General features: G+C 63.2%; 52 protein-coding genes (1 of these 52 running past the window's edge). 26 read left to right on the forward strand and 26 right to left on the reverse strand.

Annotation, left to right across the window (positions count from 1 at the left end; translation table 11 throughout):
• Positions 1-1,352, forward strand: a 1,352-nt coding sequence (locus tag GWP04_02035) for a PQQ-binding-like beta-propeller repeat protein (GenBank protein ID NIA24329.1), incomplete at its 5' end; no start/stop codon positions are given.
• Between the two features lie 369 nt (positions 1,353-1,721).
• Here GWP04_02035 and GWP04_02040 read toward each other — a convergent pair.
• A complete protein-coding gene (locus tag GWP04_02040; protein NIA24330.1) occupies positions 1,722-2,474 on the reverse strand; it encodes an AAA family ATPase in 753 nt (250 codons plus the stop codon).
• A 212-nt stretch (positions 2,475-2,686) separates the two neighbouring features.
• On the opposite strand from GWP04_02040, the gene GWP04_02045 reads away from it, so the two are divergent.
• Positions 2,687-3,142 (forward strand): hypothetical protein, encoded by a 456-nt coding sequence (locus tag GWP04_02045; protein NIA24331.1) that lies wholly within the window; start codon positions 2,687-2,689, stop codon positions 3,140-3,142.
• 193 nt (positions 3,143-3,335) lie between these two features.
• Here the strand turns inward: GWP04_02045 and GWP04_02050 are convergent, their stop codons facing one another.
• Both GWP04_02050 and GWP04_02055 read right to left on the reverse strand, forming a co-directional pair.
• Positions 3,336-4,073: a methyltransferase domain-containing protein gene (locus tag GWP04_02050; protein NIA24332.1), complete on the reverse strand. Its 738-nt coding sequence runs from the start codon at positions 4,071-4,073 to the stop codon at positions 3,336-3,338.
• Between the two features lie 83 nt (positions 4,074-4,156).
• Entirely contained in the window at positions 4,157-4,738 is a 582-nt protein-coding gene (locus GWP04_02055; protein ID NIA24333.1) for a DJ-1/PfpI/YhbO family deglycase/protease, read from the reverse strand.
• A gap of 323 nt (positions 4,739-5,061) precedes the next feature.
• Between GWP04_02055 and GWP04_02060 the strand changes: the two genes are divergently transcribed.
• Entirely contained in the window at positions 5,062-7,773 is a 2,712-nt protein-coding gene (locus GWP04_02060) for a pyruvate, phosphate dikinase (GenBank protein ID NIA24334.1), read from the forward strand.
• Between the two features lie 71 nt (positions 7,774-7,844).
• Here the strand turns inward: GWP04_02060 and GWP04_02065 are convergent, their stop codons facing one another.
• The 5 genes from GWP04_02065 to GWP04_02085 form a co-directional block, all read right to left on the reverse strand.
• Positions 7,845-8,750 (reverse strand): hypothetical protein, encoded by a 906-nt coding sequence (locus GWP04_02065; GenBank protein ID NIA24335.1) that lies wholly within the window; start codon positions 8,748-8,750, stop codon positions 7,845-7,847.
• Between the two features lie 26 nt (positions 8,751-8,776).
• The gene (locus GWP04_02070; protein NIA24336.1) at positions 8,777-9,337 is read right to left on the reverse strand and encodes a sigma-70 family RNA polymerase sigma factor; all 561 of its coding nucleotides are present in this window, start codon (positions 9,335-9,337) and stop codon (positions 8,777-8,779) included.
• A gap of 243 nt (positions 9,338-9,580) precedes the next feature.
• Positions 9,581-10,369: a hypothetical protein gene (locus GWP04_02075; protein NIA24337.1), complete on the reverse strand. Its 789-nt coding sequence runs from the start codon at positions 10,367-10,369 to the stop codon at positions 9,581-9,583.
• The gene (locus GWP04_02080; protein NIA24338.1) at positions 10,366-11,082 is read right to left on the reverse strand and encodes a DNA-3-methyladenine glycosylase I; all 717 of its coding nucleotides are present in this window, start codon (positions 11,080-11,082) and stop codon (positions 10,366-10,368) included. The genes GWP04_02075 and GWP04_02080 overlap by 4 nt, the downstream gene beginning before the upstream one ends.
• A gap of 48 nt (positions 11,083-11,130) precedes the next feature.
• Complete coding sequence (locus GWP04_02085; GenBank protein ID NIA24339.1) at positions 11,131-12,927, reverse strand: acyl-CoA dehydrogenase; 1,797 nt, start codon at positions 12,925-12,927, stop codon at positions 11,131-11,133.
• A gap of 265 nt (positions 12,928-13,192) precedes the next feature.
• On the opposite strand from GWP04_02085, the gene GWP04_02090 reads away from it, so the two are divergent.
• From GWP04_02090 to GWP04_02115, 6 genes are all read left to right on the forward strand, one after another.
• Positions 13,193-14,944 carry an ATP-binding cassette domain-containing protein gene (locus GWP04_02090; GenBank protein ID NIA24340.1) on the forward strand — a complete coding sequence of 584 codons (1,752 nt, stop codon included), beginning with the start codon at positions 13,193-13,195 and terminating at the stop codon, positions 14,942-14,944.
• Entirely contained in the window at positions 14,941-16,728 is a 1,788-nt protein-coding gene (locus GWP04_02095; GenBank protein ID NIA24341.1) for an ATP-binding cassette domain-containing protein, read from the forward strand. The genes GWP04_02090 and GWP04_02095 overlap by 4 nt, the downstream gene beginning before the upstream one ends.
• Before the next feature lie 231 nt (positions 16,729-16,959).
• Positions 16,960-17,871 carry a cation diffusion facilitator family transporter gene (locus GWP04_02100; protein ID NIA24342.1) on the forward strand — a complete coding sequence of 304 codons (912 nt, stop codon included), beginning with the start codon at positions 16,960-16,962 and terminating at the stop codon, positions 17,869-17,871.
• Positions 17,872-18,186: 315 nt separating this feature from the next.
• Positions 18,187-18,381, forward strand: coding sequence for a hypothetical protein (locus GWP04_02105; GenBank protein NIA24343.1), 195 nt, complete (start codon positions 18,187-18,189; stop codon positions 18,379-18,381).
• Entirely contained in the window at positions 18,378-19,259 is an 882-nt protein-coding gene (locus GWP04_02110) for an ATP-binding cassette domain-containing protein (protein ID NIA24344.1), read from the forward strand. Before GWP04_02105 ends, GWP04_02110 begins: the two co-directional genes overlap by 4 nt.
• Positions 19,256-20,005, forward strand: coding sequence for a hypothetical protein (locus GWP04_02115; GenBank protein NIA24345.1), 750 nt, complete (start codon positions 19,256-19,258; stop codon positions 20,003-20,005). Before GWP04_02110 ends, GWP04_02115 begins: the two co-directional genes overlap by 4 nt.
• A 140-nt stretch (positions 20,006-20,145) precedes the next feature.
• Here the strand turns inward: GWP04_02115 and GWP04_02120 are convergent, their stop codons facing one another.
• From GWP04_02120 to GWP04_02140, 5 genes are all read right to left on the reverse strand, one after another.
• Entirely contained in the window at positions 20,146-21,345 is a 1,200-nt protein-coding gene (locus tag GWP04_02120) for an FtsX-like permease family protein (GenBank protein ID NIA24346.1), read from the reverse strand.
• A complete protein-coding gene (locus GWP04_02125; protein ID NIA24347.1) occupies positions 21,342-22,046 on the reverse strand; it encodes an ATP-binding cassette domain-containing protein in 705 nt (234 codons plus the stop codon). Before GWP04_02125 ends, GWP04_02120 begins: the two co-directional genes overlap by 4 nt.
• Positions 22,043-23,086 (reverse strand): efflux RND transporter periplasmic adaptor subunit, encoded by a 1,044-nt coding sequence (locus tag GWP04_02130; protein NIA24348.1) that lies wholly within the window; start codon positions 23,084-23,086, stop codon positions 22,043-22,045. The genes GWP04_02125 and GWP04_02130 overlap by 4 nt, the downstream gene beginning before the upstream one ends.
• Positions 23,086-23,694: a hypothetical protein gene (locus GWP04_02135; protein ID NIA24349.1), complete on the reverse strand. Its 609-nt coding sequence runs from the start codon at positions 23,692-23,694 to the stop codon at positions 23,086-23,088. The genes GWP04_02130 and GWP04_02135 overlap by 1 nt, the downstream gene beginning before the upstream one ends.
• A gap of 214 nt (positions 23,695-23,908) precedes the next feature.
• Positions 23,909-25,612 (reverse strand): aminotransferase class V-fold PLP-dependent enzyme, encoded by a 1,704-nt coding sequence (locus tag GWP04_02140; GenBank protein NIA24350.1) that lies wholly within the window; start codon positions 25,610-25,612, stop codon positions 23,909-23,911.
• 127 nt (positions 25,613-25,739) lie between these two features.
• Between GWP04_02140 and GWP04_02145 the strand changes: the two genes are divergently transcribed.
• A complete protein-coding gene (locus GWP04_02145; GenBank protein ID NIA24351.1) occupies positions 25,740-26,423 on the forward strand; it encodes a response regulator in 684 nt (227 codons plus the stop codon).
• Positions 26,420-27,760 carry a HAMP domain-containing protein gene (locus GWP04_02150; GenBank protein ID NIA24352.1) on the forward strand — a complete coding sequence of 447 codons (1,341 nt, stop codon included), beginning with the start codon at positions 26,420-26,422 and terminating at the stop codon, positions 27,758-27,760. Before GWP04_02145 ends, GWP04_02150 begins: the two co-directional genes overlap by 4 nt.
• Positions 27,761-28,516: 756 nt before the next feature.
• On the opposite strand, the gene GWP04_02155 is transcribed toward GWP04_02150, so the two are convergent.
• On the reverse strand, positions 28,517-28,786 hold the full coding sequence (locus GWP04_02155) for a hypothetical protein (GenBank protein ID NIA24353.1): 270 nt from the start codon (positions 28,784-28,786) through the stop codon (positions 28,517-28,519).
• A 287-nt stretch (positions 28,787-29,073) separates the two neighbouring features.
• On the opposite strand from GWP04_02155, the gene GWP04_02160 reads away from it, so the two are divergent.
• The 7 genes from GWP04_02160 (at position 29,074) to GWP04_02190 (ending at position 37,584) form a co-directional block, all read left to right on the forward strand.
• Positions 29,074-30,564, forward strand: coding sequence for a tetrathionate reductase family octaheme c-type cytochrome (locus GWP04_02160; GenBank protein NIA24354.1), 1,491 nt, complete (start codon positions 29,074-29,076; stop codon positions 30,562-30,564).
• Complete coding sequence (locus GWP04_02165; protein ID NIA24355.1) at positions 30,564-33,269, forward strand: hypothetical protein; 2,706 nt, start codon at positions 30,564-30,566, stop codon at positions 33,267-33,269. The genes GWP04_02160 and GWP04_02165 overlap by 1 nt, the downstream gene beginning before the upstream one ends.
• A complete protein-coding gene (locus GWP04_02170) occupies positions 33,266-33,817 on the forward strand; it encodes a YeeE/YedE family protein (GenBank protein ID NIA24356.1) in 552 nt (183 codons plus the stop codon). The genes GWP04_02165 and GWP04_02170 overlap by 4 nt, the downstream gene beginning before the upstream one ends.
• 10 nt (positions 33,818-33,827) lie before the next feature.
• Positions 33,828-35,072, forward strand: a complete 1,245-nt coding sequence (locus tag GWP04_02175) for a YeeE/YedE family protein (GenBank protein ID NIA24357.1) — start codon at positions 33,828-33,830, stop codon at positions 35,070-35,072.
• A gap of 95 nt (positions 35,073-35,167) precedes the next feature.
• Positions 35,168-35,833, forward strand: a complete 666-nt coding sequence (locus GWP04_02180) for a uridine kinase (GenBank protein ID NIA24358.1) — start codon at positions 35,168-35,170, stop codon at positions 35,831-35,833.
• A gap of 8 nt (positions 35,834-35,841) precedes the next feature.
• Complete coding sequence (locus tag GWP04_02185) at positions 35,842-36,666, forward strand: pyrroline-5-carboxylate reductase (GenBank protein NIA24359.1); 825 nt, start codon at positions 35,842-35,844, stop codon at positions 36,664-36,666.
• Positions 36,667-36,669: 3 nt separating this feature from the next.
• Positions 36,670-37,584, forward strand: coding sequence for a proline dehydrogenase (locus tag GWP04_02190; GenBank protein ID NIA24360.1), 915 nt, complete (start codon positions 36,670-36,672; stop codon positions 37,582-37,584).
• 125 nt (positions 37,585-37,709) lie between these two features.
• Here GWP04_02190 and arsB read toward each other — a convergent pair whose 3' ends face one another.
• From arsB to GWP04_02240, 10 genes are all read right to left on the reverse strand, one after another.
• A complete protein-coding gene (arsB, locus tag GWP04_02195) occupies positions 37,710-38,768 on the reverse strand; it encodes an ACR3 family arsenite efflux transporter (GenBank protein NIA24361.1) in 1,059 nt (352 codons plus the stop codon).
• A 29-nt stretch (positions 38,769-38,797) separates the two neighbouring features.
• Positions 38,798-39,043, reverse strand: a complete 246-nt coding sequence (locus tag GWP04_02200; protein NIA24362.1) for a thioredoxin family protein — start codon at positions 39,041-39,043, stop codon at positions 38,798-38,800.
• Between the two features lie 10 nt (positions 39,044-39,053).
• Positions 39,054-40,100 (reverse strand): permease, encoded by a 1,047-nt coding sequence (locus GWP04_02205; GenBank protein ID NIA24363.1) that lies wholly within the window; start codon positions 40,098-40,100, stop codon positions 39,054-39,056.
• Positions 40,097-40,360, reverse strand: coding sequence for a metalloregulator ArsR/SmtB family transcription factor (locus GWP04_02210; GenBank protein NIA24364.1), 264 nt, complete (start codon positions 40,358-40,360; stop codon positions 40,097-40,099). Before GWP04_02210 ends, GWP04_02205 begins: the two co-directional genes overlap by 4 nt.
• A 231-nt stretch (positions 40,361-40,591) precedes the next feature.
• Entirely contained in the window at positions 40,592-41,224 is a 633-nt protein-coding gene (locus GWP04_02215; GenBank protein ID NIA24365.1) for a hypothetical protein, read from the reverse strand.
• An 88-nt stretch (positions 41,225-41,312) separates the two neighbouring features.
• The gene (locus GWP04_02220; protein NIA24366.1) at positions 41,313-41,696 is read right to left on the reverse strand and encodes a DUF302 domain-containing protein; all 384 of its coding nucleotides are present in this window, start codon (positions 41,694-41,696) and stop codon (positions 41,313-41,315) included.
• A gap of 733 nt (positions 41,697-42,429) precedes the next feature.
• Positions 42,430-44,352, reverse strand: coding sequence for a heavy metal translocating P-type ATPase (locus tag GWP04_02225; GenBank protein NIA24367.1), 1,923 nt, complete (start codon positions 44,350-44,352; stop codon positions 42,430-42,432).
• Positions 44,352-45,257 (reverse strand): cation diffusion facilitator family transporter, encoded by a 906-nt coding sequence (locus GWP04_02230; GenBank protein NIA24368.1) that lies wholly within the window; start codon positions 45,255-45,257, stop codon positions 44,352-44,354. The genes GWP04_02225 and GWP04_02230 overlap by 1 nt, the downstream gene beginning before the upstream one ends.
• Positions 45,254-45,625 (reverse strand): metalloregulator ArsR/SmtB family transcription factor, encoded by a 372-nt coding sequence (locus GWP04_02235; GenBank protein ID NIA24369.1) that lies wholly within the window; start codon positions 45,623-45,625, stop codon positions 45,254-45,256. The genes GWP04_02230 and GWP04_02235 overlap by 4 nt, the downstream gene beginning before the upstream one ends.
• 76 nt (positions 45,626-45,701) lie before the next feature.
• A complete protein-coding gene (locus GWP04_02240) occupies positions 45,702-46,103 on the reverse strand; it encodes a MerR family DNA-binding transcriptional regulator (protein ID NIA24370.1) in 402 nt (133 codons plus the stop codon).
• Positions 46,104-46,274: 171 nt separating this feature from the next.
• On the opposite strand from GWP04_02240, the gene GWP04_02245 reads away from it, so the two are divergent.
• The 7 genes from GWP04_02245 (at position 46,275) to GWP04_02275 (ending at position 55,098) form a co-directional block, all read left to right on the forward strand.
• Positions 46,275-48,320, forward strand: a complete 2,046-nt coding sequence (locus tag GWP04_02245; protein NIA24371.1) for a heavy metal translocating P-type ATPase — start codon at positions 46,275-46,277, stop codon at positions 48,318-48,320.
• Between the two features lie 256 nt (positions 48,321-48,576).
• Positions 48,577-49,464 (forward strand): alpha/beta fold hydrolase, encoded by an 888-nt coding sequence (locus tag GWP04_02250; GenBank protein NIA24372.1) that lies wholly within the window; start codon positions 48,577-48,579, stop codon positions 49,462-49,464.
• 421 nt (positions 49,465-49,885) lie between these two features.
• Positions 49,886-50,341, forward strand: a complete 456-nt coding sequence (locus tag GWP04_02255) for a thioredoxin-dependent thiol peroxidase (GenBank protein ID NIA24373.1) — start codon at positions 49,886-49,888, stop codon at positions 50,339-50,341.
• Positions 50,338-51,585 carry a hypothetical protein gene (locus GWP04_02260; GenBank protein ID NIA24374.1) on the forward strand — a complete coding sequence of 416 codons (1,248 nt, stop codon included), beginning with the start codon at positions 50,338-50,340 and terminating at the stop codon, positions 51,583-51,585. Before GWP04_02255 ends, GWP04_02260 begins: the two co-directional genes overlap by 4 nt.
• A 47-nt stretch (positions 51,586-51,632) precedes the next feature.
• Entirely contained in the window at positions 51,633-52,352 is a 720-nt protein-coding gene (locus GWP04_02265; protein NIA24375.1) for a hypothetical protein, read from the forward strand.
• Positions 52,353-52,452: 100 nt separating this feature from the next.
• The gene (locus GWP04_02270; GenBank protein NIA24376.1) at positions 52,453-54,591 is read left to right on the forward strand and encodes a 4Fe-4S dicluster domain-containing protein; all 2,139 of its coding nucleotides are present in this window, start codon (positions 52,453-52,455) and stop codon (positions 54,589-54,591) included.
• Positions 54,592-54,837: 246 nt separating this feature from the next.
• Positions 54,838-55,098 (forward strand): hypothetical protein, encoded by a 261-nt coding sequence (locus GWP04_02275; GenBank protein NIA24377.1) that lies wholly within the window; start codon positions 54,838-54,840, stop codon positions 55,096-55,098.
• Between the two features lie 166 nt (positions 55,099-55,264).
• On the opposite strand, the gene GWP04_02280 is transcribed toward GWP04_02275, so the two are convergent.
• Positions 55,265-56,707 carry a DUF3459 domain-containing protein gene (locus GWP04_02280; protein NIA24378.1) on the reverse strand — a complete coding sequence of 481 codons (1,443 nt, stop codon included), beginning with the start codon at positions 56,705-56,707 and terminating at the stop codon, positions 55,265-55,267.
• A 51-nt stretch (positions 56,708-56,758) separates the two neighbouring features.
• Between GWP04_02280 and GWP04_02285 the strand changes: the two genes are divergently transcribed.
• Positions 56,759-56,917, forward strand: a complete 159-nt coding sequence (locus GWP04_02285; protein ID NIA24379.1) for a hypothetical protein — start codon at positions 56,759-56,761, stop codon at positions 56,915-56,917.
• Here the strand turns inward: GWP04_02285 and GWP04_02290 are convergent.
• On the reverse strand, positions 56,905-57,671 hold the 3' portion of the coding sequence (locus GWP04_02290; protein NIA24380.1) for a hypothetical protein. 265 nt of this gene lie beyond the right edge of the window; the window shows 767 of its 1,032 coding nt (coding positions 266-1,032); its start codon lies beyond the right edge, outside the window; it ends in the stop codon at positions 56,905-56,907. The genes GWP04_02285 and GWP04_02290 overlap by 13 nt on opposite strands.

A 57,671-nucleotide genomic window follows, 5' to 3' on the forward strand; every position in this document is an offset into this window, starting at 1 on the left:
TTCCTCTTGCTCGTTTTGGTGACGCCCGCACGGTCGGAAAGCAGGTCGGGTCCGTCGATGGCCTGACGATGTTCAGGGGGAATCCAAGCCGCACGTTCTACGGGGAGGGTCCGGTTCCCGACAAGCCGACGGTTCTGTGGAGGTATCCGGATGCGGCAATGTGTGGTCGGTCGACCGTCCATGGAGAGTCGAACCTATGGTGCGGTACGGGGTGGACGGGCCAGCCGGTCGTCTGGTTGCGTCACGACGGTGTCACCGAGATCATCATCGGTGCCTACGACAAGGCCGTTCACTTCATCGATGCGGATACCGGGACCGACACCAGGCTGCCATTTCCCGCCGGTGATCTCGTCAAGGGTTCCGGTTCGCTCGATCCGGACGGGTATCCGCTGTACTACTTCGGATCGAGAGACAACAACCTGCGTGTCCTCGCTCTCGATCGTGATGTTCCCACCGAGCTGTGGGCCCTCAACGCCAACGTCGTCGCCGGCATGTGGAACAACGACTGGGACAGCGATCCGGTGATCATCGACGACATCCTGTTCGAAGGCGGCGAGAACAGTTACTTCTTTGCGTACCGGCTCAACCGGTCGTACGGTCCGGACGGACTGGTACAGGTGAATCCCGAGCCGCTCATCCAGTTTCCTGTCTTCACCGACGAGCTCGTCCGGAAGCTGGGAAGGGAGCAGAGCATCGAGAACTCGGTGGCCGTATACGAGAACCGCGTGTACTTCGCCAATTCGGCAGGGAGGGTCGTCGGGCTTGACCTGACCCGGATCGACGAAGGGGAGGCCCCAGTGGTGTTCGACTATTGGGATGGTGACGACACGGACGCCACGATCACGATCGATCGCGAGGGGATGCTGTATGTCGCCATCGAGATGCAGCGGTTCAACGAGCGGTCGAGAGAGGTAGGGCAGATCATCAAGCTCGACCCGTACACGGATGGTGACCCTCGGCTGTGGGGGGTTGCGGTTCCTCCGGTCGGCAATGACGAGGGAGGTGTGTGGGCGACTCCGGCGCTTGGCGACGGGGTGCTCTACGTCGCCACCCACCCTGGGGAGCTCCTGGCGATCGACACCGAGACCGGCGAGGTCGTGTGGCGCGACGAGATTGGTTGGCACGCCTGGTCGTCACCAGTGATCGTGGACGACACGCTGATCCAAGCGGTGAACTGTGGGGTGGGCGGGGCGCTGCGAGCCTACGACCTCACGAACCCCCGCGCTCCCGTGCAGGTGTGGGAGACCGATCCGGTGGGCGGATGCATCGAGTCGACCCCGGCGATATGGAAGGGGCGGATCTACGTGGGGTCTCGGGACGGGTTCTTCTACGCGTTCGCAGACGGGAGTTGACCGTCCGGTCGTCAAGAAGCCCTGAACCCTGGGCTCAGGGGTACCCTCAGGGTACCTACGAGCCCAGGGTTCGAAGAGGGGCTCAGCCCAGCCAGCGGACTCTGCACCATGTGCGTCGGTCGCAGGAAGGACACGTCATCCATCTGCTGTACCGACGCCAGGGAAACCAGAGGGTCAGATCCATGATCCGGCGGAGAGCGTCCGTGATCGGGGCTCTCACTGCAACCCCACACGATGAGCATTCAATGAGCACCGTTGCGGCTGAAGAAGTCGGCTCATGGGAGAAGACGGCTTCGCGCCCGTCGTCTTCGGCCGGCAGGTCGACGGGTGGCATCTCGAACAAGGCTCGTTTTCCTTGAGGGTCCTCTCTCACAAGCGCTCCTGGATTGTGACAGCCAGTTCTCGGTATGCCTGCGCGGCGTGCGAACAAGGGGCGTACTCGAGGACGGTCTTGCCGAGTTCCGGCGCTTCGGCGACCCGAACCGTCTTGGGGATCGGTGGCGGCAGGACCTCGAGGCCATATTGCTCCGGAAGCTCTTGGAGCACCCGCTGGGCAAGGCGCGTGCGCCCGTCGTATATCGTCGCCACGGCACCAAGGGTATCGAGCTTCGGGTTTGTGTAGGACCGAACGTCGTCGACGGTTTCGAGTAGCTGCCCCACGGCGCGTCGGCTCAGAGTCTCCGGCTGCACAGGAATGAGGAGGGACTGCGCTGCGGTCAAACCGTTGATCGTGAGGAGCCCGAGGGACGGGGGACAGTCGATGACGATCAGGTCGTACTCGCTGCGTAGCGGGCGCAGCGCCTTCGAGAGGACGTGTTCCCGGCCGGTTCTGGTGAGCAGATGCACCTCGGATCCCGCCAGATCGATCGTCGATGGGAGCAAGTCGGCCCCTTCGAGGTCGAGTCGTGCCTTGCCTGCAGTTGTGCGGTCCAGCATCATGTCATGAACCGAGAGATCGAGCGCATCGGCATCGATTCCCATGGAGTACGTGAGGCACGACTGAGGATCAAGGTCCACCAAAAGTACATCGAGGCCCAGGTCCGCGAAAGCAGCGCCGAGGGTCTGGACGGTCGTCGTCTTGGCGACCCCACCCTTCTGATTGGCGACCGCGAGGATGGTCATAGAGCGAGTGTAGGTGGCGTCGGGATGTCGGGAGACGGCAAGTGATTGTGTCCTGACGGTTCCTCGGCGTCGATCTCATGGCTGTCGTCGTCGCCATCTCGACGCTGGATGCCGGCAGTACACGTGGCTGGATCGCAACGTCCGCACCCGCCTTCTGACGGGATCGTGGCGATTCGATTCCCATGGCCGTATGGTGGAAACGGAGGTAAGTGATGACGGAGTTCTGGAGGAGATGGCTGATCGTGGCGGCTGGGGTCACTGCCCTGGCCGGGTTTGGATTCGCGGCTTCGACGGCGGCGGGAGCGACGGGGATACTCGGCGCCATCTTCGACTTCGTCTATCTCCCGGGTGAGCTGCAGGCTCCTGCCGGCGAGGTTGCGTCGTTCGCGATCGGCGTGGCGGGCGCGGTGATGATGGGATGGGCGGCGATGATGCTCATCCTGCTCGGCGGTCGGAGTACGAGTGCCCTGCCCTCGACGTGGTGGGCGTTGACCGTCGGCTTGCTCGTCTGGTTCGTCGTGGACGTCATCGTGTCGATCACCTCGGGCGCCATCGGCAACGTGGTCTTGAACGTCGTCTTTCTCGCGCTGTTCACGCCACCTCTCATTGCCACGCGACCTGGCCGTGGCTCGGCCGCGACCGGCGGAGCTTCGACTGCCCGCACATAACCTCGGGTTGTGTACCCATGAGGATCGTGCGCCGGGGCGCGCCGGCCATGCAGACCGGAGCCTGGATGTGCTCGGGATGATTCGTGGCGGTGATGTCGTGGTGCAAGCCTTCGTCAGGATCGGATGGGTCTGGGGTGGGAGACGGCACGCGACGAAGGATTACCGGTACTTCGCCCGGTCAGGGCGGTGACCCTCACGTTTCCGGTCTCCGGTAGATCGATACGTGTTGTTCGCTGCGTGCGGTGAATGGGTGGCACTTCCAGTCCCCCCACCGATGCTCCAAATCCAGGCCTGCCAGCCGGGCCATGAGGTCCAGCTCGGCAGGGTATGCGTAGCGAATCGCGACCGGGAAGAAGTCGATGGAGTCTTCGGAGAGGATGATCTTCTGACTGTGCACCAGCTGGTTCGCCTGATCGTGCAGATCCACGTTGAGCGTGGCCGATTCCGGCTTTACCTCGGTTACGTGGGTCCTCTGGCCTCGGTCGAAGCGGGTCACATCCGGGACGAACGCCTCGATCAGGAAACGTCCTCCCGACAAGAGGTGGTTGGCGACCCGGCTGAAGCAGCGCACCTGGTCGTTTTGGGTGAGCAGCGCGAAGAACGTGTTGAATACCACATAGATCAGCGAAAAGGAACCCTCGACGGGTACGTCCGCGAAGTCGCCGATCACAACGGGGATGTCCGCGCCTCCAGGTTTCTCGCGAAGCCGGGAGACCATCGCCGTGGATGCGTCGACACCGTGGACTTCGACTCCGCGTGCACGAAGCGGTAGTGCAATCCTGCCGGTGCCGATTCCCAGTTCGAGAACAGGACCGGCACCGGCGAGGTCGCTCAGCAACCCCACGGCGTCACCTGGATCGTGCTGCTCATACAGATCGTCGTAGACGTCGGCAATACGGTCGCCGTACGTGGATGCTTCATAACCGTCCATGCGCCGATGCTGGCAGAACTCACGGGACGACGCGGGGTGTTTTCGAGAGACGCCCGTGTAGTGCGGGCGTCTCTCGCTCTCGCTCAGCCGGTGAGGATCTTCGTGCCTAGAAGTTCGAGGAACATCGCCAGCCATTTCGGATGGGCCGGCCATGCCGGTGCGGTCACGAAGTTCCCGTCGACGACCGCATCGTCGATTGCGATGTCTGCGTACTCCGCTCCGGCGTTGGTCACGTCGGGTCCTACGGCCGGGTAGGCGGAGATTCGCCGACCACTGATGACGCCGGCTGCCGCGAGCACCTGGGCGCCGTGGCAGACCGAAGCGATGGGCTTGCCGTGCTCTGCGAAGTGTCGGGTGACCTCGATGACCTTCGAGTCCAGCCTGATGTACTCCGGAGCCCGTCCTCCTGCAATCAACAGGGCGTCGTAGTCGGCAGGATCGACGTCGGCGAATGTGGTGTTGAGGGTGAAGTTGTGCCCCGGTTTCTCACTGTATGTCTGGTCGCCTTCGAAGTCGTGAATCGCGGTACGAATCTGCTCTCCGCTCTCCTTGTCCGGACACACCGTGTGCACGGTATGACCAACCATCTGGAGCGCCTGGAACGGCACCATCGTTTCGTAATCCTCTGCGAAATCCCCAACGAGCATGAGGATCTTCTTGGCCATGAGCTTTCCTTCCTCGCGACCATCCGCTGGCCGCTCTTCTGTCCATACTCGCGCGTGCCGACACGGCTTGGGACAGGAACGGCAGGTTTTCGGCATCTGCGGGTTCTTGCCTGACCCTGCGCAGGAGGTCTGCCTCGAGGAGAAACGGGGGCTGAGGGTGACCCGCTCGCGCGGAACCGTTGGTGGAAGAGGGGGTCCTTCGCCGTGCGAAGGCAAATAGGGATTCCGGCCACGTCCTTCGGTAGCATGGCCTCCAGCACCGGAGCCGCCGGAGCTGCGGTTTGTCGCGGCTGCCCTTCAGCCAGAGATTCGAGGAGATCACGATGACGAAATGGGTCTACGCGTTCGGTGAGGTAGCGGACGCAGAAGAATACGCGGGTTCTTGGGAAGGCGTTCGGGGACTCCTCGGCGGTAAAGGGGCGAACCTCGCGGAGATGACCCGGATAGGGGTGCCGGTGCCACCCGGGTTCACGATCACCACTGAAGCCTGCAACGCGTTCCTCGACGCGGGCGGTTCGTTCCCACCGGGTATGTGGGAGGAGGTGCTGACCGCGCTGCATGCCATGGAGGAGCAGACCGGCAAGACGTTTGGCGACCCGGAGAACCCGCTACTCGTGTCCTGTCGTTCCGGAGCGAAGTTCTCGATGCCCGGAATGATGGACACGGTGCTTAATCTCGGCATGAACGATGAGGTCGTCGAGGGGGTTGCTCGACTCACCGGTGATCTTCGGTTCGCCTACGACTCGTACCGCCGTCTCATCCAGATGTTCGGGACCGTGGTGCTCGGCGTGTCCGGCGAACCGTTCGAAGAGGTTCTGGCGAGACACCGCAGCCAGTTCGGTGTCACCAACGATGCCGAACTCCCACCCGAAGCCATCAAGGATGTTGTCGCCGAGTTCAAGAAAATCGTTCGGGATGAAGCGGGCATCGAGTTTCCTCAAGATCCCTACCAGCAGTTGGAGCTGGCGACGGAGGCCGTATTCAAGTCCTGGAACAGTCCCAGGGCGTTCGCGTATCGCAAGGCCGCGAACATCGCAGATGATCTGGGTACTGCGGTCAACATCGTGACGATGGTGTTCGGGAACATGGGCAGCGACTCTGCGACGGGTGTTGCCATGTCGCGCAATGCCACGACAGGTGAGAAGACGATCGAAGGCGACTACCTGGTGAACGCCCAAGGCGAGGATGTCGTTGCCGGTGGTCGGGTGACCGACCCCGTTCAGAAACTCGCAGACGACATGCCGGAGATCTGGCAGCAGTTCAGCGATATCGCTCGGAAACTCGAGCAGCACTATCGCGACATGCAGGACATGGAGTTCACGATCGAACGCGGGAAACTGTGGCTGTTGCAGACTCGCGACGGAAAGCGCACCGCGCAGGCTGCCGTCAAGATCGCGGTCGACCTGGTGGAAGAGGGCTTGATCACCAAGGAAGAAGCGGTGATGCGGGTCTCGCCCGAGCAGGTCGACTTCTTCCTGCATCCACAATTCGAGGCGGGCGCTCGCGCTGCCGCCGCCGAAAGCGGCACGCTCGTTGCCAAAGGTCTCAACGTTTCGCCTGGTGCTGCTGTGGGTGTGGTCGCGTTCGACGCCGACTTGGCCCAGCAGTGGGCCATCGACGAAGGCGAACAGGTGATCATGGTTCGTCCGGAGACCAAACCGGACGATGTGCACGGCATGCTTGCCGCCAACGGCATTCTGACGAGCAGGGGTGGCAGGACATCACATGCTGCTCTCGTCGCCCGACAGTTCGGCAAGCCGGCAGTGGTCGGCGTTTCGGAGCTGGATATCGACATGGACGCTCGGTCGATGTCGGTCGGCGGCAAGACGATCAACGAGGGCGACTGGATGTCGATCGACGGATCGACCGGCGAGGTGTTCATCGGCCGCCTGGATACGAAGGTTCCCGACATCTCCGACCCGGCGCTGATGACACTTCTCGAGTGGGCCGACGAGATCCGTCGGCTGGACGTCTGGACCAATGCCGATTACCCGCGCGATGCCGAGCGAGCTCGTTCGTATGGTGCCCAAGGCATCGGCTTGTGCCGTACCGAGCACATGTTCTTCGAGCCGGAGCGGTTGCCGTACGTGCAGGAGATGATCATGGCCAAGACCGCGGAGGAACGCGAGGCGCCACTGGCCGTGTTGCTCCCGTTCCAGCGAGATGATTTCGCCGGTCTGTTCCGGGCCATGGACGGGCTTCCGGTGATCATCCGGCTGATCGATCCGCCGTTGCACGAGTTCCTGCCGAGCCACGAGGACCTGGAGGCCGAGCTGACCGACTTGCGTGCCAGGCTCGTCGCTGGTGAGGAAAGTGATGCGATCCATTCGGCGATCACCGAGAAGGAGCGGATGCTCGAACGCTCTGAAGCGCTGCACGAATCCAACCCGATGTTGGGTTTGCGCGGTGTGCGGCTCGGAATCGAAATGCCGGAGCTGACCCGGATGCAGGTTCGGGCGATCTTCGAAGCCGCCATCCAGGTCAAGAGAGAAGGCGTAGATCCGCACCCGGAGGTCATGATCCCGCTGACGAGTCACGTCAACGAACTGAAGCGGCAGCGCTCGGTGCTGGAGGTCGAGGCCAAGAGGGTCATGGAAGAGCAGGGTATGGAGGTCGACTACAAGTTCGGCACGATGATCGAGATCCCGCGTGCGGCGTTGACCGCCGACGAGATGGCCGAGCATGCCGAGTTTTTCTCCTTCGGGACCAACGATCTGACCCAAACGACATTCGGGATCAGCCGAGACGACGCGGAGACCGGGTTCCTGATCAGCTACCTGGAGCAAGGGATCCTGCCAGAGAACCCGTTCGCCAGCCTCGACGAGGCCGGTGTCGGCAAGTTGATGGGTCTCGCCGTCGATGCGGGAAGAAAGACTCGTCCGGAACTCGAAGTTGGAATCTGCGGGGAGCACGGTGGCGACCCGTCATCCATCGACCTGTGCCATCGGCTGAACCTCGACTACGTGAGTTGCTCGCCGTTTCGGGTGCCGGTTGCCCGACTGGCGTCCGCTCAGGCGGCGGTGCGCCACCGCTGACCACACCTGGATGGAGAGAAGAGGGGCGCCCGGCCGGGCGCCCCTCTCGAGTGGATGGTCACAAGTGGTACTTACGGATGTGTGCCTCCCATGGCTCCACCGTTGTCGCCCAACCCACCGGAGCCGCTGCCCAAACCGGGCATCGTTGGCAATGTCGGGGGCATCGTCGTGGGCATCTCGGGGGCGGTGATCGTCGGAGCCTCAGGAACGGTGGTCGTCGTCACCGATTCCGGTCCGTGCGTGGCTCGCCGGGTCATTTCGCAGGTTGCCTCTCGAACCTGACGTGCCGTCTCCGCCACGTGTTGAACGTTGATCTGCTTCTGCTTCATCTCTTGAGACATGCGCTGCAGCATCTCGGCCACCTGATCCCGATACTGCTGCGTGGCCTGGTAGGCCTCGGCGTTGGCGCGCTGGGCGGCGACATGCTCGGCCGCCTCCTGCAGCGCCGAAGCCGCCTGTTCGAGACCTCGATCACGATCGAGTCTTCCGATCGCCTTACCTGCGAACTCGAGACCTTCTGCGACGTGGTTCTGGACAATGAGTCGTTGTGCTTCCTGCAGCCGCTCAGTGGTACCACCGTTGAACAGGCCGACGTGCTCGAGAGCGATGTCGACTCCGTACAACGGATCGCCGGGCGCCGACTGATTTGCGACGGCGCCGACACCACCAGTCACTGCGGCCAGCGCAACAGATGCGGCCAATAGCTTGGCCAGGATGGTGAAAAAGAAACTCGTAAACACGGTACGTCTCCTCCATTGATATCTCTTTGATTCCCGGCTTCGAGCCGGGCTTGGGGAGAGACGGGCAGCTTCCGCAGCCGCGGCGATATGCCGTGCGCCGGTCGCGTCATCGATGAATTCGGAACCGGTCACCCGTATCCGTTCGACCAGCGCTGCGACATCAGCGAGTTCGATAGGAGCGTTCCCGTCGAGGATCGCTTCGATCTCCTGGTCGCTGAGGTTGTGGAACTTTGCCATCTCGTGTTTGTTACCGTTCGAGCGCCTCAATTGGGTACGTCCTTTGGGAGTTTTCTTCGGAGGGCGTTCAGTCCTCGGCGTTGGAGCGCCTTGACCGCTCCGGGACGTTTTTTCAGGATGTGTGCGATCTCCGACACGGTGAGACCCCCGATGATGCGCAGGGTGAGGACGTCACATTGGTCTCGTGAGAGGCCTTCGAGCATCTGTCGGATGTCTTCTGTGGCCAGGCCCGCCATGGCTTCAGCTTCGGCGGGCTGCTGAGGGTCTGATGCTGCGTCGAGTTCGCGATCCTCCCCGAGGAGGTATTCTCTGCGCCGGGATCGTTGCCGCCGTTCATCGATGAGACGGTGATGGGCGATCATGAAGACCCAGGAGCGGAAGGCAGCCTCGTCGCCTTTGAACGTTTTGATGTTTCGGGCCAGTTGCAGGAATACATCGCCAAGGCGGTCTTCAGGGTCGGAGGCGCCCCGCGATCTGAGGTAACCGAGAACTTGTCCGGCAAGGTCGTGGTAGAGGGCCTCCCACGCCCAGTTGGCTCCCGTCTGGGCGGCGGCGAGCACCGAATCGAAGCTTGGTCCGATCACCATGTGAGGATGAGTATGGCGGCACCGGAACTGGCGGAGTCTGCCAGAGCGGTTCGCGGGCGGGACCGTGCGTCTGTGCAGGATGTCGCGCCAGACCGCAGCGGAGCGGGGTCCCCATGCATGCACTCGTTACCGCCAGACGGTGGCGAGAGGGTACGGCCAACCCCCACACTCCCGAACCCAGGGCTCAGGGGTACCCCAGGGGTACCTAGGAGCCCAGGGTTCAACGTTCTTCCTGCCAAGGCACTACCAACCGATCCGGACCCCGATGGCGGTGACCAGCGCGACCATCAGGCCCACACCCATTTGCGTCCAACCGATGACCTTGGCCGGGACCGGCGGCATCGTCAGAGAGACGACCGCAACGATGCCGAGAAGGCCGATCGCCACCGCACCGAGCCAGGGGGCCACTCCGACGGCGGCACCTGCTGCAACGACTCCGAGAGCGCCGAGCTGCACCGTGTAGATTCGCGCTCGATCAACGGGCTTGTCCTTGAACCTGCGGACCATTCCCCGAGCAAGGACGATTCCGGCGATATCTCTTGCTGCGAGGACGAGCCAGAGGCCGAACGCCGGGGCCCACTCCCATCCTGCTCCGATCGCGATCGCCGCCACGGTGGATCCCATGGCGATTGATCCGGTCAGTTGCGGGGCCAGCGCACGGTTTTGGCTATGGGCGTCCGCGCGCAGCGAGAAGGCCGCAAGGGGCACTGCGATGAGCAGCGGCCACCAGAACGGGCCGCGTGTGGTGATGAGGGCGCCGGCGGCGCCGGCGATTGCCACGGCCGAATAGACGGCCGCGACTGCGAGTGCCGCGGTGGACCGGGGAAGCCATCGACCACGGATAACGTCGGTGGAGAAGAGTTTGACGGGTCGTCGAGCCAAGAAGACGCCGAGTGCGGCCGCCGCGATTTCCCATCCTGCTGCCGACGGCGCGATGAGAAGCCCCAGGATGATCGGTTCCAGCGTGAAGCCCCACCCGCCGTGCTCGGTCGGCATCGCCACAGACCGCAGGCGGACGGAAGGGGTGGTCATCGCAGCCTCTCCGCTTCGACGGCCGGCCTGATCGAGCAGCCATCGAGGTGATCGTTCGTCATGCCGACGGCCTGCATGAAGGCGTAGATGACGGTCGGTCCGACAAATCTCCAGCCCCGGCTGCGCAGGTCCGCGCTCAGTGCCTTGGATTCTTCGGTGACGGCGGGGATGTCGTAGGTGGGGGCAGGTCCGGGAGTCGGTGAAAACCGCCGCAGGTACTCCGTCAGGGATCCGAACTCGTCGATCATCCCCAGAGCAAGCCGGGCGTTTGCGATCGTCGCTTCGATCTTGCCTTTGTGTCGGATGATGCCCGGGTTCGCCAGAAGGCGTTCGACGTCTTCGCTGTCGTAGGAGGCCACCGCCTCGATGTCGAATCCCTGGAACGCCTCTCGAAAGGCTTCCCGCTTGCGCAGAATCGTGATCCAGGCGAGCCCTGCTTGGAAGGCATCGAGGCTGATCTTCTGAAACAGGGCCCGGTCGTCGGTGACCGGGTAGCCCCATTCGTCATCGTGGTAGGCCATGTACAGGGGGTCGTCCCCCGGCCACCAGCATCGGATGACCCCGTCGGGTCCGATTCGCAGTCTGTCGTTCACCGGCGAGATGATACGGGGATCGGAATCCGACGGCCTGTCGACTGGTTGCAGGAGGTCGCTTCGGGATCGCTCGCGGGCTCCCTGTCTTCCTTGTCGTTGCCGGCCCGCGCGCCGGTTCATTCACTTGTGGTCCTTCCGGCGAGACTCACCCGGCGGGCAGTCCGATGTTCAGAACTGCTCGGGCTCGAGAGCGGCGAGCAGATCATTGCCTGCAGTGACCGCTCCGATGAGTGCTGTATCCTGGGGAAGGAGATGCTCGGCGTAGAAGCGTGCAGTGACGATCTTCGCTTCGAGGAACTCCTTGTTCTCGGCTCCCTCGTCCAGCAGCGCGGACGCGATGAGTGCCTCTCGTGCCAGGTAGTAGGCCCCGAGCGTCGATCCAAGCATGCGGAGATAGGGAGTTGCCCCAGCGAGTGCCTGGTTGGGATCCTGCATCCCGTTCGCCGCAAGCCAACCTGTTGCCTTTTCGACCGCTTCGACCGCCGAAGCCAGATTGGTGCGAATGGCCGAAAAGCGCTCCCCGGCAGCTTCGAGTTCGCCGTCGATCGCCTTCATCTCGCCGATGAGGCCCATGATCGGTGCTCCGTTCGCCATGGGGAGTCTCCGTCCCACCAGATCTATGGCCTGAATGCCGTTGGTTCCCTCGTAGATCGTGCCGATACGAGCGTCCCGGTAGTACTGAGGGATACCGCTGTCCTCGATGAAACCCATGCCACCGTAGACCTGCGAGGCCAGACCGGTGATCTCGACACCCATGTCGGTCAGCCACGCCTTGGTGATCGGGGTGAGCAACTCGGCGAAGAGCTGATACTTCTGCCGTTCCGATTCATCCGGATGGCTTGTGGCCAGATCGAAGGCAAGTGCGTTCGTGAGCTCGATGGCTCGCATCGCGTCGAGTTTCGCTTTCATCGTCATGAGCATCCGCCGCACATCCGGGTGCTCGATGATCGCGACGGAAACGGTCTTGGGTGCACCGATAGGTCGTCCCTGAATTCTCTCCTGTGCGTACTGCACGGCGTTCTGGTAGGCGACCTCGCCGATGCCGGTGCCGCTGATGCCCACTTCGACCCTGGCCGCGTTCATCATCGTGAACATGTAGTACATGCCCTTGTGCTCTTCGCCGACGATGTAGGCGACGGCACCTTCACCATCGTCTCCGTACGCCATCACGCAGGTTGCCGAGGCCCTGATCCCCAACTTATGCTCGATCGACACGGTCTTCACGTCGTTGCGTTCGCCAAGCGATCCATCTGGATTCACGAGATACTTCGGCACGACGAACAGGCTGATTCCCTTGGTGCCTGGGGGGGAGCCGGGCGTTCTGGCCAGTACCAGATGGATGATGTTCTCGGTGATGTCTTGGTCACCCCACGAGATGAATGACTTCGTACCGGTCAACCGGTAGGTGCCGTCCGGCTGAGGGATCGCTTTGGTGGTGAGCGCTCCAACGTCCGATCCGGCTTGGGGCTCGGTGAGGTTCATGGTCCCGGACCATTCACCAGACACGAGTTTCGGGACGAACGTCGCGATCAGATCGTCGGAAGCGTGTTCGATGAGCGCGTGCGCGGCTCCCTGGGTGAGCCCGAGCATGATCGAGAGACTGGCGTTCGTGGAATCGAGCATCTCCGTGATCGCAGCGACGATGACCTGGGGGAGTTGACCGCCACCGTGTGCTTCGTCGAAGGGGGCGCTGAGCCATCCGTTCTGGGCGGCCATCTCATAGGCTTCCTTGAAGCCTTCTGGTGTGGTGACCACACCATCCGCGAACGTGGAACCGACTTCGTCGCCCGGCTGATTGAGGGGGAACCATTGTTCGGTCAGGAACTTGCCCGCCTCGCTCAGGATCGCGTCGACGAGATCGGCGTCCAGCTCCGAATAGCGAGGAAGCGCGGTGAGGCGATCGATGCCGATGAGGTGATTGAGGACGAAGCTGAATTCGTCGAGGGGTGGTGCGTAGACGGTCATCGCTTCCCTTTCTGTATCACCTGGAGGACCACATGGTCACTCCGTGTGGGTCAACCCGAGGATCCGGGAATAGTTTGCCATTGTTTGCATTATCGCACTATGTGCTTGCATTTGCAAGCTGTTGGCCCCCTTCATGACAGCACGATTACGGCGAGCGCGTTCCCTGTACGCCGGGTTGTCGACGTCCCTTCGGCGGAGGTGTGGGTGGGTGGCGGGAGAATATTCGGCCGTTCCCGGAGGTGCCGACCGGTAGCCTTCTCCTCTCATGCTTCGTCGGTATCTGACTCTGCTCGTTGGCTATCTGCGGCCGCTGCGCGGTCGTGTTGTCGCGCTCACCCTGCTGCTACTCGCGGGGATCACCTTTCAGCTGGTCAATCCGCAGATCGTGCGACGATTCATCGACGGAGCAACGTCGGGTTCGCCTCGTTCTGCTCTCGTTGTCCTGGCGGTGGTGTTCATGGCGTTGGCGGTGGCGCAACAGGCATTCTCCGTCTTTGCCACCTTCCTGGCGGAAACGGTGGGGTGGGCGGCGACGAACGAACTGCGTGGTGATCTGGCCGGCCATCTCCTTCACCTCGACATGGGATTCCACAAGTCCCACACCTCTGGGGAGCTCATCGAGCGGATCGACGGAGACATCACAGCCCTGTCGAACTTCTTCTCCCAGTTCGTCATCCACGTCGCCGGGAACCTGGTGCTCCTCCTCGGAATCCTGGTGCTCTTGTTCAGAGAGAACGTGTGGATCGGCATGGGGATCTCGGTGTTCGCCGTGACGGCGCTCGTAGGAATGGTGAGTATCCAGGCTGTTGCGATGCCGTGGTGGAAACGCGTTCGTCAGAAGAGCGCCGAGTTCTACGGATTCCTTGGTGAGCAACTCGGCGGGACCGAGGACGCACGGGCAAACGGTGGTGTCGCGTTCATCGTCGAGCGGTTCACCCGGCACCTGCGCGAATGGCTCCCCGCTTCCGTTCGTGGCTTCATGGGGTGGGCACATCTGTGGTCGACCAACGTCCTGCTGTTCTCTGCGCTCACCGCATTGGTGTACTGGCTGGGCTCCAGGTTCTTCGGAGCGGGGGCGTTGAGCATCGGCTCGGTGTACCTGGTCTTCTCCTACAGCGAACTGATGCGACAGCCCATGGATCGCATTCGCACCCAGATGCAGGATCTTCAGAAGGCTTCCGCGGCCCTCACCAGGGTCGAAGCCCTCTTCGCCCTCGAGTCGCGTCTGCCGCTGGACGGAACGATGCTGCTTCCCGCCGGTGCGCTCTCGGTGGCGTTCCGGGGTGTCTCGTTCGCCTACCACGATGGAGACGACGGATCCGGCGAGATCGTTCTGCACGATCTCACCGTTGCGCTTCGAGCTGGAAGGGTTCTTGGCGTACTTGGGCGTACCGGCAGCGGGAAGACGACGCTGGCCAGACTTCTGACGCGCCTGTATGACCCCGTCGAGGGCACGGTGACGCTTGGGGACGTGACGCTGCGACACACGGATATGGCGGATTTGCGCCGGCGGGTGGGAATGGTCACGCAGGACGTCCAGCTCTTCCATGCGACGGTTCGGGACAACCTGACCTTCTTCGCCCCGGAGATCGACGATCGGCAGATCCACGCGGTCCTCGACGAGCTCAAGCTGTCCGAGTGGGTGCAGGCCCTGCCCCAGGGTCTCGACACGACTCTCGAGGCCGGAGGCGGCGGATTGTCCGCGGGCGAGGCGCAGCTTCTCGCTTTCACCCGCATCTTCCTTCGAGACCCCGGCCTGGTCATTCTGGACGAGGCGTCGTCGAGGCTCGATCCGGCAACCGAGCAACTCATCGAGCGTGCCGTCGACCGTCTCATGGCCGGTAGAACCGGGATCTTGATTGCCCATCGGCTCTCAACGGTGACGCGCGCCGACGACATCCTCATCCTCGAAGGCGGCAAGGTCGTGGAGTTCGGAAGCCGCGAAGCACTCGCGCAAGACCCCGACTCTCGGTTCTCGTTCTTCCTGCGGGCCGGCATGGAGGAGGTGCTCGAATGAAACGCGACCGCTTGACCCTCCATCTGATGTGGAGGCTGATTCGGTCACAGCCGGTTCGTTACCTCGGGAACGTTGCCGCATGGGCGACGGTATGGGTAATGCCGGTGATACCTGGGCTGATCACGAAGGCCTTCTTCGACCGCATCACCGGAGACCAGACGGCAGGCTTCACCGTGGGAACGCTGATAGCGTTCCTCGGCGCCTACGCGGTCGCCCGTGTCTGCGTCATCCAGTTCGGGATGTTCAACGACGAGAACTTCCGTTTCCGAGTCGCAGCGTTACTCCGCAGGAATCTGCTCGAGCGGATCCTCGAACTTCCCGGCGCTCGTGCGATCCCCGACTCGCCGGGGGAGGCGATCAGTCGCTTCCGCGACGACGTAGATCAAGTTGCGGAGACGATTTCGTGGACGACCGACATGATTGGCACGGTGACGTTCGCAGCGGTTGCGGTGGGAATCCTGTCGTCGATCAACGCGCACATCACTCTCATCGTCTTCATCCCGTTGGTGTTGGTGATCGTTGCCGCCGAGCGAGCGGGCACCCGTATTCGCGCGTACCGGATAGCGGCTCGTGAAGCGACCGGTCGCGTGACCGGTGCAATCGGGGAGATGTTCCGATCGGTGCAGGCGATCAAGGTGGCCGGGGCCGAAGAAGGCATGATCGGCCACTTCCGCAGACTCAACGACGAGCGGAAGGTCGTCGCGGTCAGAGATCGAGTGTTCACCGCGATCCTCGAATCGATTTTCTGGAACACGGTCAACATCGGGACCGGGATCATCTTGATCCTGGCCGCGGGCACCATGAGCCCCGAGGGGACGTTTACGGTCGGCGACTTCGCGATCTTCGTGTATTTCCTGACGTTCGCGACCGATATGGTGCATTTCATCGGGCTGTTCATCGCGAGGCTTCGCCAGTCGTCTGTAGCGTTCGATCGTCTGTATGAACTGCTGCAAGGCGCACCAGCGGACCGGATGGTGGCGCCCCGAACGCTGCATCTCACGGGCGATGTCCCGCCCCTCCCCGACCCTCCGGAGCGAGAGCCTCTCGAGCGACTCGAGGTGCGCGGACTCACGTATCGATACCCCGGGACCGGCAACGGGATCGAGAACATCGACATGACGCTCGAGCGGGGAAGTTTCACAGTCATCACCGGGAGGATCGGTGCCGGCAAGACGACGCTGGTGAGGGCACTCCTGGGACTGCTCGATGCCGGCGGCGGGGAGATCTTCTGGAACGGTCGTCGTGTCGACGACCCGGCTACGTTCTTTGTGCCGCCCCGCAGCGCATACACCCCGCAGATCCCGTTGCTGTTCTCGATGAGCCTGAGGGACAACCTCGCGATGGGCTTGCCGGTCGATGACGATGCGATGGTCGCGGCGATGCATGCCGCCGTACTCGAGCCGGATGTCGCCGCCATGCCGGAAGGCCTGGAGACGCAGATCGGCGCGCTTGGAGTTCGACTGTCCGGCGGACAGGTCCAGCGCACTGCAGCGGCACGTATGTTTGTGCGGCAACCGGAGCTGTACGTGTTCGACGACCTGTCGAGTGCACTCGACGTGGATACGGAACGCACCCTGTGGGAACGTATGTTTGCTGATCGCGAAGAGGCAACCAGTCTCGTCGTGTCCCACCGTCGGGCAGCGCTTCGGCAGGCCGATCAGATCATCGTGCTGGAGGGGGGCCGTGTCTCTGCCGCGGGGACTCTCGACGAGCTGATGGAGTCCAGCAAGGAGTTGCGTCGCCTGTGGTCCGATGAGCCGATCGGGGTGGAAAAGGAGGACTGATCGCCATGAGAGCCTGTTACCTCGGATCGTTTCGCGTCCCTACTCCATGTCGTGGACGCTGTGGAACGACGCTGCAGCGTCCTGTCCCGACACGCCGGCGGCCAGGTGATCGTTCGGGTGTCTGCCGTCACAATCGGCAGGGCCTTCCACCGGTGAGCAGCAGAGAGGTTCCCTGGTACGGATCCAGCGCCCTGTGGAAGCTGCTCCGACCCGTGTGAGGCGTGCCTCTCTGTGGGTATCCTGCGGGCCGTGAACGTGCGCGCCGAACGAATCCACACCGTACGCAAGACCTTGTGGATCGTTCTCGGCCTGAATCTGGCGGTCGCCGGCGCCAAGCTCGGCTACGGGGTGGTTTCGGGATCGGTGGCGATGACCGCGGACGGGTTCCACTCACTCTTCGATGGATTGTCCAACGTGATCGGATTGCTCGGGATGGCCATCGCCGCGCGACCTCCGGATGAGGGGCATCCGTACGGCCACGGCAAGTACGAGACGTACGCTGCGGCAGCGATCGGAGGGGTACTGGTCGTCGTTGCATGGGAGGTCGGCCGCAGCGCCATCGAAGGACTCACCAGCGGTGCTCAGCCACCCGTCGTCACCTCGATCTCGTTCATCGTGATGTTGGTGACGCTGGCGGTGAACATCGGGGTGACGATATGCGAGCGTCGCGTCGGCAAGCGGGTGGGCAGCGATCTCTTGCTCGCCGACGCCAGCGACACCGCCTCGGACATCATCGTCAGCCTCGGTGTGATCGGGAGCCTCGTGGCCGTCCGGCTCGGCTATCCGGCGGCCGACCCGATCATCGCACTTCTCGTGGCCTTGGCCATCGTACGCACCGCGATCTCCGTTCTCGCACGTGCCGAAGCGACGTTCTCGGATCGGGCACGTCTCGAAGCAGACGAAGTCTGCCGGGTCGTGAGCACCGTGGAGGGTGTGCAGGGATGTCATTCGGTTCGGACCCGAGGCTCGATGTCGGAGGTGTTCGTCGACCTGCACGCAGAAGTCGACCCCGATGCCACCGTCGAGGAGGGGCACCGCATGAGCAGGGCCGTCATGGAACAGGTTCGTGAGGCGTTCCCCGAGGTGGTCGACGTGCTCGTGCATCTGTGTCCATCCGGGATCCGACACTCGAAATCGGAATGATCACGTCCGTTTGCGGGCCTTCCAGATCTCTTCGGATGGCCGGCCAAGCGGAGACGTACGCAGTCCCGCAACCATCTTCGAGCGCATCCTTGCTGTCGATGTCGGGGAGGAGCCCGAGTTCGGTCTCGGCCATGTCCCAGACACCCCACGACGGTTCGCTCGCCCAGTTGCGTTCCCCGGCTGCGACGTAGTCGCCGGCGGAGTCGTTCCACGCGCTGCGGTTGCGTTGGATGTAGTCGGGCAGGTCCATCGAGGCTCACCATATCCGGCCGTTCCTGCAAGGCTATGATTTGGTGATCGACGAAAGGAAGTTCTTTGGCAATTCCGTGGGCAGCCTTGGCTCCGGTGATAGCGCTTTCCCTCGCCTTCGTCGTCTACTGCTGGATCGATATCGCCCGATCGAACGTGCGATATCTCCCCAAGTGGCTGTGGGCGGTCATCTGCATCATCTCCGTGCCCGCCGGGGGCATCGTCTATCTGTTGATCGGCCGGGAAGAGGGAAGTCCGTGATCGTTCAGACCACCGGCCTCGTCAAGGAGTACGGCTCCACGACCGCCTTGGTGGGGATCGATCTCGAGGTGAGTGAGGGCTCGGTGTACGGATTGGTCGGGCCGAACGGCGCGGGCAAGACGACGCTGCTCGCGATCCTCTCCGGACTGCGGCGCCCGACGGCCGGGTCGGTGCATCTGGGTGTTTCTCTGGCCGAGAGGGCCGTGCTTCCGGACACCCCGCAGTTCGACAAGTGGCTGACCGGTCGAGAGGTCGTCGATCTCGCTCGGAACCTGTCAGAGCGCTCGATCGCCGAGTCACGCGTAGGAGAGGTTCTGGAGCTGACCGGACTCATCGACGCGGCGGGGCAGAAGGTTGGCGGGTACTCACGCGGCATGCTTCAACGCCTCGGACTTGCGGCAACCGTCGTGGCCGAACCAAAACTGCTTCTTCTCGATGAGCCGTCGGCCGCACTCGATCCGGCCGGCCGTCGAGAGGTGCTGGATCTCGTTACGAAGATTCGTGGAGAAGCGACCGTCGTGTTTTCGAGTCACATCCTCTCCGATGTACAAGAGGTCTGTGACACGGTGGGAATCTTGGATCATGGCCGCCTTCGGTTCCAGGGGCCGATCGGTGAACTGTTGAGCGGCCGGGCGGCACCCGCGTACCGGGTGCGTCTTCGGCCTCCAATTGGGCCTGTGGTTGTTGCTCTCGAATCGGAGGCCTGGGTACGGCATGTTGCCGTGCTCGGCGATGGTGATGTGCGCGTGTCGGTGAGTTCGCTGGAGGCTGCGGAGCGACATCTTGCGGGTGTGCTTGCGGGAGCGGAGGCGCGTGTCGTGTCGATCGCTCCGGAGGCCGCAACGCTCGAAGAAGTATTCCTGGAGCTGACCGGATGAACCTCTGGCGGCTGGAGTGGCTTCGATTGTGGCGCACCAAGCGATGGATCGTCCTGGTGGGTGTGTATCTCTTCTTCGGGTTTGTCGGCCCCCTCAGCGCTCGCTACCTCAACGAGATTCTGGCCCGGACCGCACAGCTGCAGGAAGGTGCGGTCATCAAACTGCCGCCCCCGACTCCTGCCGATGGGATTGCCCAGTACGTCGGGAACATCGCGCAGCTGGGCATTCTGGTCGTGGTGGTCGTCACTGCCGGCGCGTTCGTGATGAAACCGGAGATGGCAACGTTCCTCCGTACGCGCGTCGACGGGATGGCCCGGTTGCTCGCCCCGCGGTACGTCGTCAGCGTCGTCGCAGCCACCGGAGCGTTCCTGCTGGGGACCGGCGCGGCGTGGTATGAGACAGGTGTGCTCCTCGGTGGTCTTCCCGCGGGAGGCATGTTTGCCGGCATCGGCTACGGGGTCCTGGCACTCTTGTTCGTCGTGTCGGTGGTCGCTGGCGTGTCCTCTCGGTCCAAGAACACGCTTGGGACGGTCCTGATCTCCATCGTTGTCCTACTGCTGCTTCCGCTGGTCGGTCTGATTCGTGGCGTGGCCGAGTGGGTGCCCACGTCACTGATCTCTGCGATGAGTGATCTTGCCCGAGACGCCTCTCCGGGCGATTTCACGAAGGCGGCGATCGTGACGGTGCTTCTGACCGTGGGGCTGTTGTGGTTCGCGGTGTGGGGGCATGCGCACCGCGAGGTGTGAATCCGGCGGCCGGCGTTCAGTGAGTTGCCGGTTCCCACGCCCGTGAGTCTCCAGCAGCGAGTTCTCAGTTCTCGGTAATCAGCTCTTCCGTCGCGGCACCCGTGGTGGGAACACTCTGATGACTGACGACTGACCCCTCCCTAGCCGGTTCGCAGCGCTTCGGTCGGTGACATCCTCGCGGCCCGCATGGCGGGGTATAGGCCGGCGATCGCTCCGATGGCCAGAGCGGCGCCCAGCCCGCCGACCCACGAGATCGTCGGGATCAGCGTCGTCCATCCTTTCAGCTGCGAGTAGGCGGCCGTGACCCCGGCGCCGAGGGCAACTCCTCCCAGTCCGCCGGCCGCCGAGAGCAAGAACGACTCTCCGAGGAATTGGAGTGCCACGTGCCGCCGGGTTGCGCCGAGAGCTCTTCGAAGCCCGATCTCGGATCGGCGCTCCAGCACCGAGATCACCATTACGTTCGCGATGCCGACGCCTCCGACGAGGAGCGCTATGGCGCCGAGTCCCAAGAAGAGAGCGGTGAGGGCATCGTCCGCCGCTTCGCGTGCTTCGAGAGCATCGGTCGGCCGGGAGACTTCCACTTCTTCCGGGTTCTCCGGGTTGGTCGTCGCGGCGAGCACACCCATGACCGCGTCGACCTGATCCGGGGTGGTTCTCACATAGACGGTGCTCGGCACCCCGTCGGCGCCGAGGTAGGTTTCGGCGGCCTGCAGTGGCACGATCGCTGCACGATCGAGATCGGGGCTCAGATCCAGCGGGTCGAGGATCCCCCGCACGGCGAACCATTGATCCCCAAGCCATACCTTCGGGCCGGCGTCCAAGCTGGAGATCCCGAGCCGTTCTGCTGCCACGGCACCGAGGACAACTGTTGGATAGGAGCCTTGCTCGTCGAGGAACGTGCCGTCGGCAACGGTGCCTTGGAGCGTGTCGAGAAGGTTCGGGTTCGCCGCCTTGACGGTGATCCCACCGCTTTGCGTCGAGGGCACGTAGTCGGTGCGATAGACCTTTGCGTCGACGTTGCTGACCGAGGAGACGGCCTGCACCGGTCCGATCCGCTCGATCATGGAGACGGCCGTGTCCGGAAGTTCACCTCTGCCGATTCCGATTCCCTGGCCGGCTTCCACGGTGAGGAGGTTTGTGCCAAGCCGATCGAGTTTGGCCAGCAGGTCCGACTTGCTCGACTCGGAGAGTCCGAGCACGCCGACGATTGCCGCGATGCCGATCATGATGCCGAGCATCGACAGAGCCGCACGCAACTTGCGTGTGCGAAGGCCCACCGTGGCCGTGCGGAACACATCGCCGATGTGCAGCTTGGACGGAGTCAGGTCGTTCGCCATCAGGCTGCGACTCCGGTGTCGTAGTCGATGATGCCGTCCCTGATGCCCACGCGGCGGGGCATCTGTTCGGCGATCTCGCGGTTGTGGGTGATTACAACGATCGTGACTCCGTCGGTATTGAGGTCTTCGAGGAGTTCGACGATGGCGTCGCTGGAGCGCGTGTCGAGGTTTCCGGTCGGCTCGTCGGCGAGGACGATGGCCGGATTCCCGACGATGGCCCTGGCGACGGCAACCCGCTGCCGTTCGCCACCGGACAGTTTGTTCGATACTTGGCCGAGACGGTGCCCGAGTCCGACACGCTCGAGCGCCGCGACGGCCATCTCGCGGCGTTTCGAGGCCGGAATCCCTGTGTAGAGAAGGCCGTCCGCAACGTTGTCGAGTGCCGTGTAGTCGCTGAGAAGGAAGAACTGCTGGAAGACGAAGCCGATGTGACGCGAGCGCAGCGCCGACATCTGCTTGTCCGACAGTGTGGCGATGTCGTAGCCGGCGACATGGATCTGACCGGATGAAGGTCGGTCGAGCGTCCCCATGATGTGAAGCAGCGTCGACTTGCCCGAGCCGGATGGTCCGACGACGGAGACGAGTTCACCGGAGCGGATCTGCAGGTCGATGCCGCGAAGCGCCGGTACCGGCGGTGTGCCGGTGTACGTCTTGACCACATTGGAGAGTGACAAGACGGCCGTAGGGCCGGTGGGCCCCGTCACGGAACCACGACCCGGTCGCCTGCAGTCAGCTCACCGGAGGTGATCTCGACGAGTCCGTCGGCGTACATGCCCGGCTCGACTGCCACGAGATGGGTCGAACCGCCATCGTCGATCTCCACGGCGTATCCGCCTTCGGAGAGTGCGAGCAGCGCGGTCACCGGTACGGCCAGCACGTCGTACGCCGCGTCGGTGACGATGCTGACGTCGACAACCGAGTTCCCGAAACTCGCCGTTGCCTTCGGATCGTCCAGAGAGATCGTCACCGATGTCGATGTTGCCCCGCCTTGGCCGATGCTCGTATCGAGTGATGTAACGATTCCGCCCATGTCAGACCCGTCGGGAAGCGTCACCGTGACACGGTCGTCCACTTCGAACAGTCCTTCGTCCGAAGGGTCGAGGGTCACGGTGACCACGGGATCACTCGAAGATGTGGACAGCATAGGTGTCCCGTCATGGACCCCTGAGCCCAGCTGAACGAGCGTACCCGCGACTCGCACCGGTCCGGGAAGGAACACGACCTCGCCGAGGTCGACGATCCCATCGACGGGGGCGCCGATGTCCTCTTGCCAATCCTTGACCATCGTTCGGGTGTACGACGTGAACTCCTCGTCGATGGTCACGTTGCCGTCAGGGTCATAGCCGAGAGCTACGAGCGCGTCTTCCAGCTGTGTCACGTCGGCGCCCTCGCTGCCCTTTCGCATCGGACGCCACGCCGGCGAATCACCGTACAGGAGGGTGACAGGCTGGTCGTTGATGACGAAGAGGGTGTCTCCTTGCTCGAGGGTCGAGTCATCGTCGACGGAGGAGACGAGGGTTCCATTGAGACGATTCAGAATCGTGTCTGTGGACGTGTAGCCGAGGGTTCCGCTCACGGTCTCGGTCTGTTCGAGGTCGGTGACCGTCGCTTCCGCGAATCGGAGGGTTCTGGTGGTCGTGGCCGTCGCGTTCTCCGTTCCACCCTGGAGGGAGTACCAGATGCCGGCTCCTCCGGCGATCAGGATCACGGCAATGGCGGCAATCCGGCGTCCTGCTCGTCCCATCAGCTGCCTCCCCCTCCCGGTCCGATGGCGCCCCTGGTCCCCCCAAGGAAGCCGGGGAGATTCGTGAAGATACTCTGGCAGGCGGCGTTGGCTTCGATGAAGGCCGGATCGCTCGAGTCGATATCGGCGAAGGGTCCGCGAGGCTGACCGTTCTCGGATCCGGGGACACCGACGTTGGAGAAGTCCGGGTCCGGCATGTCGTAGCCGTTCTCACGCATGCAGGCCGCATACTCGACGAACGTGTCTTCGAGCTGTGTCCGGTCCTCCTGGCGGAACCCGATGGCGACTCGCTCGAGAATTGGACCGCATGCGTCCCGTGCCTTCTGGAAGAGTTCCCGGTCGTTGGGATCGAAGTTGGTGGGACGCGAGAGCCGCAGGTTGCCGTTTGCGTCGACGGTCGGATCGTCGATCTCTATCCCTTGCTCACGAAGGCATGCCGTGAAGTCGAGCATCGCCTGCTCGAAATCGACCGCGGCCGTCGTCGTGGTGCTGCTTCCGGGTGTGGTGTCGTCGAGCGACGCCACCGCGTCACCGCTCGTGCCCCCTCCACCGCACGCTGCTGCGATCAGCCCGAAGGTCGTCACCAGCGTGACAAATCTGATGCTCATGGGCTTCCTCTCAGGAGTATCCAGAATCACGATCGCGTACCGGGCTAAACGGCGTGTGAAGGGAGCATGAGAATGTCGTGAGAAAACCTACGCCGGACACGCCGGCCTTTCTCGCATCACTTCGTTGGGAACTTGTTCGGGAAGGAAATGAGTGGTGATCCCCTTCGCCGGTGGGGCGCCCTGTGCTCGATGGGCGAGCAGACCGGGACGCGGATCAGCGTATGACGGTCTGCGCCTCCTGGGGAAGGGGGAACCAGCGCATGGCTTCTGCGGAGGGTGACAGGCCGATCGGCCGGCCATCGGACGGTGCCGGCGAGCGCCCGAGGATCCGACGCGCTGCAGACAGGTAGGTCGGAAGGCGATCGACGGATTCGACCAGCCGACGTTGTGGGTAAGCCATCGTCGTTCCGTCGTAGGTGATGTCGGCGAGTGCCATCGGAGGTGCGCCGGTCTCTGACCGATGCCGCCACACTGCGGTGGCGGGGTCGACGTCGTACTGGCTCAGGATTCGCCATCCATTGCCGGCTATGAGGTGCACTGCCTCGACGATGTAGGAAAACTCAATCTCGCTGATGAAGTAGTTGAAGTTCACGCGAGCCCATCCCGGTTTGATGACCTCGCAGCCGTCCTCGACTTCCTTCTCGAGTCGGCGGCTCATCTTGTCATCGATGCCGAGGAGACGATGTCCGTACGGCCCGGCGCAGGAGCAACCTCCACGTGCCTGAATACCGAAGAGGTCGTTCAGCAGCGCAACCACGTAGTTGTGGTGGAGCCACCGATCGACTCCGAAGCGTTCCGGGGCGCGCAGCACGAAGGACACGATCGAGAGCCGATCGGCGTCAGGGTTGCCGAGGATGCGGATGTTCGGATCGTTTCGCCATGAATCGATTGCCCTGCGGATGAACGCGGACTCACGGCGCCGGATCTCGTCGGGCCCGACCGCCTCTTTGAGTTGGAAGACGAGTCCGGCTCTGATCGACTCGACGATCGCCGGTGTGCCGCCTTCCTCACGGTGCTCCTGGTTGCGGAGGTAGTGATGCTCGAACGAGCTCACGTAGCTGACGGTCCCCCCGCCCGGTACCGACGGAACTCGGTTGCAGAGGAGGTCTCGACGTACGGCGAGCACACCGGGCGTCTGTGGCCCACCGATGAACTTGTGCGGAGAGATGAACACGGCGTCCTTGTAGTCGTCACCGTGGGTGTCCGGGGATCGCAGTTCGACCGCGACATAGGGTGCCGCGGCCGCGAAATCCCAAAACGACAAGGCTCCGTGACGGTGCAGTATCGACGAGACCGCCGAGGTGTCGGTGATGATGCCTGTGACGTTGGAAGCGGCGGAGAAGCTGCCGATCCGCAGAGGACGGTCTTGGTACTCGACGAGCATCTCCTCGAGGTGTCCGAGGTCGATGTGGCCGTCGTCGTCTTCGCGGATCTCGACAACGTCGGCAATCGATTCGAGCCAGGGGAGTTCGTTGGAATGATGCTCGTACGGGCCGACGAAGACGACCGGCCTGTTCTTTGACGGAATGTGGTCTGTGAGATGGTGGCGCTCGTCGAGCTCGGCCGGGATCCGGATGCCCAGGATCGTGGTCAGCTTGTCGATCGCTCCGGTCGACCCCGACCCACAGAAGATGACGGCGTGCTCGTCATCGTTGCCGCCGAGGCATCTCTTGATGATCGATCTCGCCTCTTCGCGGAATCGAGTTGTCTGGAGTCCGGTTCCGGACGTCTCGGTATGGGTATTGGCATAGAACGGCAGGACCACATCGTGGATGTAGTCCTCGATGAACGACAGCGGCTTCCCAGAGGCGGTGTAGTCGGCATAGGTGACTCGCCGAGGGCCGAACGGACCGTCGATCGCCGTATCGGCGCCGATCACAGAAGAGCGGATCATCTCGATGAGGGCTTCCGGTGCCATGCTCGGATGGTAGAGGGATCTTGCGGATCGCACCGGGTCGAGGGTCGGATCTCGTCGGCCTCCTTCTCACCCGTTTCTCATTGTCCTCTCACCATCTTCCTAAGCCTCCCCGGTACAGTTGTTCAACATGAGTGGTTCCCGAATTCTGATAGCCGAAGATGATCGGGGCGTGCGCCAATCGCTGGAGCGCGCTCTGCGCTTCGAGGGCTACGACGTATCCGCCGTCAAGGATGGCGCCGAGGCACTCGAAGTGCTCATCGAAGACATCCCCGACTTGCTGCTGCTGGACGTCATGATGCCGCACATCGACGGTCTCACTGTGTGCCGTCGGCTCCGGGCCACCGGTAACGATGTTCCGGTGCTCATGCTCACGGCGCGGCACGAGGTTCGTGACCGCGTCGCCGGTCTCGACGCGGGTGCTGACGATTACCTCGTCAAGCCGTTCGCGTTGGAGGAATTGCTGGCGCGCATCCGGGCGCTCCTGCGGCGCAACATTCCTGCCGAAGGGGTCGAGACGCTGACGGTGGGAGATCTGACTCTCGATTCGCGGACGCGCACGGTCATGAGAGGGGATCGTGAGCTCAACCTCACGAAGACCGAGTTCGATCTCCTCGAGTTGCTCCTCTTGAACGCCGGTGTGGTCTTGACAAGAGAGGTCATCTACGAGCGAATCTGGGGGTACGACTTCGGAACGAGTTCGAACTCTCTGGATGTCTACATCGGTTACCTGCGACGAAAGATGGAAGAAGGCGGCGAGCCGAGGCTCATCAGCACCGTGCGTGGCGTCGGCTATGTGATCCGCAAGCCATGAAGCTGAGAGCGAGACTCACGATGCTGGTCACCGGAGCGGTGGCACTTGCCGTGATTCTCGTTTCGGCTTCAGCCTTCTTTCTGGCTCGCGCCCAAATGCGTGCGGTGATCGACGAGTCGCTCCTGGACCGTATCTCGATCGCTACCCGTATCGAGAGTGCCAGCGGGATGATGCGTCGGATGGGTCCGCTGCTGCTCGCCGGCACTGCCGGTGATCTCTTTCGTCTGGATCAATACGTGCAGGTGGTGTTCGCCGACGGGTCGAGCGAGATTCCCGTTGGTCAGGATGTCGTGCTGCCGGTCACCAGTCATGACGTCGCGATCGCCGCGGGCGCCGAGCATGGGATCATTCGCGATGTCCTCGTCGACGGTCTGCACCTCAGGATGGTGACGGGCCCGGCCGGCAACGGCCAGGCGGTCCAGTACGCGCGCCCGCTCACCGAGGTCGATCAGACACTGGCCAAACTTGCTTTGGTGCTCGGCCTCGTCGGTCTCGGCGGTATTGCGATCGCAGCGGGTCTCGGGATGATCGTCTCGCACAGCAGCCTCGCGCCGGTGGGTGCACTCACCGCGACCGCAGAGCATGTTGCGAAAACGCAGGACCTCGAAGCGCGGATCGATGTCGACCGCGACGACGAGATCGGTCGTCTTGCCACAGCCTTCAATACGATGCTGGAGGCGTTGGAGACCTCGCGTGAGCAACAGCGCAGGTTGGTTGCCGACGCCTCACACGAATTGCGAACGCCCCTCACCAGCCTGCGAACCAATATCGAGTTCCTTGCTCGGGCCGAGGGGATGGGTGATGACGACCGGCTGGCGCTCATGGACGACGTGTCCTTCGAGATGCGTGAGTTGAGCAGCCTGGTGGGGGAAATGGTCGAGCTCGCGACCGATCCGAAGGCGGGCGACGAGCCGTTGCAGGGTGTCGATCTCACCGAGACGGTCAACGAGGTCGTTGGGCGAGCACAGCGGAGGACCGGAAGGACGATAGAAGTGTCGGGTGATGCCGGGCAGATCGAGGGGCGTCCCAACTCGCTCCAGCGCGCCGTGTCGAACTTGATCGACAACGCCCACAAGTGGAGCCCTCCGGAGGCGCCGATAACGATCACCCTCTCGCCGGGCAGGGTCGAGGTGGCCGATCGCGGGCCGGGAATTCCTGGCGAGGATCTTGCCCACGTCTTCGACCGTTTCTATCGGGCGACCGAAGCAAGGTCTCTGCCCGGGTCCGGGCTTGGTTTGTCGATCGTCAAGGAGGTCGTCGTGAACCACGGTGGCACGGTGTTCGCGTTCAATCGGGGCGGTGCGGTCGTCGGGTTCGAGATCCCGGTTCTCACCTGATTCTCACCTTCCTCTCAGGCTCTTCTCATGGTGGGAGCGCATGATGTGGATGCAACTCGACAAAGAGTGCAACTTCCCTCCCGAAAGACCCGGCTCGAAGGCCGGGTCTTTCTCTTGCGTGAAAACGAAGAAAGACCCGGAGACACTTCGGCAGTGAGCCGCCGCATGAGGACCAGCATGCGGATCTCCAGGTCCCGGTGGTCCGGTTGTTAGTCGCTACCTGAGAGAAGCGACAGTGTGGCCGCTTCAGCGGCCGGCCACCTCCAGAGTCCTGTCAAAACTGTTTACCAAGACCACCTCCTTTCTCTGGTGGCGTCAGTTTGGCACAGAACGCTGCTCGATCGGCGGGCTTTTTTCGACGGCCGAGCTCTGCTTCCGCCTGAGGAGGGAGGAGATGGCTGGACGACTTCTCTTCTTTGCCGGCCGTCCTGGCAGGAAACGTGACCGGGGCGGGGCCGATGGGGGAGAACCCAACACGCGCTGGAACACTCCCGACGTCCTCCTGCGTTCGGCATATCCCCTCGATGGGCGAGATGGAAGGTGGCTCAGCGCTCGTCGGCGGTGACGGCGATCGTGCCTCGCTGTCGGCCTTGGACGGCGGTCAGCAGGAGCACGTTCCCAAGCTCGGCGGTGTGGAGATGGTTACCTCGAAGGCCGACTGATCAGTCACCTGTTCTCCGTTCGGCGCGATGATGAGGTCGCCGACCTGAAGGCCAGTGATGTCGGCCGGAGCGGTTGGGAGCACGGCTTCGTCGATCACACCTTGGTTCGTCGCCAGTCCGAACCGCTGCTGGTACTCGTTGTCGCCTGTGGCCGGGCGTCCTCTCCGACGATCGCCACCTGGCCCGCTCCAGCGATGACATGGAAGTTGATGAGGATGTGACCCTCAATGACGATGCCAGTGCCGGTACCCGACTCGCTCAGGTCTCGGCGCAGGAACATGTCGATGGTGGCTCTGTTCTGCGTCACCGTGACGATGCCGGACCGAACTTCGTCCACGAGATTCGAGACGTCGTAGAGGATCACTCCCGTTTGCGGAACGGCGGGCGAGATGGCAGGAGCCGTAGCCGGCGGGGTGCGATGGCGCGTCCACCGCGCCGAGACCTGTGCATGCCGACATCACGATCGAGAACGCTGCAACGGAGATTCGGCGCATGGCGGTGAGTGCATGTGTTCGGGGAGGGTGTCCTGGAGGTAGGGACGTTCGGCCCTTTCACAGAGGACCTTCGGGTGGATTCCGGGTACCCCCGGGGGTAGTAGAGTGATATGGACTACTTCTTGATACGCGATCCGACACGGGGGTCAAGGTTATGATGCAGGATCCCGGACACGTTCCAGACGAGAAGGCATCGAAGAGACTCCTTCGACGCGACTTCCTGATCGGCCTGATCGCGATCTTGGTGGTGATCCTTGTTCCGATCATCATCTTCGTGCCGTTGCGAAGTCCTGGAGCACCGAGTGACCCGTGGTCTCACGTCCCGGAGAAGCTGGGGCACACCGACCACACGGCCTTGATGCCCGGCACGTACGAGACCGGCCAGGAGGTCACCCGGGCCTGTTTGGAGTGTCATCCCGACGCCGGTGAAGACATGCTCCACTCGGAGCACTTCACATGGGTGAACGATCCCGTCCCCATCGCAGGTCGGCAAGAACCGGTTGCGTTCGGCAAGAAGAACTCGATCAACAACTTCTGTCTCGGTGTGCAGGGGAACTGGCCGAAGTGCACGACCTGCCATGCCGGCTACGGATGGTCGGACGAGAACTTCGACTTCACGAACGAGGACAACATCGACTGTCTCGTTTGCCACAACCAATCCGACGCGTACGCCAAGGGGGAGTCCGGCGACCCCGTAGAGGGATCCGACCTCACCGTCGCCGCGCAGAGCGTCGCGAATCCCTCACGCTGGAATTGCGGCCAATGCCATTTCGAGGGCGGGGGCGGCAACGGGGTCAAACACGGCGACCTGGACGACACGCTCATCTATCCGGACGAGAACATCGACGTCCACATGGGCAAGTACGACCTCGTTTGCACCGACTGTCACAAGACGGAGGACCACAACATCAAGGGCACCGCCACGTCGGTTGCACTCGATACACACAATCAGATCTTCTGTACCGACTGCCACGATTCGAAACCGCACGAGGATGAGCGCCTGAACGGTCACACCGACGCGGTGGCGTGTCAGACCTGCCATGTCCCCGAGTACGCGCTGAAGGACCCGACGAAAATGTGGTGGGACTGGTCGACAGCCGGCAGCGACAGTATCCCGCAGGATCACTACACATACCTCAAGATCAAGGGCAGCTTCGTCTACGACACGAAGGTGACGCCCGAGTATTCCTGGAACGACGGAACCGCCGATCGATACCTGCTGGGTGACCCAATCGATACCGATGGCCCTACCCCGCTGAACAAGCCCAACGGTGGCATCACAGATCCGGGATCGAAGATCTGGCCCTTCAAGGTCCATCGTGCCAAGCAGCCGTATGACACCGTCAACAACATCCTGATCCAGCCGAAGTTGGCCGGTGAGGGCGGCTATTGGGTCGACTTCGACTGGCCAACGGCCTTGAGATTGGGAGCGGAGATCACCGGACTGGACTACAGCGGCGAGTACGGATTCACCCGCACCGACATGTGGTGGCCGATCACCCACATGGTGCAGCCTGCAGAGAAGGCTCTCCAGTGCAACGGCTGCCACGGAGATGGAGGCAGGTTCGATTGGGAGGCGCTCGGCTATCCCGGTGACCCGATGTTCTCTGGTGGCAGGGTCGATCTCGGTCTCGTGGGAGGCAAGTGATGGGACGCAAGACCGTTCGCCGGAGTGTGACAGTCGGCTTGGTTGCCACCGCGCTCCTGACCGCCACCTTCGCTGCGATGACGAGACCGGCAGCCGCCGACGTGAGCCCCGTGCATCCCCAGTACGAACTGCTGGACCAGAACGGTCAGAATGTGCTCGATTCGGGCGGACCAGTTTCCACGATGCAGACATGTGGACAGTGCCACGACACCGAGTTCATCGCCGATCACGACTTCCATTCCGACCAGGGGCTGGCTTCGATGACCGAGCCGGGGTTGAGCCCCTCAGGCCGGCCCTGGGATACGAGTCCTGGTTGGTTTGGTGAGTGGAATCCGATCACGTATCGGTATCTGTCGGCCGTAGGTGACGAGCGACTCGACCTCGGCACCGCAGATTGGATCGAAGTGCTCGGTTACCGCCATCCTGGCGGCGGTCCGGCCACGACGTCGCGAAACGGATCTCCGCTCGGCGATCTGGCGGTGATCCCCGGGGATCCGGAGACACACGTCGTCGATTCGGCCTCTGGCCAGATCGTGCCCTGGGATTGGAAGGCGTCGGGTGTCGAGGAACTCAACTGCTTCCTCTGCCACATACCGCAACCCGACAACGCCTCCAGGATGCGTGAGCTCGCCGCCGGACAGTTCGAATGGGCCAACACGGCAACGCTCAACGGAAGCGGGATCGTGACCTCGACCGTGGACCGTGCCTGGAAGTGGAACCCCGGGGCGTTCGACGAAGATGGGAAACTGGCGAAGCAATACGTCAGGATCCAGGACCCCTCGAACGACAACTGCGGAACATGCCATGGGGTCGTTCACAGCTCCGCCCGACCGCTCGACGAAGTGGGTTCGACGACCGGCGGATGGGAGACCCTGACCACAGGCCAGGTCTTCTCGGCACAGCAGATCTCCGAATCGGCGCTCAATCTCGCCGACAAACAGGACCTGAACCGGGCGTGGGACGTACACGCCGAGCGCCTGGTGAAGTGCACCGACTGCCACCACTCGCTCAACAACCCCATCTATCTCGAGACGGCGCGACCGAACTACCTGGATTTCGATGCCCGTAGGGCCGACATCGGTGACTATCTGACCTGGCCTCTCCATGAGCTGGCGAAGGGCAGAAGCGCCCAGGGGACGCTCGCCCCGGAGTTCGACTACACGATGCGATCCTGTGAGTCATGTCACGGTATCGAGAAGGCACACGAGTGGCTTCCCTTCGCCGACCGACACATGGAGCAGCTTGCATGCGAGACATGCCATATCCCCAAGATGTACGGGCCCGCCGCCGAACAGTACGACTGGACGGTCATCCACACCGATGGCACTCCGGCGGTGGTGAACCGAGGCATCGAGGGGGTGCCGGGTGACCCCTCGGCGCTGATCACCGGCTACGAGCCGGTCATCCTGAAGCGTGTCGGTGAGGAAGGCGAGACTCGCCTCGCCCCGTACAACCTGGTGTCGTCATGGTTTTGGGTATACGGCGATCCTGCGCGTCCTGTGCGCCAGAGGGATCTCGAAGCCGCGTTCCTGGCCGGGGGTGCATACCGACCTGAAATCGTGGCAGCGTTCGATACGAACAGCGACGGAGTCGTCGCCGAGAGAGAACTCGCGATCGACACGGCGGAAAAGGAGGCGGCTGTCAAGAGTCGGCTCGAGGCGATTGGTCTCTCCGATCCTCGCATCGATTCGGAGATTCAGCCCTTCACCGTGGCTCATGGTGTGACCGGTGGTGAATTCGTCACCAAGGATTGTCAGACGTGCCATACGAAAGACTCCCGGCTTGCTGCGTCCATGCAGCTCGCGGCATATGTGCCCGGCGGAGTCATACCGCACTTCGTCTCAGACACGAATACGGAGACGACAGGCTCGGTGCAACTGGCCGAAGATGGAACGCTCTGGTATCAGCCGACGACGTCGGAGGCCGACATCGGGGTGTTGGGAAGCGATTCGGGTGGTTGGATCGATTGGTTCGGCTGGGTGCTGCTCATCCTGACACTCCTCGGAATCAGTCTGCACGGCACCCTCCGGGTTCTTCTCGGACTCAAGTTGAGAAAGGCCAAGCCGAGGACCGTGCTCGTGCACATCTATGAACCGTATGAGCGGTTCTGGCATTGGCTGCAGGCCGTGGCGATCATCCTGCTGGTGGTCACGGGTGCGATCATCCACTGGCCAGGTGCCGTGAATCCTCGAGGCTTTACGAGGCTTGTGATCACCCACAATGTGATGGCGGCCATCTTGGTGGCCAACGCATTGCTGTCGATCATCTGGCACGTTGCCAGCGGTGCGATTCGCCAGTACATCCCGCGGCCGAGAGGGTTCTTCGACCAGGCAGTCCGCCAGGCGACCTTTTACGTGCAGGGCATCTTCAGAGGTGAACCCCACCCGTTCGAGAAGGACGCCCGCCACAAGATGAATCCTCTGCAACAGATGACGTACGTCGTGATTCTGAATGTGTTGTTGCCACTGCAAATGATCACCGGGATCATGATCTGGGGTGCTCAGCAGTGGCCGGGAGCGACGGCGGCCCTCGGTGGGCTGGCGTTCCTGCTACCGGTGCACGCGCTCGGAGCGTGGCTGTTTGCCGCCTTCATCATTCTGCACGTCTACCTGACTACCACGGGAGCGACTCCGCTCGCCGCCATTCGGGCCATGGTTTCCGGATGGGAGGCCATCGAAGTCCATGAAGAGGAGGTCACGACATGACCACCGCCACCGCGCGATCGTGGCTCACCAAGAAGCGCCCGGAGAAGCCGTGGATGAACCCATATCTCGGTGGTGTGCTCCTCGGCCTGGTGCTCTTTGCTGCGTTCTTCATCACGGGGAATGGGCTCGGGGCCTCTGGTGGTTTCCAGCGGATCTGGGCATTCATCGAGGACTTGATCGTCCCGGGGCATGTCGACCGTACCGCCTACCTCGCGAACTACGCGGGTGGGAACAAGAACCCCCTCGATCTGTGGATCGTTCCACTCCTGGTTGGAGTGCCGATAGGGGGGTTTTTGTCCTCCTGGTTCAGCGGTCGATTCAAGATCAGGACCGGGAAAGGGCCGAACATCTCGGTGAAGACTCGTTGGCTCTTCGCCTTCGTCGGCGGAACGATCATGGGGTTCGGGGCCCGGTTCGCTCGAGGGTGCACCTCAGGTCAGGCGCTGTCTGGAGGGGCCGTGCTCTCGGTAGGCAGCTGGGCATTCATGTTCGCGATGTTCGCCGGGGGCTACGCAGTGGCGTGGTTCGTCCGAAGGCTTTGGAACTGAGGGGGTCGACATGGTCATGACATTCGCAATCGCCCCGTTCCCGATCGAAGCGGAACTCGGGAAGTGGCTCGCCTACGGGCTGTATCTGGTCATCGGCGTTCTCTTCGGTGCCGCGTTGGAACAGGCGGGGTTTGCCTACTCGCCAAACCTTGCGGCACAGTTCTACCTGAAGGACATGCGCGTCTTGAAAGTGATGTTCACGGCAATCATCACCGCCATGACCCTCATTTTCTTCTCATCCGGGATTGGCATCCTCGACTACACGAAGGTGTTCGTGGATCCGACCTACCTGTGGCCCGGGATCGTGGGTGGCATCATCATGGGTGTCGGGTTCACGATCGGTGGTTTCTGCCCGGGCACGTCGGCGACTGCAGCGGCGACCGGCAGCGTTGACGGGATGTTCTATCTCGGTGGGATCATGACCGGAATCTTCGCGTTCGGTGAGACGGTCGATTCCTTCCAGAAGTTCTGGTTCGGTTGGGACATGGGGCGCTTCACGATTCCCGAGTGGCTTGGAATCTCCACTGGTGCCGCAGTCCTCCTGGTCATCGTCGTCGCCCTCGTGTTCTTTTGGGGGGCCGAGTGGTTTGAGAAACGCTTTGGCGGGATCGACCCGAAGAGCCGGCCGAAGGCCCGTTTCGTGGGCGCGGGCGTATTCGTGCTTGCCGCGTTGGTGATCATCCTCATCGGCCAGCCCGGCTGGGAGCAGCGGTGGGAGCGTATGGCGGAAGAACAGAACCAGGTGCTGGCGAACCGGGAAGTGCAGATCCATCCAGGGGAGCTTCTCGAACTGATGAACAACGACAAGGTGAAACTCGTGATGCTCGATGTGCGTCCGGAGTCGGAATACAACCTGTTTCATCTCGCCTGGTCGCACCACGTCGATCCGGATCCCGCCGCGGTCGATGCATTGGCACCCGAGCTGAATGACAACCCGGCCAAGACCGCCGTGGTGCTGATGAGCGACGACGAGACCGCTGCAACCGAGGCGTGGAAGGTGCTCGTCGCGGAGGAAGTGCCGAATGTGTACATCCTCGAAGGTGGCATCAACGAGTGGCTGGAGACGTTCGGTGGACGAGAAGTGCAGGAGGCAATGCGCGTCGTGGGTGACGATCAGCTCCGTCTTGTCTTCGCGTCTGCGCTTGGTGACGCATACCCGGCGGCGAATCCGGATCCCGAAGAGTACGAGCTGGAGTTCACGCCCAAGGTGAAGTTGGCAGCCAAGGCCGGCCCATCCGCCGGCGGCTGCGGCTGACGTTCCTCCGTGTCCGCAATCGTTGGTGCTGCTGTGAACGAAGGGATAAGCCCCCGACGGCCGACGACCGATGGGTAGCGACTACATTGGCGGCCGTGGAGAGCGCATTCCCTTTCCCCGAGGCGAACAAGCCGCTGGTGATCGGTATTGCGGGCGGCTCCGGGTCGGGCAAGACCACGATCGCCTCCGCCGTTGTGGCGGAGGTCGGGGCCGGGGAAGTCGCCGTCCTGGAGCACGACTCGTACTACCGGCACTTCGAAGGGCTCAGCTTCGAGGAACGGTCCAGGATCAACTACGACCATCCCGGTTCGCTCGAGACCGAACTGCTCGTCCAGCATCTCGAGAGGCTTCTCGACGGTCATTCCGTCGAGAAGCCTGTCTACGACTTCACGACGCATTTGCGGTCCCGTGAGACGGTCACCGTCGAACCGGCTCCGGTGATCGTCGTGGACGGGATCCTGGTTCTCGCCGACCCGCAGCTTCGTGCTCTCCTGGATCTCAAAGTGTTCGTCGATACGGACCCGGATCTGAGAGTGTTACGACGCCTGCAGCGAGACATCGAAGAGCGCGGTAGGACGATGCGCTCGGTGATCGAGCAATACCTGGCGACGGTCAGACCGATGCATCTGCAGTTCGTCGAGCCGTCGAAGGTACACGCGGACCTGATCATCCCGGAGGGGTACAACCGTGGTGCGGTCGCTGCCGTCCTCGGGCTGGTTCGCCAACGTCTCGACGGGGATCTTGACCTCGGGCCCGTATAATCGCCCAGATGACACATCCAACAGTCGCAATCCTCGGTGTCGGAGCCATGGGTGAGGCGCTCCTCGCCGGCCTGCTACGTGCCTCCTGGGAGCCCGGTGAACTGTCCCTCGGTGTGCGGCGAGAGGAGCGAGGCAAAGAGCTGGCTGATCGGTACGGATGCCAGGTCGGTCTCGACCCGGTCGCCGTGATCGACGGTCGCGATGTCATCGTGGTCGCGGTGAAGCCGCGCTCCGTTCCGCGGTTGCTCTCTCAGGTCGTCGGCACCGTCGGCACGGACCAGACCGTGCTGTCCCTCGCAGCGGGTGTGGCAACGAGTCTCTATGAGGATGCGCTTGGGGAAGTGCCCGTCGTGCGGGCGATGCCAAATACCCCGGCGCTCGTCGACGAGGGCATTACCGGGATCGCTCCGGGTCGCTTTGCAGGCGAGCGTTCGATGCGGCACGCCGACATCGTGCTTCAGGCAGTCGGCAATGTGATCCCGATGGAGGAGCACCACCTGGATGCTGTGACCGCGGTATCCGGCACGGGTCCCGCCTACGCGTTCCTTCTTGCCGAGGCGCTCACGGAAGCAGCCGTCCGAGAAGGACTCTCCCGAAGTGTGGCCGAGCGCCTCGTCCATCAGACCATCAAGGGTGCGGGGGCACTTCTCGTGGAGACGGACAAAGGGCCATTCGAACTCCGTGCGCAGGTGACATCTCCCGGCGGCACAACCGCCGCTGCGATGCACGTCCTGGAGGGACGAGGATTCCGAGCGTTGGTGGAAGACGCGGTAGCGGCGGCAGCGAATCGTTCACGGGATCTGGGTGAGGCGGCCCGGCTGGATGAGAGGTAGGGAGTGTCGACACTCTTTCGCAAGGGTCTCCTGGCGGTGACCGACCGGAAGGTGGTCCAGAAGCTGTTCACCGAACACCGTGCCGGACGCTCCGTTGCCACTCGGTTCGTCGCCGGCGAGAGCCTCGACGACGCAGTCGCCGTCGCCCGTCGGCTCAACGAGTCCGGTGCCATGGTCTCGCTCGATCATCTCGGCGAGGACGTGCACGACGCGGTGTCTGCGAAAACTGCCAAAGAGGATTACCTCGCGATCCTCGACCGGATCGCGTCAGAGGGTCTCGATGCCAACATCTCCATCAAGCTGACGCAGCTCGGTATGGCATTCGATGTAGAACAGACACGCTCGGCGCTCGAAGAACTCGCCACCAAGGCGGCCGAGGTGGGTACGTCGGTAACGGTCGACATGGAGGAGTCCACCTGGACCGGTACCACGATCGATCTCTACGAGACGGTTCAGCGCACTCACGGGAACTTGGGTATTGCTGTGCAGGCATATCTGCGTCGCACCGCTCGCGACCTCGAGCGACTGATTCGGCTTGGGGGGCACATCAGGTTGTGCAAAGGCGCCTACGCGGAGCCCGCCGACATCGCCTTTCAATCCAAGGAGGAGGTCGACGAGTCGTTCGAGCGCCTGCTGGAGACGCTGATGGCCGCCAAAGAAACCACACCCGCCGTGGCGACCCATGACGAACGTTTGATCGAGCGCACCTATGCGCTGGCCGCGTCGAGAGAAGAACCCTTCGAGTTCCAGATGCTCTACGGGATCAGAGAGACGCTTCAACAGGAGATCGTGGCCAAGGGGTACCCGCTGCGCGTGTACGTGCCGTACGGATCCCAGTGGTATCCCTACCTCACCCGGCGGCTCGCCGAGCGTCCCGCGAACCTGGTGTTCTTCGCGAGAGGCCTGGTCGGCAAATAGGGGCGACCCGTACCGCCGGTCGGTCTCAGCTTCGGGTTCTTGGCTTTCTTCGCCGGCGGGTCATCGCTCGGGCGGACGTTCTCGTCGGCGTACTGCGGCGAGATCGAGTATGAGGTTGGACCCGCTCATCGTGGTACTGCCATGGGATAGAAGCGGCGGCGCGCCCACAGCGCGACGTACACGAGACCGACGAGGACCGGGACTTCGATGAGAGGGCCGACGACGCCGGCGAGTGCCTCGCCTGAAGAGATACCGAAGATGCCGATGGTGACGGCGATGGCCAGTTCGAAGTTGTTGCCGGCAGCCGTGAACGACAGCGTCACGTTCTTCGGGTAGGAGAGGCGCAGGCGCAGGCCAAGTGCGAACGAGACACCCCACATGATGGCGAAGTACGCGACCAGTGGCAGGGCGATGCGGGCGACGTCGAGGGGCTGAGAGGTGATTGCCTCGCCTTGGAGGGCGAACAACAGCACGACGGTGAACAGCAGCCCCCAGAGGGCGATTGGACCGACCTTTGGCAGGAAGGTCTCCTCGTACCATTCGACACCCTTGAATCCCTCGCCCCACAGCCGGGTCAGCCATCCTGCGACCAGGGGGATCCCGAGGAAGATGAGCACCGATTTGGCGATCGCCCATATCGAGATCGAGACCATGTGTGTCTCCAGGCCGAGCCATCCCGGGAGTACGGCGAGATAGAAGTACCCGAGGACCGCGTACGCGACGATCTGAAACAGTGAGTTGAGCGCCACGAGGACTGCGGCGGCCTCACGATGTCCGTCGGCAAGGTCGTTCCAGATGAGCACCATCGCGATACACCGGGCCAGGCCAACGAGGATGAGCCCGGTGCGGTAGGCGGGGAGGTCGGGGAGCAGGAGCCACGCGAGGGTGAACATGAGTGCAGGACCGACGATCCAATTGAGCGCCAGAGAGGCGATCATCAGTGTGCGGTCCGTGGCGACCTCGCCAATGCGCGAGTACCGCACCTTGGCGAGCACCGGATACATCATCGCCAGCAGGCCGAGAGCGATCGGGAGTGAGACGGTATCGATCTTGACCGCGTCGAGCCAGTTGTTGAGCGTGGGGACGACCCTTCCCAAGCCGAGACCGAGAACCATGGCAACACCGATCCAGACGGGCAGGAATCGGTCGAGAAGTGAGAGGCGTTCGACGACGGATCCCTCCATCGCTTCGATTCCGACATGCGGTGACGATGTCACGCTCCATGCCCCTGGAAGATGCTCACGAGGGACTCGACGTTCGGGACGCGTCCGTTGAAGATGAGTTCGTCGTCGATGACGAGCGCCGGGATGCTCATGATGCGGTATTCTGCCATCGCCGCGTAGTCGTCGTCGACCAGTTGGACCGTGGCGCTGCTGCCGAGCCGTTCCAAGGCTTCACGAGACCGTCGGGCCAGCGTCCGGCAGTTCGGGCAGCCGGCTCCGAGAATCTTCACTTCCATCGTGTCCCTCCTACAGAAACGTGTTGAACAGATAGCCGACGGCCAGGATTCCGGTGCCGACAACGGTGACGAAGGCGGCCAGCAGCTTCGGCTTCAGAACCTTGCGCAGAAGAATCATCTCAGGGAGTGAGAGAGCGACGACGGACATCATGAGGGCGAGCATCGTTCCCATCGCCAGTCCCTTGTCGGCGAGGGCCTCCACCAGGGGAAGGACTCCGGCCATGTTGGAGTACAGGGGGATGCCGATGAGCACGGCGATCGGTACGGCCAGCGGATTGTCGGGGCCTGCCCAGCGGGCGAAGATGTCCTGTGGTGCCCAGCCGTGGATGACGGCGCCGACACCGATGCCGACCAACAGGTATGGCCAGATCGAGCTGATGATCGAGCGGACTTCGGCTCGGCCGATCTCGAACCGGTCCTGCCAGGTGAGCTTGGTCGTCGTGTCGGCCGGCTGGGTCCCTGCATGGATCTCGTAGACGAACGGCTCTACCCATTTCTCCAGGCCGAGGCGGCCCAGCAAGTAGCCGGCCGCGATCGCCACGAGCAGTCCGAACGTCACGTAGAGGGCGGCGACCTTCCATCCGAAGAGCCCGTACATCAACACCACCGCCACCTCGTTGACCATCGGGCTGGCGATGAGGAAGCTCAGCGTCACGCCGAGCGGGATGCCGGCCACGAGGAAGCCGATGAAGGCAGGCACGGCGCTGCATGAACAGAACGGTGTGGCCACCCCGAGTCCCGCGGCGGCAACGTTCCCGACACCCTCGCGCTTGCCCCCGAGCAGGGCCCTGGTTCGCTCGAGGGTCGTGAAACTGCGCAGCACCGCGACGACGAACACGATGCCCGAGAGCAGCAGCAGGATCTTGACCGTGTCGTACGCGAAGAAGTGGAGTACCTGGGCGAACCGGCCGTCGGGATCGAGGTTCGCCATGGTGGACAACGACCAGTCCCAGAAGGGCTCGTTGAACCGGTAGAGGGCGATCCACAAGATGGCCGCCACAGCGGTGCGGACCCAGAGTGTGCGATGCGCGGAGGCATCGGGACGGAGCAGGGTCATTGCACTGCTTCGAACAGTCGGTACTCGGCAGGGAGCGCCCTGTGCAGTACGTCCCACGCATCGGGTGCGATGGAGTAGTCGATCCAGCGGCCCCGTTTCTGGCCGACGATCAGGCCGGCTTCCCGCAGCACCTTGAGGTGGTAGGAGAGGAGGTTCGGTGCGATCTCGACGGCGTCTCCGATGTCGCAAGCGCACTTTGGTGTGCTCGAGAGGATGTCGAGGATGGCCAGTCGAATCGAGTCGGCCAGCGCGCCGAACATGACAGCGCTGGTTTCAAACTGTGTTGTATCAAGATTAGTTGAAATGTTCACATCGGAACTGTACCAAACGGTGCAAGGAAGGCAAGTCGGCAGTACGGACCCGGCACGCCTGCGTCGTTGGTATCGCGGGCGATCACCACCGGGTGCAGGTGCAGCGATGTTGGTGACGCTCGTCCGACGTACCGTCCACGATCGGACCCGCGCAGGCCGTGGCAGCCAGGATGAGAGCGGTCAGCAGTGTCGAGAGCGGTGGCGACGCCTGCCGGAGCGACGGCGCGGGTCGGCGTTTCGATTCTCCGACAGGGCGGTGCCGACGTCGAGTGCAGCTGCTTTGGTGGTGTGACTCGCCCGTTCTGCCTCCCCAGGGGGTGACGGCGTGAACATCGGCCGGGACTTCGGCGGTAGCGGTCGCCCGGCGACGACCGCCTCGGCCGCGTCCAGATTCCAGATCGCAGTATCCAATCGAGTGGTCAGACGACTCAGTTCCCTGGTGTCGTCTGTTTCGTCGATGTCCTTCAGGATGCTCGCATAGGCGACAGACGCATCACGGAAATGGGCGCGTGCGGTCTTGTCATTTGATGTCTCGACCTGTTCTTCGAGGCGAAGGATGTCGTTGGCCATGTCGTCCAATCGGCCGCGGAGTTCCCTCCTGGCCTCCTTCATGTGGGCCGTTCGAGAGCGCAGATCCTGGCGCCTGTTTCGCCAGGAGATGGTTGCCGCGGCCAGAAGGGCGACGGCTGCCAACACGCCGAGCACCAAGAGTGCCGATGACAGATCGCTTCCGCGAGAGTCAAGCGCCCTGAACAGGAGGAAGAGCAATGCGACGACGATGATCGGGGAACGAAAGGAGACCATCCTTCTCATGAGGACATCTCGAAGAGGGTCCGGCGGCGGTTCCGTCGGGCGTCGCATCGGTCGGTCAGGGCCCGGTCCTCGACCGGGCCTCGACCGTTCATGCGCTTTCCAAGGCCGTGAGTGCCGCGATGAGACGCGATCGGGCTTCTTCGGCGATCGGCCGAATGTCGGAACTCTCACTGACCGACAGCATGGCGATGGGATCGACGGCCGAGATCCGTATGGATCCGTCCTCGGTAGCTCGCAGCGTCACGTTGCACGGCAGCAGGAGTCCGATGGCCGGTTCGAGGTCCAGCGCCTTGTGTGCGAGGTGCGGATTACAGGCACCCAGGATCTTGTAGGGCGGTGTCGTGACACCCAACTTTGCCTCGAGTGTGGCCGCTACATCGATCTCGGTGAGAATGCCGAAGCCTTGCGCAGCCAGCGCGGCACGTGTTTCTTCCTCGGCGCCGGCCATGTCCGTGACCTTGGTGATGCTCATCTCGTAACCGTGCATGTTCATTTGGAAACCTCTTGTGGTCGGTGGTCATCGTCGGGTAGGTACGAGATAACCCTACCCCACCCCGGGTGGGGTGCAAGTTCTGGATCGCAATCGTGCCATGTTCCGATTGGTCGGGCCTACGGCTTCCCTGCATCGAGCCGGGCTCGTTGAAGCTGTCGGTGCACGGGGTCGTCGTGGGCATTGGGTTGCGGAAGTGCGGCTGCTGCCGCCCGAGCCGGTCGCCGAGATCGGGACCTCGGGACTCGCGAGCCGATGTGAAGCTGCGTCGCGCGTTCCCTGATGGTGGAAGCCGGCTCGTGTTCCGGGGACACGTGAATGGGGCGGCTGCTCGAGGTGAAGGCCGCGTGCAGCTCTGCAGAGAGGTTCCTCGAGCGTGTCCTCTCACAGGTGCCGGCTGACACCGCTACTTGACATTCCATCGGACTGGAAGGTGTATCTTGCCAGGAGTTAGAGGAAGGAGGTGAGTGGATGAAGCGCTTCACTGTTCCGCGTATCGCGCACTGTTCGGACGGCTGTACCGCCGGGTCCTGAGCACGACGTGAAACTGTTTGGCGCGGCCGCCGGGATCCCAGGAGTCCCAGGCCGCGCCGCCACCGAGCGTTTCGCTTTCCCTGGGGCGACTCTGGCGAGCTTGCCAGAATGCCTGCCGGCGAAACCTGCCGGTACGTCGGTGGATAGGAAGGAAGAAGGGTCGATCGGGAACCGATCGTGCTCAGCGGGCCAGCCTCGTCCCGTTGGCAATCACCGCTATCTCCGAGAGTTCGTGGGCGAGCACGGCGGCCGGCAGGGACAGCAGACCCGCGAGCGCAGAAGGGATCAGCACTGCCAGCAGGACGAGAGCCATGGCGACATTCTGTGCCACCACCCGTCGGGTTCGCCGTCCGATGGCGAACGCGTCGATGAGTCTGGTGAGATCGTCGGCCATGAGTGCCACGTCGGCGGCTTCGAGCGCCACGTCGGACCCGGCGGTACCCATCGCTATGCCCACCGAGGCGGCAGCCAACGCGGGAGCATCGTTGACGCCGTCGCCGACCATGGCGACATGCCGGTGGTGTTCGACGAGGCGGTTGATGGCAGCCGCCTTGTCCGCTGGAGACAGCCCTGCCAGTACCTCATCCAGACCGAGACCTTCCGCAATGGCGTCGGCCGTCCGAGGATTGTCCCCGGTGAGCATGACGAGATGGTCCACGAATGCACGGAGGCTGCGAAGCGTTACGGCGGCATGGGGCCGGAGCTCATCGGCGATGCCGATCACCGCGAGGGGCTCACGGTCGCGCGCCAGTACGACGGCGGTCGCGCCGGATGCCTCGAGATCGGCGACGATGTCGGCGGCTGCGGCTATGCCCAGGCGAGTCAGATAACTCGGCGAGCCGATGACGTAGACGGATCCGTCGATGCTTGCTCGGGCTCCCGCACCTGGTGCAGCCTGGAAGTCCGACACCACCGGAAGCTCCAGGCCGCGCCGGCGCGCAGCGGAGACGATGGCGCGCGCCAGTGGGTGTTCCGAGGAGCGTTCGATGCCGGCCGCAATGGTCAGGGCATCATCGTCGGAGATGGTCGTGAGCGGGACCAGGTCGATCACCCTTGGCTCTCCACGAGTCAGCGTGCCGGTCTTGTCCAGTGCCACTGCCCGCACCTGGGCGAGCTCTTCGAGGTACACGCCCCCTTTGATCAGCACGCCTCGGCGGGCAGCGTTGCCGATGGCGGCGACGTAGGTCACCGGAATCGATATGACCAGGGCGCAGGGTGCAGCAGCGACCAGCGCGATGGCCGACCGTTCGGCCCATCGTGCCCAGTCGCCGGTCACGAACCCGCCCACGAGCATGATCGCGCCACCCATGGCGAGCACGGCCGGGGAGTAATGACGGGTGAATCGCTCCATGAACCGCTGTCCATGGCCCTTCTGCTCCTGGGCCTCCTTGACGAGACGAACGATGGCCGACAGTGTGTTGTCCGCGAAAGCCGCCGTGGCTTCAACCACGAGCGCACCTTGTGCATTCGCGGTTCCCGCGTACACCTGGGAGCCCGGCGACTTCTCTATCGGCATGGATTCACCGGTGATCGCCGCTTCGTTCACCATCGAGGAACCCTCGACGACCACGCCGTCCGTCGCGACGTTTTGACCTGGACGGACGAGGAAGCGGTCTCGGACTTCGAGCTGCTCTATGGTGATGTCTCCTTCGGTTCCGTCGGGATCGATTCGCGTGACGATCCTCGGCGTCAGGTCGAAGAGCGCTTCGATGGCCCGGCGGGAGCGTTCCTCCGTGAATGTCTCCAGAGCTTCGGATATCGAGTAGAGAAAAGCCAGGGTCGCGGCTTCTCCCCACTCGCCGAGGATCCCGGCGACGAGGGCGGCGACGGTCATCAGCAGCTCGATGTCGATCCGGTGCTCCTCGACAAGTTCTTCTATCGCCTCGGCGGCGAAGAACCGGCTTCCGACAACGAGGGCGAGGACGTACAGACCCGAACTCACCAGATCCGGTGCGCCGAGGCGCCCGGCGGCGAAGCCTGCTGCGAGAAGGAGACCCGACGAGAGTGACCAGCGCACGGGACGTGATTTCCACAGTTCGCGCAGCCGGATGCGGTGGGACCCGGCGTGGTCGGTGTGGGACCATCTGGGATACGGATGGCCCATCAGCAGGTCGCGTCCTCGCATCCCTCATGGGTGTTGGGCTCGACCTGGAGGGTGGCGTGCGCGATGCCGTACTCCTCCTTCAGGAGGTCCCGAGCCTGGTCGAGAACCGGGTGCGAATTCGGCTCATGGTCGATCATGAGGTGCGCCGACGCCACATTCATGTCGGAGGTGAGGGTCCACACGTGGAGGTCATGGACATCGACGACACCAGGGATTGCGCCGAGCCGTTCGCGCATCTCATCGACCGACACGTCGGTTGGTGCCGCTTCGATGAGAACACGGATGGCCTTGCGCCCAAGGCGCCACGCACGGGGCAGGATGAACAGGCCGATGGCTGCGCCGAACAAGGGGTCCGCGTACAGCCAACCGGTGAAACGCAGGATGAGCGCGGCGACGATGACGCCAACGGAGCCGATTGCGTCCGCCATGACCTCCAGGAAGGCGCCCTCGAGGTTCAGGCTCTCCTTGGCTCCTTGCCGAAGCAGCAGCCAGGAGACGATGTTGACGATGAGACCCAGTACGGCGACGACGAGCATCGGGCCGCTCATGACGTCCACTGGTTCTCGAAGACGCCGTACCGCCTCGACGAGTACGTAGGCCCCAACGGCGAACAGGAGTGCTGCATTGGCGAGCGCGGCCAGGATCTCCAGTCGGTACATGCCATACGTGAGCTTGTTCGACGTCCGGACCCGGTTCGCCGCGATGATCGCCGCGAGAGCCATCCCGAGTCCGAGGGCGTCGGTGGCCATGTGGCCGGCATCGGAGAGGAGTGCCAGCGAGTCGGAGATCAGGGCGGTGACGGCCTCGACCACCATGAAAGTGACGACCAGTCCAAAGGTGATCCGCAGACGGCCGACATGCTTGGCACCGGCCGTGACGGAGCCGTGGCGGTGGTCCGAACTCATGAGGTGCGCGTGTGCCGGTAGTGCTCGGCGGCGACATCGAGCAGCATGCGGATATGGGTATCGGCGAGGCGGTAGTAGATGACGCGTCCTTCTTTGCGATACGAGACCAGGCCGGCGGTCCGCAGCAGACGCAACTGGTGGCTTGTGGCCGACTCGCTCAGCTCCGAGAGGGCTGCCAGGTCGCCGACGCAGAACTCCCCGGCTTGGAGGAGTACGTAGATCATCCGGAGACGGGCGGGGTCGGAGAGGAGCTTGAACTGCTCAGCCAGGTCTTGGGCCTCGGCGGGATCCGGGAGGCGCTCGCGTACATCGGCGACTCTCTCGGGATGAACCAATCGGGGGACCTTGTGTTTCTCTTCGAGGGCCATGAGAGGGAGCGTAGAAGTGCAAACATCTGAACGCAAGTGCAGATATTCAGATATTCAGATATGCTGCCCGGCCTGCTCAGCCTGGCACTGCAATGGTCTGGCACCGGTTCGGGTCGGTGCACTCCGCCGGGTCCAGTCGGCGGGCGCGCGCGGTGAGTTCGGTGAGTTGTCTGCGGGTGTGGCGGAGTGTTCGGAGCTGGCGGTCGATGTCGTCGAGATGACGCTCCAACAGATCGATGACGTGGTGGCAGGTGGACTCGCCGTGGTCTCGCATGTCGAGGATGGAACGAATCTCTGCCAGCGATAGCCTCGCCGCCTGCGCATCCTTGATGAAGGTGAGGCGATCGGCGACCTGCATGTCGTACTCGCGATATCCGTTCGGGGCTCGAGGCGGCGGCGGGACCAGGCCGATGTCTTCGTAGTACCGGATGGTTTTCGTCGGCACCCCGGTCATGTGGGCAAGTTCTCCGATTCTCATCGGTGCATGATACCCCACTTGACCTTCTAGTCGACTGGAAGGTGTACCGTGTGTACACCGAGGAGGAATGTCAGGTTCAGGAACGGCTCACAGGGTCCCGAGTCGTCGTCAAACAGGGCAGTGGCGGGGCGAATTGTCCAAGGCGAGCCAGCGCCCCTGAAGGAGTACACGATGCACGAACACCACAGCGTCACAGAACATGATCACACGGCTTCCGATGGTGGTTCGACACACTCGGACGCCGGTCACGACAAGCACGAAGGGCACAACCCGGAGATGTTCCGGGATCGTCTGTTGGTGAGTTTGGTGCTGACCGTGCCGATCCTGTATTTCTCGGATCAGCTCCAGTCCTGGTTCGGCTATGAGGCCATTTCTTTCAGCGGTGTCGGCTGGGTGAACCCGGTTCTTGCGACGGTCTTGTTCATCTATGCGGGGACGGTGTTTCTCAAAGGAGGCATCCGGGAGCTACGCGCTCGCGTGCCGGGGATGATGACGCTGATCTCCGTGGCGATCTCGGTCGCCTATGTCTACAGTCTCGCCGTCTCACTGGGTCTGGGTGGCAAGCCGTTCTACTGGGAACTGGCGACGTTGCTCGACGTGATGCTGCTGGGTCACTGGATCGAGATGCGGTCGATTCAGAGTGCGTCGAGAGCTTTGGAGGAACTCGCCGCGATGGTGCCGAACGTCGCCCACCGTGTCGGCCCGGACGGGTCGGTGCAGGACGTCGAGGTCTCGTCCTTGCGAGAAGGTGATCTGATGCTGATCCGGCCGGGGGAGCAGGTCCCGGCCGACGGTGACGTCGTGGAGGGGGCCTCTTCGATGAACGAGGCGTTCCTGACCGGTGAATCCCGCCCGGTATCGAAACGCGAGGGAGACGAAGTCATCGCAGGCGGGGTCAACGGCGAAGGGGCCCTGACGGTTCGGGTGACCCGTATCGGGGATCAGACGACCCTCAGTCAGATCATGCGGCTCGTCGAGGAAGCCCAGGCGTCGAGAAGCCGCTATCAGGTACTGGCCGATCGTGCCGCATACTGGTTGACGATCATCGCTATTGGCGTCTCGTTGCCCACGGCGGGAGCGTGGCTGCTGTTCGGCGGTGCCGGTGTGACGTTTGCGGTGGCGCGGGCCGTCACCGTTCTCGTGATCGCGTGTCCGCACGCGCTTGGGCTCGCCATTCCGCTGGTCAACATGAATGCCACATCGATTTCGGCTCGCAACGGGATCCTGGTGAGAAACCGTGAGGCTTTCGAGCGGGCTCGCAATATCGCCTTTGTGGCTTTCGACAAGACAGGCACTCTCACCGAGGGCCGATTCGTCGTGTCCCGGGTTGCGGTCGACGGGGTCTCCGAGGTGGAGGCGCTTGCAGTCGCCGCCGGCCTGGAACGGGCCTCGGAACATCCTTTGGCAACGGCGATCGTCGAAGCAGCCGAGCAACGGGGGGCGCATCAACAACAGGCCCTGGAGGTCACCGCCGTGCCAGGAAACGGTCTCGAGGGGCGCATCGACGGACGGCTGTTGAGAGTGGGCCGACCCGAGTGGGCCGATCAGGTCGGCATCACGCTGCCGGAGCCGCTGCGAGATGCGTTGGCGCTGGCAGACGAGCGGGGCGAGAGCGCGATTGTGATCATGGACGAAACAGAGGCACTGGCGGTGCTGGCGCTCGCCGACAAGGTGCGGGACTCGGCGCGGGTGGCGGTCGAACGGCTCCGTTCACTCGGAGTGACACCGGTGATGATCACCGGTGATGCCGAAGCTGTCGCACGCACCGTTGCCGCGGATCTCGGCATCGATCGCTTCTACGCGCGTGTCTTGCCACAGGACAAGGCGAGGATCGTCACAGAACTCAAGCAGGAAGGCCCAACCGGGTTCGTCGGCGACGGCATCAACGACGCGCCGGCTCTGTTGGCGGCCGACGTTGGCATCGCCATCGGTGCGGGTACCAACGTCGCCATCGAATCGGCCGATCTCGTCCTTGTCGAGGACGACCCCGCCGACGTCGCGCGTGTCCTTCAGCTCGCTACGGCCACGAGACGCAAGATGGTGCAGAACCTTGCCTGGGCGACCGGCTACAACACCTTCGCCATCCCCCTGGCCGCCGGCGTGCTGGCGAGCAGGGGCATCCTCCTCGATCCCGCAGTCGGCGCGTTGCTGATGAGCATGTCGACCGTGATCGTCGCGGCGAACGCCATGTTGCTGCGACGGATACAACTCCACTGATCGTCCACCGGACGGTTGAGGCGAGGCTCCGTGCGCACACATGCGCTGCGTGATGGCTCGAGAGGCTTTGTCGATCCGCCGTCGGATCAAAGAGTTGGGGATCCCGGGGACCGAACCGGTACGTCCGGCGGTTCTCGCCGAGGACTTGGCGCAAAGACCCCGGCGAGCGGTGCCTGCCATGTCGTCGACGTCGCAGGGGGGTGTTCGGCGAGGGGGTCGGATCGGTCGTCGAGGGGGAAGGACTACCGTTCCGGCGATGAACTTCCCACAATCACCAGGCTGGTTCCTCAAGGCGATTGCCATGGAGCCCGAAGAGCACACGATCGACGTCGACGGCTGCTCGACCCACTACCTGAGTTGGGGCGATCCCGACCTGCCTGGGCTCGTGTTCGTCCACGGCGGAGCAGCTCACGCCCACTGGTGGAGCCACCTCGCCCCGCTGTTCACCGAACGGTGGCATGTCGTGGCCCTCGATCTGTCCGGTCACGGTGACAGTGGGAGGCGCTCGGAGTACTCGAGGGAGGCATGGTCGCATGAGGTCATGGCGGTGGCAGCCGATGCCGGCTTCCCCGGGCCTCCTGTCGTGGTGGGCCACAGCCTCGGCGGCATGGTCATCATCGAGACGGCTGCGGCGTTCGGGAGTGATCTGGCGGGAGCGGTGATCGTCGATACGCCGGTGCGCCGGCCGGACCCCGAATCCGAGCAGGCCGCGCGCGGCCAGGCGTTCGTATCGCCCGGGAGCTATCCGGACCTCGAGACCGCTCTCTCGCGATTCCGGCTGATTCCGCCACAACCGTGCGAGAACGCCTTCATCGTCGACTTCATCGCGAGAAAATCGTTGCACGAGACGCCGGGCGGGTGGACGTGGAAGTTCGACCCTCGCATCTTCAGTCAGGCCTATCGCCCGCTGGGGGAACGCCTCCAGGCGATCAAGACCCGGGTCGCGCTGTTTCGTGGTGAGTTCAGTGTGATCGTCCCGCCGGACATCGCAGAGCACATGTACGACCTCATGGGTCGCAGCGCTCCGGTCGTGTCCATTCCTGAAGCACATCACCATCTCATCCTCGACCAGCCTCTGGCGTTCGTGGCGGCACTGCGAACCCTGTTGGCCGACTGGGAGCACTCGATCCCACGCCGGGGCTAGTGCCTCGACCGGCAACCTTTGCGGTGTTCCGCCGGCCAGGAACTCCGCTCGCTGCGTTCTCCGCCTCAACGCACCTGCAGGTGCGCCTTCGTTGTGCGGCCTTGCGACCAGACGCCCCTGCCTCGGCATCGACACCCCGGCCAAGGCACTAGTCGCCGTCAACCCCGGGCCCGTAGTCGGATCGGTCTCTGCTCCCGGCTTCGCCGTGCTCTCTTCTGATGCTCGCTTCGCTCCTCCGGGAGGCCAGTGGACGCTCCACTCGCTGCGTTCTTCTCCTCGACGCGCCGGTCTCTACTCCCGCCCTACGCTTTTGCAGCACTGCAGGTAGCGATACGAAGTACGAAATACGAGATACGAGATACGAGACACCGGCATTACTCGACAGCCTTCTAGTCTTGACCCGGAAAGGGAGGGATGAACAGTGCTGGAAACTGGTGACCGGGCGCCCGCTTTCGAACTCACCGACGACGCAGGGAACAGGGTCTCGCTCGAGGACTTCAGCGGCAAGCATCTCATCGTGTACTTCTATCCGAAGGCCATGACTCCCGGGTGCACGACCGAAGCGTGTGATTTCCGAGATCGCAGCGACCGTCTGCAGGAAGCGGGGTACGCCGTCGTCGGTATCAGCCCGGATCCTCCTTCGCGACTGGCAAGATTCAAGGAGAAGGAGCATCTGAACTTCCCGCTGCTTTCGGACGAGGACCATGCGGTCGCGGAGGCGTACGGCGCATGGGGAACGAAGAAGAACTACGGCAGGGAGTACGAGGGAATCATCCGCTCCACGTTCGTCATCGGGCCTGACGGCACGGTGATCCGTCTGTACCGAAACGTGCGCGCCACGGGGCATGTCGATCGGTTGACCGAAGAGGTGTTATGAAAATCATCGTGGCCTTCATCATTGGGCTCCAGGTCCTGCTGATGCAGTCGGCTCTGGCGGTCGACACCACATCGCTTGCCGACGAGGCGGCATTTCGTCACTACGCCGTCGAGGAAGGCGCACCGGTCGACCTTGATGCCATGGAGCAGCTCGTCACCGATCTTTCCGACACCCCGGCTCTCTACTTCGTGGCGCTCGCCGAAGATCCCCCCGAAGGCGCCGACACGGTCGCCAGAGATGTTCTCACGGCGCTGTCCGGCGGAACCGTCGTGGTGGTGACACCGACCGATCTGGGGGCTGTCAGCAGCGACTTCTCCGACGGGCAGCTCGGGGGAGCTCTCGACGCCAGCATCGATCTCTTCGACACGAGCTACGTCGAAGGTTTCCGAGCGTTCGCGGGTGCCCTCACTTCGCCGACGCCTGTAACGGTGCCGAGCGACTCGGCCGGGGGCGGAGGACTGATTCCCATCGCAGTCGTGGTCATCGTCATGGTGATCGTGATCATGGCGATATGGAGAGGGAAGAAGGGCGACGAGAAAACCGGACTGCGTCAGGTCGAGGAGGCCCGCAGTGAGATCAAGACGCAGCTGGAAGCGATCGCGAACCGAATCATCGAGTTGAGCGACCAGGTGTCGGTTGCCGGCAACGACGAGGCCACCGAGCACTATCGGGCCGCCAGCGCCACGTTCGACGATGCGCAAGGTGCCTTCGAGCGCGCGGATACGCTCGCTGCCCTCGAGGACCTCTCCGACCGGTTGGACCGGGCGCGCTGGCAGCTCGAAGTGGCCGATGCGATCACCGAGGGCCGTGCCGTGCCACCGGAACCGCAGGATCGCCCTTCGTCGTGTTTCTTCGACCCGGCCCACCGGGGAGGGACGGAGGAGGCAACGATCACGACGCCTGCCGGGGTCAAGACGGTGAGTGTCTGTCAGGACTGTGCCGAGAAGCTTCGCAAGGGCGAACAGCCGAAACCCCGTGACATTCTCGTTGGCGGCCGTCGCGTGCCCGCTCCCATGGCGCCGCGATCCCACGGGGGTGGAGGGCTGGATCGAATGAACACGTTCGAGATGGTGGTGGGCGGCATGGCAACGGCGGCACAGTACCGAAGTCGCTCGTCGCGGCGGCGAGTCGCATCTTCCCGGTCCCGTTCGGTCCGACGCGCCACCGCCTCTCGTTCGAGGACTTCCGCCGGACGGTCGACACCGCCGGCGGTAAAGGGTCGAGCACGCCGGAAACGACGCTGACCACTTAGGATGAAAGATATACACAACAGGAGGAAATAGTGGGGTTCTTGAAACGGCTATGGGGGTACTTGGCGACGCTCTTTCGCGGTGCCGCGGAACGGGCGATGGACCCGGAGGTCGAGGTCGAGCAGGCGATCAACGAGGCCAGGAAGCAGGACCAGAAGCTCCGGAACCAGGCTGCTCAGGTGATTGCCCATCGCACGCAACTCGAAGCCAAGATCGAGAGCGCAGCGGACGATCTCGGTGAAGCGCGCGAGATGGCCAAACAGGCGTTGCTGAAAGCCGACGAGGCCAAAAAGGCGGGAGACACCGAAGCAGTCGGAAAGTGGACCCGTGCAGCACAGAGCCTTGCCATGAGGCTCCAGGCCGCGGAGAACAACTTGGCCGGGCTCAAGGAGCAGTACGGCGTGGCGGTCACACAGGCCGAAGATGCCAAGCGGGCGGTCGAGCAGAACGCCATGCGGCTTCAGGAACTGGCTGCCAAGAAGATGGAGCTGATCGGCCGTCTCCAGCAGGCAAAGATGCAGGAGGCCGTCAACAAGACGATCGAATCCATCTCTGCCTCCATGGAGGTCGATGCTCCGAGTCTCGACAAAGTGGAGGAGAAGATCTCACAGCGTCTGTCTGAGGCGAAAGCCAAGGCGGAACTGCGCGAATCTACCCCCGAAGGCGCCGAGGCAGAGCTTCGTGAGGCGATATCGGTCACGCAGGCCGACGCAAAACTGGAAGAACTGCGTAAGGAACTCGGGCTCACCGAAGGGGCTTGATACAAGATTCGAGGCGGGGCGGTGGAAGCCGCCCCGCTCTCGCGCAGAGAGGCACATTTGCGACCGGTACACTCCGGCCTGCCCGCGTTGAAGGAGCAGGATGGAACCTCGTCGCCGCCCGACTGCCAGCAGGGTCCTCGGTGCCCTCGCCGTCGTCACGTTCTTCGCAACACTGCTTCTGTGGTGGCTCGGCACGCTGCCCGGTCATGTCGATCCTGCCGTCGGGAGGGTGATCTTCGGCAACATCCCCGACGCACTCATCGCTCTGTTCTACGTCGGGATGGGGGTGTTTCTCGCGCTGAGTATCTACCTGTTCTCCCTGCGGGCACGCAACTGGGAGCGCGGTGCCTTCGAGCGTCGTTGGGGGCAATGGAGAGAACGGGTGCGGGCTCTCGATTCCGGTATTCGCATGCGAACCGTACTCCGGGAACGGTCCGCCGGATGGATGCACGCGATGATCTATTGGGGATTCGTCGTTTTGTTCCTGGGCACGGTCACCCTCGAAATCGATCACCTCCTGCCGGTGAGCCTGAAGTTCCTCCATGGGGACTTCTACAAGGGATACTCGGCCGTGCTCGACACGGCCGCCGTTGTGTTCGTTGGGGGTGTGCTCTGGGCAGTCGCCCGTCGGTACGGGCAGCGCCCGTGGCGGCTCCGGTCCAAGACCAGGGATGAAGACGCCTGGATTCTGTTCATCCTCGCGATGATCGGGATCACCGGACTTCTCGTCGAGGCGGCGCGGATCTCCCTCTCCGGCCGCCCGTCCTTCGAAGTGTGGTCGATCGTCGGCTACCCGCTGAGCTATCTCTTCCCAGCCGCCGTGGCGCAGGCGTGGCATCGGGCCTTGTGGATCCTGCACGTGGTCTCGTTCATCGGTTTCGTGGTGCTGCTGCCGACCACCAAGTTGCGGCACATGATCCTGTCTCCGGCCAACATGGTGTTCTCTCCACGTGAGCGGCCCAAAGGAGCGATGCGAGAGATGCCGAACCTCATGGAGGCCGAGGACATCGAGACGATCGGTGCCTCGGTGGTGGCAGACTTCACGTGGAAGCAATTACTCGACACCGATGCGTGCACCGTATGCGGCCGGTGTATGTCGGTGTGCCCGGCCAACATAACGGGCAAGCCACTCGACCCCAGGGAGATCATCCTGAAACTCGGGCAGGTGGCAACTGCGACGGGAAGCCCGGTCGTCTCCCCGACGGTCATGGCGGACGCTGCGATCACGGTTTCGGCGGACAACGTCTTCGAGCGGATCAGCACCGAGGAGGTGTGGTCGTGTACGACGTGCCGCGCATGCGACGAAGTGTGTCCTGTGAACATCGAGATCGTCGACAAGATCCTCGATATGCGCAGGTATCTGTCCCTGATGGAGTCGGACTTCCCGTCAGAACTCGGCAAGACCTATCTGGCGCTCGAGAACCAGGGGAACCCATGGGGGATGGGCCAGCAGGATCGTGCAGCATGGACCAGGCAACTCGACTTCGATGTCAGAATCCTTGGTGAAGACGGTGTGGACAGCGCCGAGTACCTGTACTGGGTCGGCTGTGCGGGGTCGTTCGACGACCGGAATCAGAAGGTGACCATCGCCACCGCCAAACTCCTTCACGAAGCCGGAGTGGATTTCGCGATTCTCGGCCTACGAGAAAAGTGCTGTGGTGATCCTGCCCGACGGTCCGGGAACGAGTATATCTTCCAGCAGTTGGCGTTGGAGAACATCGAGACGATGAGCGACTTGGGTGTGCGCAAGATCATCACCCAGTGTCCCCACTGCTTCAACACGCTCAAGAACGAGTATCCGCAGTTCGGTGGCGACTATGAGCTGATCCACCACAGCGAGCTGCTCTCGGCGCTCGTCGAAGAGGGGAAACTGGACCCAGAGGCGTCAGAGGGGAAGAAGACGACGTATCACGATCCCTGCTACTTGGGCCGGCACAACGACGTGTATGAAGCTCCCCGCTCCGTCGTCGGTACCGGACTCGTCGAGATGGAGCGGTCGGGGAGTTCGTCGTTCTGCTGTGGCGCCGGTGGCGGCCAGTTCTGGATGGAGGATCGAGTCGGCAAGAAAGTGAACATCGAGCGTGCGCAGGAGGCGATCGCCACGGGCGCAGACGAGGTCGCGGTCGCCTGCCCGTTCTGCTTCATCATGATGGACGACGGTGTCAAGGAGCTGGGGAAGGAGATTCCCGTCAAGGACATCGCCCAGATCCTCTCCGAGCGGATCTTTCCCGGCAAGTAGGTGTCCGGTGTCGGGAGGCCGGCACGGCGCCTCGCCGGGCAACCGTTGGGCGGTTCTGCCGTCCGGGCCGCAATGCGAAGCACAGAGTACGTGCGCAAGGGAGCCACACTCCTGGCATTGCGTCGACACCGCGAGCGTCGCCGGCCAAGGCACTAGTCACTGGGATGAGACCCCTGTTGGTCCTCGATACTGCTGCTCTCTGTAGTACGTTGACCACTACTAGCGCGAATGAATGATGGAGTCACCATGGCACGTAGCTGCAAGACCCACGAGTTCGGAGATCCTGTCGCAGTGGGCGGGGGAATCGTTCGCCGTGCCTGCTCGCGGTGTGGCGCGGTTCAACTCGACATCACCCGGCAGGAAGTACTCGCCAACTCGGGCCTCTTCCAGTCCGGTCGCATCAAGTGGATGACCTGGGAACCTGCGCAGGAAACGCGAGGTCGGCTCGAACGCCGGTTTGGAAAAGCACCTGAGGAGCGCCGCTCGGCGGCCACGGCCATCGCGTAGAGGCATGAGCTTCCAGGTTCCAGCCTGAACGCGTCAGATCTCCATCGGGACTTTCAACCAGTGACGAGAGCCGTGACGCTCGCCCCGCGGTCCGGCGGCTTGTCATGGCCGCGGTACCCGGTACCGAATACGAAATACTGTGAGTGAGACGATCGACCGGCCGGCCCTAGACGACCTCCCACACCGCGCCGGTACGGGGCGGCAGGGCCAAGCGCACGATGTCGCGGTCTGCCTTGACGCCACCTTCGCCCCAGAGCGTCCGGTAGTTCCCGGCGAGACCGTCGGTCTGGAACGATGCAGACGCCGCGCCGTCGCCGGCGTTCACGGCGACGATGATCCTCTCGTTCCCGTCCACCCTGGAGAATACGACCATCTGGTCCGCCGCGGCGAGTGAGCGGTACTCACCGTGGCGGAGCGAAGAATGATCGTGGCGAAGCATGATCAAGGACCGGAACGTGGCTCGAAGATCGTGGTTCCACGCGTCTTCGTTGTTCCAGGGGAATGCACCGCGCGACCCCGGGTCTGCTCTCCCTGTCATCGCGATCTCGTCCCCGTAGTAGATACTCGGCGCGCCGGGAAAAGTGAATTGCAGGAGGGCCGCAAGCACGACGGTGGTCGTGTCGCCTCCGGAGACGGTCAGTACCCGAGGTGTGTCATGCGACCCGAGCAGCGTGAGGTTCGCCTCCGTCGCATCCTTCGGGTAGGCAGCGATCAGAGCGTCGATACGATCGCGATAGGCGTTCGCGTCCAAGGCGGGGGTGAGGGGGTAGTTCTGGCCTGAGGCGAGGCCGGGTTCGATTCGGTGTCCGGCCGTGAACGCGAGGGTGTATCCGGCGAAGAGGTAGTTCATCGTTCCGTCGAAACGGTCGCCCTTGGCGATCCAATCACGTGCGTCGTCCCAGATCTCGCCGACGATGTAGGCCTCGGGGTTGATCGCCTTCACTCGGGAACGGAACTCTTCCCAGAATCCCTCCGTCTTGATCTCATGTGGCACGTCGAGTCTCCACCCGTCTGCACCTCGGCTGATCCAGTGCTCGGCGACCCCCATCAGATACTCACGTACCTCCGGGTTCTCCGTGTTCAGTTTTGGGAGCCCGCGTAGGTCCCACCATGCGGCGTAGTTCGCAGGCAGGTCCTCCTCATATGGGTGTATGGGCCAGTTCTCGATGAAGAACCAGTCCTTCCACGGCGAGGCCGGTCCGTTTTCCGCGACGTCGTGGAATGGAAAGAAACCTCGGCTCGCGTGGTTGAAGACGCCGTCGAGGATCACTCTGATGTCACGATCGTGGCAGGCTGCCAGGAGGGTATCGAAGGCCTCGTCGCCTCCCAGCATGGGGTCGACCGTGTAGTAGTCGAAGGTGTGATAGCGATGGTTGGAGGCCGACCAGAAGATCGGGTTGAGGTACAGCGCCGTAATGCCGAGATCGGTCAGGTAGTCGAGGCGCTCTTCGACACCGAGAAGATCGCCACCCTTGTACCCGTGAACGGTCGGCGGCGATTCCCATGACTCGAGGTTCGATGGCTTCGCGACTCGTTCCGATCTCGCGAACCGATCGGGAAAGATCTGATAGAAGACGGCGTCGGAGACCCAGGAAGGTGGTGTGTTCATGTGCGATGGCGAGTCTTGCATGAGCGGCCCGTAACGCATAACGGAAGGCGTATGTTTCGCGCCGTGGTCTTCCTGCCGCTCTGCATGACGGTGGCGTGGTCCTGCCTGATCGCGGGAGGTGCGATAGCCGGCGTGGATTCCGCGGGGGATCTGCCTGTCGGGATCGGATGGATGCGACGAGCGTATCCCGGATGGCGCTATCTCGAATGATGTGCTGCGATCGATTTCTGCACTGGTGCGACCTGCTCGATTAGTTCTCGGGGAGGACCTGATGTTTGCTGGGCCGCTGCTCGGATGCTCGTGAGTGTCGGGATCAGGCCCGCGGGCTCCAAGCCGAGTGCTCGGCGCGCCTCTCTGGTTGCCGCGGCCGGGTCGTCTGCTCGATTGACCAGAGGTATGGGTGTGGGCCCCTGCCATGCGTCGACGAGCATCGAGGCACGGACGAGTCCGGTGGGACTGGCGTCACAGACGAGCACGGCGGTGTTGGCCTGTCGCAGGATCGACTCGCCTTGGGGCCACGGCCCCAGGTCCACCACGACGACATCGAAGGAACCGAGCGCCGAGCGAACGAGTTCCCAGCGGAGGGCGGCCGTGAGCGGACCTCCATCGATGCCGGCGAGCACGGAGATGGGCCCGACGCTTCGAGCACGGTCGTCAGGCAGCTCTCCGTGGGATCGAACGGCATCGAACGCATCGGCGAGACCCGGATGGGGGCGCAGCCCGAGACGAATGCCGAGGGAGGGCGGGTCGAGATCGACGAGGAGTGTTCGGTGTTCTCGCGCAGCGCTCCACGCAACGGCGATGGAGATCTCGGTGCGCCCGGGTGCTCCCCTGGGTCCGGTCACCGCGACGAGCGTACCCTCGGGCGATGTCGGAGGAGCGGTGACAGAGAGCGCCTGAACGGTGCGGAGCAGCCGGAGCGCCGGGACGTCGTCGGGAAGGATCTCGTCCGCTCCGGCCATCT

The sequence above is a fragment of the Gammaproteobacteria bacterium genome (genome assembly GCA_011682695.1).
Classification (GTDB): Bacteria; Actinomycetota; Acidimicrobiia; order Spongiisociales; family UBA4744; genus BMS3Bbin01.

Excerpts from the sequence above, each read along its gene's own strand:
- GWP04_02040 (NIA24330.1), bottom strand. The coding sequence starts at position 2,474 with ATGACCATCCTCGCGGTCGCCAATCAGAAGGGTGGGGTCGCCAAGACG.
- GWP04_02045 (NIA24331.1), top strand. The coding sequence starts at position 2,687 with ATGACGGAGTTCTGGAGGAGATGGCTGATCGTGGCGGCTGGGGTCACT.
- GWP04_02050 (NIA24332.1), bottom strand. The coding sequence starts at position 4,073 with ATGGACGGTTATGAAGCATCCACGTACGGCGACCGTATTGCCGACGTC.
- GWP04_02055 (NIA24333.1), bottom strand. The coding sequence starts at position 4,738 with ATGGCCAAGAAGATCCTCATGCTCGTTGGGGATTTCGCAGAGGATTAC.
- GWP04_02060 (NIA24334.1), top strand. The coding sequence starts at position 5,062 with ATGACGAAATGGGTCTACGCGTTCGGTGAGGTAGCGGACGCAGAAGAA.
- GWP04_02065 (NIA24335.1), bottom strand. The coding sequence starts at position 8,750 with ATGGCAAAGTTCCACAACCTCAGCGACCAGGAGATCGAAGCGATCCTC.
- GWP04_02070 (NIA24336.1), bottom strand. The coding sequence starts at position 9,337 with ATGGTGATCGGACCAAGCTTCGATTCGGTGCTCGCCGCCGCCCAGACG.
- GWP04_02075 (NIA24337.1), bottom strand. The coding sequence starts at position 10,369 with ATGACCACCCCTTCCGTCCGCCTGCGGTCTGTGGCGATGCCGACCGAG.
- GWP04_02080 (NIA24338.1), bottom strand. The coding sequence starts at position 11,082 with ATGAACCGGCGCGCGGGCCGGCAACGACAAGGAAGACAGGGAGCCCGC.
- GWP04_02085 (NIA24339.1), bottom strand. The coding sequence starts at position 12,927 with ATGACCGTCTACGCACCACCCCTCGACGAATTCAGCTTCGTCCTCAAT.
- GWP04_02090 (NIA24340.1), top strand. The coding sequence starts at position 13,193 with ATGCTTCGTCGGTATCTGACTCTGCTCGTTGGCTATCTGCGGCCGCTG.
- GWP04_02095 (NIA24341.1), top strand. The coding sequence starts at position 14,941 with ATGAAACGCGACCGCTTGACCCTCCATCTGATGTGGAGGCTGATTCGG.
- GWP04_02115 (NIA24345.1), top strand. The coding sequence starts at position 19,256 with ATGAACCTCTGGCGGCTGGAGTGGCTTCGATTGTGGCGCACCAAGCGA.
- GWP04_02130 (NIA24348.1), bottom strand. The coding sequence starts at position 23,086 with ATGGGACGAGCAGGACGCCGGATTGCCGCCATTGCCGTGATCCTGATC.
- GWP04_02135 (NIA24349.1), bottom strand. The coding sequence starts at position 23,694 with ATGAGCATCAGATTTGTCACGCTGGTGACGACCTTCGGGCTGATCGCA.
- GWP04_02140 (NIA24350.1), bottom strand. The coding sequence starts at position 25,612 with ATGGCACCGGAAGCCCTCATCGAGATGATCCGCTCTTCTGTGATCGGC.
- GWP04_02145 (NIA24351.1), top strand. The coding sequence starts at position 25,740 with ATGAGTGGTTCCCGAATTCTGATAGCCGAAGATGATCGGGGCGTGCGC.
- GWP04_02150 (NIA24352.1), top strand. The coding sequence starts at position 26,420 with ATGAAGCTGAGAGCGAGACTCACGATGCTGGTCACCGGAGCGGTGGCA.
- GWP04_02160 (NIA24354.1), top strand. The coding sequence starts at position 29,074 with ATGCAGGATCCCGGACACGTTCCAGACGAGAAGGCATCGAAGAGACTC.
- GWP04_02165 (NIA24355.1), top strand. The coding sequence starts at position 30,564 with ATGGGACGCAAGACCGTTCGCCGGAGTGTGACAGTCGGCTTGGTTGCC.
- GWP04_02170 (NIA24356.1), top strand. The coding sequence starts at position 33,266 with ATGACCACCGCCACCGCGCGATCGTGGCTCACCAAGAAGCGCCCGGAG.
- GWP04_02175 (NIA24357.1), top strand. The coding sequence starts at position 33,828 with ATGGTCATGACATTCGCAATCGCCCCGTTCCCGATCGAAGCGGAACTC.
- GWP04_02185 (NIA24359.1), top strand. The coding sequence starts at position 35,842 with ATGACACATCCAACAGTCGCAATCCTCGGTGTCGGAGCCATGGGTGAG.
- arsB (NIA24361.1), bottom strand. The coding sequence starts at position 38,768 with ATGGAGGGATCCGTCGTCGAACGCCTCTCACTTCTCGACCGATTCCTG.
- GWP04_02200 (NIA24362.1), bottom strand. The coding sequence starts at position 39,043 with ATGGAAGTGAAGATTCTCGGAGCCGGCTGCCCGAACTGCCGGACGCTG.
- GWP04_02205 (NIA24363.1), bottom strand. The coding sequence starts at position 40,100 with ATGACCCTGCTCCGTCCCGATGCCTCCGCGCATCGCACACTCTGGGTC.
- GWP04_02210 (NIA24364.1), bottom strand. The coding sequence starts at position 40,360 with ATGTTCGGCGCGCTGGCCGACTCGATTCGACTGGCCATCCTCGACATC.
- GWP04_02215 (NIA24365.1), bottom strand. The coding sequence starts at position 41,224 with ATGAGAAGGATGGTCTCCTTTCGTTCCCCGATCATCGTCGTCGCATTG.
- GWP04_02220 (NIA24366.1), bottom strand. The coding sequence starts at position 41,696 with ATGAGCATCACCAAGGTCACGGACATGGCCGGCGCCGAGGAAGAAACA.
- GWP04_02225 (NIA24367.1), bottom strand. The coding sequence starts at position 44,352 with ATGGGCCATCCGTATCCCAGATGGTCCCACACCGACCACGCCGGGTCC.
- GWP04_02230 (NIA24368.1), bottom strand. The coding sequence starts at position 45,257 with ATGAGTTCGGACCACCGCCACGGCTCCGTCACGGCCGGTGCCAAGCAT.
- GWP04_02235 (NIA24369.1), bottom strand. The coding sequence starts at position 45,625 with ATGGCCCTCGAAGAGAAACACAAGGTCCCCCGATTGGTTCATCCCGAG.
- GWP04_02240 (NIA24370.1), bottom strand. The coding sequence starts at position 46,103 with ATGAGAATCGGAGAACTTGCCCACATGACCGGGGTGCCGACGAAAACC.
- GWP04_02245 (NIA24371.1), top strand. The coding sequence starts at position 46,275 with ATGCACGAACACCACAGCGTCACAGAACATGATCACACGGCTTCCGAT.
- GWP04_02250 (NIA24372.1), top strand. The coding sequence starts at position 48,577 with ATGAACTTCCCACAATCACCAGGCTGGTTCCTCAAGGCGATTGCCATG.
- GWP04_02260 (NIA24374.1), top strand. The coding sequence starts at position 50,338 with ATGAAAATCATCGTGGCCTTCATCATTGGGCTCCAGGTCCTGCTGATG.
- GWP04_02270 (NIA24376.1), top strand. The coding sequence starts at position 52,453 with ATGGAACCTCGTCGCCGCCCGACTGCCAGCAGGGTCCTCGGTGCCCTC.
- GWP04_02275 (NIA24377.1), top strand. The coding sequence starts at position 54,838 with ATGGCACGTAGCTGCAAGACCCACGAGTTCGGAGATCCTGTCGCAGTG.
- GWP04_02280 (NIA24378.1), bottom strand. The coding sequence starts at position 56,707 with ATGAACACACCACCTTCCTGGGTCTCCGACGCCGTCTTCTATCAGATC.
- GWP04_02285 (NIA24379.1), top strand. The coding sequence starts at position 56,759 with ATGTTTCGCGCCGTGGTCTTCCTGCCGCTCTGCATGACGGTGGCGTGG.